Origin of the sequence: Haloarcula laminariae, from assembly GCF_025457605.1 — an archaeon.
Lineage (GTDB): Archaea > Halobacteriota > Halobacteria > Halobacteriales > Haloarculaceae > Haloarcula > Haloarcula laminariae.
In genome coordinates, this window is record NZ_JAMZFY010000001.1 from 115,344 (window position 1) to 173,014 (window position 57,671).

A 57,671-nucleotide genomic window follows, 5' to 3' on the forward strand; every position below is an offset into this window, starting at 1 on the left:
CGGAGCGATTCCGAATATCCGAAAGCGAGACTGAGTTTCAGTCGTCAGTCCAGTCGACGCTACTATCCAGTCACAGCAGCGAAGTTGGGACCAAAAATCCAGATTCGTTCGGTCTATCGGAACCAGCCCAACAGTTCGTAGTCGTGGTCGGGGGTGTACCGGCGGAACAGCAGGCTGTTCGACAGCACCGACACGCTAGAGAAGGCCATTGCGCCGGCGGCGAGGACGGGCTGTAGCAGGCCGAGCGAGGCCAGTGGAATCATCGCCGTGTTGTAGCCCAGCGCCCACACGAGGTTCTGCTTGATCTTCATGAGCGTCGCGTCCGAGATGCGGATCGCTTTCACGACATCCACCGGATCGTCGCGCATCAGCGTGACATCCGCGGCTTCGATGGCGACGTCCGTCCCGCTACCGATAGCCGTGCCAACGTAGGCAACCGCGAGTGCCGGGGCATCGTTGACGCCGTCACCAACCATCATCGCCTTGCGCCCATCGTCTTGAATCGTCTCGACGGCATCGGACTTGTCTTCGGGCAGGACCTCAGCGCGGACGTTGTCCGGGTCGATGCCGACCTGCTGGGCGACCGCCCGAGCAGTACGCTCGTTGTCGCCGGTGATCATCATTACGTCGGCACCACGCTCCCGGAGCTGACTCACTGCGTCTTTCGCGCTCTCCTTGATGGTGTCGGCGTCAGCGACGACACCTGCGAGTTTACCCTCGTACGCGACGAGCATCGCCGTCTTTCCCTCCTTTTCCAGCCGTTCCATCGTCTCCTGGGCGGGCGAGGGGTCAATATCGTTGTCCCGCAGCAGTTTCCGGTTGCCGACCAGCACTTCACTGCCGTCGACTGTCGCTCGAATTCCGTGACCGGGGACGTTCTCAAAGTCCTCGGGGTCGGAGACATCGAGGGCGCGGTCTTTTGCGCCCTCGACAATAGCACGGGCCAGCGGGTGTTCGCTGCCACTCTCGGCGGTCGCCGCGAGTCGGAGTACGTCGTCCTCGCCGAGACGGTCACGCGCCGTCAGTTGCCCACCGTCGGCTGCAGCGCCACTACCGTCGGTGACTGGCTGGCCGTTGTCGAAGACGACGACGTCGGTCAGCTCCATTGCACCTTTCGTGAGTGTCCCGGTCTTGTCGAACACGACCGTGTCGACGTCCTTCGCGCGTTCGAGAATGTCGCCGCCCTTGAACAGGACACCGTTCTGAGCGCCGATAGTCGTCCCGACCATTGTGGCGGCGGGCGTCGCCAGCCCCAACGCGCAAGGACAGGCGATGAGCACCGCGGAGGCGAACACGACGACGGCAAACTCGAACACTGAGACGCCGCCTGCGGCGACGGGGCCGCCAGCGACGAGATCCCACAGCGGGAGCCAGTCGACGAAGCCGGCCAGCGCCTGGGGGAACAGGAACCAGACGGCCCCCCAGAGCACAGCGTTGGCGATGACCGCCGGCACGAAGTACGCCGAGATTCGGTCAGCGAGGTTCTGTATATCGGGCTGGCGGGACTGGGCCTCCTTGACCGTCTGGACGATCTGCTGGAGGGCAGTGTCTTTTCCGACCTTTGTCGCCTCGATAACGAGGACGCCGTTCTCGTTGATCGTCGAGCCGACAACCTCGTCGCCTTCGCCCTTCTCGACGGGAACGGACTCGCCCGTAACCATCGATTCGTCGACCGCGCTCTGTCCGTCAACGACGACCCCATCAGTGGGAATCTGCTCGCCGGGGCGAACCTTCATCCCGTCACCGACCTCGACATCTTCGAGCGGAATCTCCTCCTCATTCCCGTCCTCGTCGAGGATGGTAGCCGTGTCAGCCTCCATCTCCAGCAGCTTACGTAGCGCCTCGCCGGCCTGGCCCTTCGAGCGGGCTTCGAGGTAGTTCCCGAGCGTGATGAACACGAGGATAAGCGCTGCCGTGTCGAAGTACATCCCACCGGCGATGGCACCGAGTAGGACAGCAACGGAGTAGACGTATGCCGTGGTCGAACCCAAGGCGATGAGCACGTCCATATTGGCGCGCCCGTTCTTGACCAAGGCCTTGTAGGAGTTCTTGTAGAAGGGCCAACCCAGCACAAGCTGGACGGGCGTCGCCAGCAGGAACTCCACCCAGCCGAACTCGACACCGAGAACCGTCTCCGGTAGGACGCCACCGCCCAGCAGGAACTTCTCGGCGAGGAAAAACAGCATGGGCGCCGACAGCGCTGCACCGAACAGGGTCAGCCTGAACTGCCGCCGAATCTCTTCCTGTCGGGCGGCCTCCCGCGCGTCGCCGCCCGACTCGTCCTCGCTGGCCCCGTCTTCCCGGACGGGTGCGTAGCCGGCGTCCTCGATAGCGTCGTAGAAGTCCCCGTGGCCCGCTTCTGCTGGGTTGTACCGGACCTGTGCCTCGTCGGTCGCGTAGTTGACATCGGCTTCGATGACACCCGGCGTCCGTTCGAGTGCGTCTTGCACCGTCTCCGAGCAGTTCGCACACGACATGTCGGTGATGCCGATTGTCGCCGAGTCAGACACGGGCGAGTAGCCCGCGTCCTCGATGGCGTCGTATATCCGCCCGAGTGTGACTTCCTCGGGATCGTACTCGACACTCCCTTCGTCGGTAGCGAAGTTGATGTTCGCCGTCCGTACGCCGTTTAGCGACTCGACTGCGTCGGAGATGGTTTGCGAGCAGTTCGCGCAACTCATCCCCTGAATATCGATGTGGGTCGTTCGCTCACTCATCATCTGTACAAAGGGGTTCCTTATTCAATCGGATTTCTCTTTCAGAACCACAGCTTTCCGTCTCCAAAATTTTTGATTGTAAGACGAACGTGAGGCACACCTTCTCAATCTGCATCCTCTCGGAGCTGTTCATATTTCTCCTCGAAGCGACTCTCACAGGAGGGGCAACAGAACTGATACAGCGACCCGTCGATTCGGGTCGCCGTTCCCTCGCTGTCGACCGTATTGCCACACTGGGCACAGGTGAGAGCGAACTCCGTTCCACCGAGGTCCGGTGACCAGTCCGCACCCGCGAGAAGTTCCACATCGAAGTCCGCGACAGCATCGTCCTCGACGTGGTCTGCGAGCCAACTCGCGATGTCGTTGTCAGGGACTCTAGCGAAGACGACTACGTCCGCTTCAGCCGTGACAAACACATGCTCGACGACGCCCGATTGCAGGAGCGTTCCTTTGACAGACTCGACCGACGGCCCCGACGGAGCGATATCGAGTGTCAGCAACACCGGGATGCCCTTCCGAAGTTGCGAGCGGTCCACATCAAGCGTGAACCGCCGGATAACGCCCATCTCCTGTAATCGTTCGACTCTATCCGATACCGCTGGTGCCGACAGCCCGACCACGTCTGCAATGTCACTGTACGGTCGCCGGGCGTTGGCCAGCAGGAGTTGCAAGATTTCGAGGTCGGTCTCATCGAGTTCGCGCATACAGAAACAATAATCGCATACAGACTAAAGTACCACGACAAGATTGGTTTCGGTTCGAAATATTCACCGTCGTTTTGCACTAGTTCCAAAGGAGAAACCCCCATAAAAGGAGAGGGCGTATATCCTCATGTATGACGACAACCATCACCGTCGAGGGGATGACCTGCGGCCACTGTGAACAGACAGTCGAAGAAGCGCTCGAAGCAGTATCAGGCGTTAACGACGCCACGGCCGACCGGGAAGTTGAGCAGGCCGACGTCGAGGGCGACGTCGAGGTTCAGGCCCTCGTGGATGCCGTCGAAGACGCCGGCTACACCGCCCACGCCTGAAGGGGCGTCACACTGACCACCAAACCCGTCACTCTCGTTCGAGTCGTCCCGTTGGCTTTCCCCGGTAGGGTCTGCGTGTGGGCACTACAGTGGGTGACGGTACCATTAGACAAGCAATGACTGACCATACAGACCACGACCCACCGGAGGAACAGTCGCCGGACCGCTCATCTACAGCGCAGTCCGAGGACTCGGTTGCCTGTTGTCGCATCTGTCAACTCCAGGCAGCCAGCGACGGCGACTGGACGGGCCAGAACCCGCAAGAACGCACGGCAGACGCGTCCGAGAAACAGGTACCAACAGAGGCTAAAGAGCATCAGCACGATCACTCGACCCACGCCGACAGTCAAGAGCGGGATACGCACCGGGCCGAACAGGAGATACACGAGCGAACGGAACACGGCGAGAGCCACGAGCAACACAAACACGACGGCCACGAGGAACATGGTGGCCACGGTGAGCAGGACGGGCACGCCGGGATGCACACCGGCCACGAACAGATGTTCCGCCGGCGGTTCTTCGTCTCGACGGCGCTGTCTTTTCCGGTACTCCTGTATAGTCCGTTCATTCAGGGCGCGCTCGGATTCTCCGCGCCGGCGTTCCCAGGGAGCGCTTGGGTAACACCCGTCTTCGCGGTGATCGTCTTCGCCTACGGTGGGATTCCGTTCCTGCAGATGGCCAGTCCCGAACTGAAAGACCGGTCGCCGGGGATGATGACGCTCATCTCAATGGCGATCACTGTGGCGTTCGTCTATTCTGTCGCGAGCCTGTTCCTGCCGGGTACGACACCCTTTTTCTGGGAACTGGTCACGCTGATCGACATCATGCTGCTCGGTCACTGGATAGAGATGCGGTCGGTCCGAGCGGCCTCTGGTGCGCTGGACGAACTGGCGAAGCTCATGCCCGACACGGCCGAGCGCGTTACCGAGAGCGGCGACACCGAGGAGGTGCCCGTCTCTGAACTCGAAGAGGGAGATGTCCTGCTCGTTCGTCCTGGGGCGAGCGTCCCCGCCGATGGCGAAGTCGTCGAGGGGAACTCTTCAGTCGACGAGTCGATGATTACGGGCGAGTCGCTCCCAGTCGATAAGGAGCCGGGCGTAGAGGTCGTCGCTGGCACCGTCAACCAGGACGGTAGTCTGCGAGTCCGTGTGACGAAGACCGGCGACGAGACGGCGCTCGCTGGCATCATGCGGCTCGTCGAGGACGCCCAGCAGTCGAAGTCGAAGACACAGCTGCTTGCCGACCGGGCGTCAGGCTGGCTGTTCTACGGCGCCCTCGGTGTCGCGACCATCACAGCCATCGCGTGGGTCCTCGCGGTGGGGCTGAACATCGCCGTCCTTGAACGCGTTGTGACCGTCCTCGTCATCGCCTGTCCTCACGCACTCGGCCTTGCCGTCCCGCTCGTTGTCGCCATCAACACGTCGACGGCCGCCCAAAATGGGATCCTCATCCGCGACCGTATCGCCATGGAGGAAGCCCGGAATCTAGATACGGTGATGTTCGACAAGACCGGGACACTCACCAAAGGGGAACAGGGTGTCGTTAGCGTCGAGACGGCGGACGGCTGGTCCGAGGAGGAAGCGTTCGAGGTGGCCGCTGGCGTCGAAGGTGACTCCGAACACATGATTGCCCGCGCGATTCGGACTGCCGCCAAGGAACGCGGCGTTCAGCGGGCGAGCGTCTCGAACTTCCAGAACCTTCGTGGGCTCGGGGTCAAAGCTACAGCTGGCGGCGAGACAGTCCACCTTGGCGGTCCGAATCTCCTCGAAAAGCTCGGCATCGAACTCCAGGCAGAGATTACGTCGTTCGCCGAGGAAGCCGGCTCGAACGCCCAGACGGTCATCTATCTCGTGCAGGACGAGTCCAACGTCGTCGCGGCGTTCGCGCTGGCGGACGTCATCCGCGAGGAGAGCAGACAGACCATCGACGCCCTCCACGCGATGGACATCGAGGTGGCGATGTTGACCGGTGACTCCGAAGACGTCGCGAGGGCCGTCTCCGAAGAACTGGGTATCGACCAGTACTTCGCCGAAGTGCTCCCCGAGGAGAAGGACACGAAAGTCGAACAGCTCCAGTCCGAGGGGAAACTGGTCGCGATGGTCGGCGACGGCGTCAACGACGCGCCAGCGCTGACGAGAGCAGACGTCGGGATTGCGATTGGCTCGGGTACCGACGTGGCAATCGAGTCGGGCGACATCATCCTCGTTGAGAACAACCCCAGTGACGTGGTTCGACTCATCAAGCTCTCGAAGGCGAGCTACCGGAAGATGCAGGAGAACCTCGTCTGGGCGACCGGATACAACGTGTTCGCACTTCCCCTCGCGGCTGGCGTCCTCGCACCGATTGGGATTCTTCTCTCGCCGGCCATCGGCGCGGTGTTCATGTCGCTGTCGACGGTCATCGTTGCTATCAACGCCCGCAGACTCCGTGGGGTCGACCTCTCGTGATGGATGCGTTTCGCCAATGGGCTTTCGACCGTCGCGACCACGCACATAGCCAGCGCGTCTACGACTGGTGGAGCCGACACGACCGTGTGTACGCCGGCTTCGTCACAGCCTTTCTATTGGGTCGGACAGGTGAATTTCGGGACCGGACGGTGGCCGCCCTCTCGCTGGAGCGAGGTGATACCGTCCTCGATGTCGGCTGTGGGCCAGGGCCCAACTTCGAGCGCCTTGCTGGCGCTGTCGGTCCGACTGGCACTATCGTCGGCGTCGACGCGAGCCCCGGCATGGTCAAGCGGGCGAGAGAACGCGGCGAGGAACTCGACTGTGAAACTGAAGTGCTTCGAGCCGACGCCGGACGATTACCAGTAGCGAACGAACGCTTCGACGGGGTGTGTGCGACACTTTCTCTGAGTGCAATGGGCGATGTTGGGACAGTCGTAGAAGAGATATCTGACGTTCTGCGGCCCGGTGGACGAATCGCGGTGCTCGACGCGCAATCCTTCCAGACTGCACCGCTTCGCTGGCTCAATCCGCTCATCGAAGGCGTCTCAGCTTACATGACCAACTGGTATCCCGACGCCCCCATCATCAAATCGGTCGAAGAGACGTTCACATCGATTTCCATAGAGACATTTCACGGTGAGACGGTCTATGTCGTAACTGCGGTTGAGGGAAGGTGACACGTGCTGGTCCGTTGGAATATGTTCCAATAGCTCAGGCTGATTGTTGTCAATATCGTAGTGTTCAGATAAGGATTGAAGAGTGAGGCGTAGCGTTTTCTGAGTGCTCTATGCCCGAAAACGCTAGCCTCAGCGGAAGTCTCGACCAAATCGACTTAGATTTTGTGGAGCGAGAAGCGACACCGCGACTGCTGATGAAGCTGAGTATTCAGCTGCATCTGTCTGGACTATCACTTTCGAATACTGTTTCTATTCTTGAGGTATTCGGTGTCCAACGCGCTCGTTCAACTGTACATAATTGGGTTCACAAGGCAGATTTACAGCCTGAAGATGGACGGTCACCGGATCACGTTGCGGTCGACGAGACCGTGATCCAACTCAATGACGAGCAGTATTGGCTGTATGCCGCTGTTGATCCAGAAACGAACAAATTGCTCCATACAAAGCTGAGACCGACCACCACGAAGGTTCTCGCTCATTCGTTTCTAGCCGAACTCAGCGAGAAACACGACGTTGACGAAGCTGTGTTTCTTGTTGATGGGTCGCACTCATTACAAGATGCGTGTCATCGACATGGATTCGATTTCAGATATGCAAAACATGGAAATCGGAATGCTGTCGAACGTGTCTTTAGAGAAGTAAAACGTCGAACTATCTGTTTCTCAAACTGTTTCAGCAACGCCGAAGCAGAAACCGTCGACGATTGGCTCCAGTCGTTCAGCTTCGCATGGAATCAGCTTATCTGAACACGATGGTCAATATAGAGAAAACACTTACCAATACGCACTTAGATTCGAGTATGCGACGTCGGCAGGTTCTTGCACTGTTCGGGACTGCCTCTCTCGCTGGCTGTACCGGAATGGCAAGCGATGGTACGATAAAGACGGAGCAAAAGTCGCCCTCCGGAGAGAGCGTCATAGTCTTGTTTGATGAATTGCCGGCTGAGGAGCAGAATATCGTCCAGACAGCCATAGACGAGAACTTCTATCATGCTTGTCCGGAACTTCCAGATGCGATGCATTCTTTTGCAGAAAGAATGGGTAGCGAAGACACTTATCTGACGTACCAAGGGAATCAGTACGGATTGTGGGTTCGTATAGCGGATCAAGTGTATGCGATGTCTGCTTCACCCCCGGAAAACACTCCTAACTGTGGGATTATATAATCTAGCCGGTAGACGAACTGACTACTGAGCCTCTTCAGAGATACTACTGTTCTCAGAACCGCGCAAGATACAGCGCGCGAGTCGGTCACTGATTGTCAGATGAGGATTCTATCACGATGCTATTTTCACCATCTGGAGTGTGTACGTCGTATTTTGATAGGTGACGTAGCCTGTCGTCTCACGGGCGACTCGCCACGCCTCTGCTGGGTCACGCTCGAAGACTGATGGTGGGAGGCGGTCGGAGGCTGCGACTAATGTCCGAAGGTTGGCCGGTGGGGTCTCGTCACTTTGCCCACTCCATGTGGCGGATTCATTTGCTGAGATAGCAGTACTCACCGCCGTCCGTTGCTCCTGTGTAAGATTTGCCTCAGTGAGTGTTGGAATCTCAACGTCAACAGTTGATAGGTTGCTGGTCACACTGGCGGACACTTCAATGTAGACTGGGTACGTGGTACCGTGGACGCCCTGTGTTGTCGGTGAGGGTGTTGCAGTTGGAGGGGTTCAGTAGTCAGTGATGCAGTCGAGGTGGTCTCGGCAGTCGGTGTTCCAGATGATGAAACAAAGGACCCACAACCGGCGAGGGCCACCGCAAGACAAACAAGAAGAAGGCAAGAGCAGGACTTGCTATGGAGTGAAGCCATATTAAAAATATGCTCAGTCTTGGTAAGTGCTTTCTATAACACTGGCACATGTTGCATCAACTGTTACACTCGCAGACCTATTGAGGGAATTACTCTCTTTTGTCGGTCCTGGAATTATGTGGTCTGAGAACTAGCAGGTTACGTCCGAGTGACAATAGACTGTCGGCTATTGCCATTCCAGGGGAACAAAGCTCCTCAAACTTACAATCGAGAATTAAAATCCATCATACTGGGAACAGAGCAGGTCCACCGCTGATTAGACATCTACTGCTGATGACGGTGAATCTCATCGCGAACGATAGTCCGGATTTCCTGCTCAGGAAGACTCGTACCAGCTGGGATATTCGGTTCCTCGAGTGGCTCGAGTTCTTGGGCGGCAGCTTTGAGCCGCTCGTCTTCAGCTTCGGCGTAGAAATAGAGGTCACGACGATCATCATACAGGGCCCGCAACGTTGACTCGGCAACGGGCGTTCCATCAGCTGCCTCAGCGTACGTGTATCCTTGCCCGACCCTTTCGAGTGCCCGTCGAACAGTCAGGAATTCGTCGGTATTGACCTGGAGGTAGCCGTCTTCGACGTCGAACCCGGCTGGAGGCCGTCCAGTCCATCGGCCGGCCTCTTTGGCTGCATCGATGCCGGACTGAATCCGGCGAAGCTTCTGTTTGTGCTCGATACGAGCGAGGTCGCCCATGACCCCGGCAATGAGTTGGCTTACTGCTCTGTCGACGAGATCATCGTCGAGACTGATTTCGAGTCCGACTTCCATATCCCGAATTCCGGTTTCTTGACTGAGACAGAATTCGAGAAATTCGTGGATTTCGCCGGCGCCAAGTCGGGAGAGGCGAGAGAGTTCGTGGACGATGACGATGTCCAGATTACCGTCTTCAATATCTGTCCGGAGCCGCTGGTACTCTTCACCGCGCTCGGTATCGGTTCCACTGATAATGTCCGCGTAGGTGTGAATCTCCGGCTCGTCGTACGTGTCCTGGGCAAACTCTCGAAGTTCGCTGAGTTGACGGTGTGGGTCTTGGTCTGTTGTCGAGACACGGGCGTAGATCCCAATCACAGGCATACTTTCTGCGGTGTCAATCCAGTGTATAAGTTATTCACCGGTGAATATACCCTAAAAGACTGCACCAGACACCCTACGGAGCTACTGGGGTATCACTGTCGGTGTCGAGCCCTTGAACCGGAACAGCGCCGGAGAACTCGAGCTCGTCGTACCAGACCGTCGGGCGCTTGGCTCGGCTTTCGTCTTCCAGTTCGATGAGGCCATAGTCGGCGAGTTCGTGTACGTTCTCAGTGACTTCCGGTGGATGACGATCGACGAGACGAGCGAGCTCTCGGATACTCGAAGGGTTGTGTTGGACGATGGCTTCGAGCAGTTCGAGATTTGTCGGCCCGAAGATGCGGCCGAAGGTTGTGAGACTCTCGATGCTCAGTCGGGATGGATTGGGATATACGCCGTCACCAGCGTCGATAGCCCCGAGCGTGTCTTCGAGGCTATTGCGTTCTGGACGAGTTCCAATCGTGATGCGAAGTGTTCGAGTCAGGAGTGGAAAGACCCCAGTGAATGTCAGGGCGCAGCAGCACCAATATTATCACTTGATCCAGCGAACGGGATATCGATTTCAAGCCCATCGTAGGTCAATAGCGGTTTCTTTGCCTGCCCGGAACCACCTCCCTCGAATTCGATAACACCGATCGACTCGAGTTCAGTGAGATTCCGATGAACTTGTTTGTAGTCCCGGTCGACGAGTTCAGCGGCCTCGCGAATACTTTCAGGACCGTGATCCGAGATCGACTCTAACAGTTCCAGATTCTTTGGGCTGAGGAGCCGACTGAGTTCGGTGTACGAGTCGAAGTTCAATACCGGTTGGACGTCTTCAAGATCCTGACCCTCCTGTGCAGCTTTGATACGACTGCGGGTACGCTGATCGAGACGGTCGCGTTCACCGACTGTGACTTTGAGCGTTGGCATGTTGTGTTCCTCCTGGAGGCGTCCTACCGATTACCAATTCCATGAGACCGGTGACAGTTCTTCGGCTTCTTGTTTGAACCGGTCGTACAGCGTGAGCATCCCAGGGAACTCGATATATTCGACATCGGTCTGGGTGTGGCGCTCGTGTCCTTTCTGTCGTTCGTGAGCGTTGTCGTATCGGAGGATAGTATCGCCCCCAACTTCACCGAGATGCAGGCTGTAGTCCCAGCCACACGGGTACTTTTCATGGTCCGTTTGTCGGATGGTCACTGCAACAACGCAGCCGTCTTTCACATCCCGCCAGTCTTCGATTGTCGTGTAGGACGCCATCCGCTAGCCTATGTTATCATCTCCATAGACATAAGCCTATGGAGGAAGACCCATAGGCGAGTGAGGGGGGATCTACTCCGGACTTTCTGCGGCGACAGCTCAATTGATAAACTGTCCGGGTTTTGAACGGCCCGTGAGAAGGACTACCTATCTACGGAAAACGATACCCTTGATAGAATTGGGACACATCTGCTATCCTGATATCACGGATACATCAGGTACCCACTATTCGTTATAGCTCTGGAAAATTGCCCTATCTAATTCGAGGAATGTAGCTAAAACACGCTTAGACCGCTCACTGAGAGCGATAACAACAAAATAGTCACTATGTAAACGCTTACGTAGCCAGCTATAAGAATATGGCACAATGGGCGTCTTTGAGGTCGAACAAAGTTCATTCGACGACCTCGCAAGTTTCAACCACCACCTCGCAAGCAGCGCACGTGAGAACATTTCCAGCGACCTCTATATTGTAGCCGGACTCTCACAGTTCTCCAAACAGGAATTCTTCGAGATACTCACCCAACGAGGGTACACAATCGAAGACCTCGGTGCAATTCAGAAGATCAGTCGCACATATACGACCAGTGGCGACGCCCCGGACGACGCAATCCTGGAAGAAGAGCAAGAAGAAGCCGAAGAGGAAGACAATGGCAGCGAACGAATGGCCGAATTCTACCTCTACTACGACGAAGAGAGCGGTGTAACCCTATTCTACACTGACCAGCGAAAGACCAAGGAGATCAAATACACCGTGGCCAAGCTTCTAGATGGGGAGCGAGGTCTCCATTACCTGTACATAGGCCCTAGCCTGTTCAGGGACATAAGACGAGAAATCATCAGGAACGAGGAAATCGCTGAAATCACAAAGTTCGTCGCTGACCGCTTAGAGGACAGTGACTACCCCTGCCGGATTCGGCCTGAAGTTGAGCGCACAATCCAGTACTACGGCGATGATGGCATCGAAGCACTCGAAGAGATGGAGGAGAACTACGGTGTCCGGCCCCGCAACATCACCTTCAACGTCCCAAACCAAGCTAAATTCCGCATCACACGCAAAGGTGTGTTCTCCCTCGGGCGTGGTGACCTGACCACACTCTTCGAATACGTCGAACTCTGCATCGAGAAAGCCCTCGAGATCAAGGAAGCATACGGCGAGTCAGAGTTCAAGATGCTCGCCACCACCGAGACGCTCAGCGTTCCGACTTCCGAGCCTGCATCGATTGAACTGAGTGGCCAGCTCGAATACAGCGAGGTTGAAAAGGTCAAATCGCGGATGAACGAGGAAGGCTACCTTCTGGTTGATTCCTTCCAACAGGAAGGGTCGCTATACTTCTCGTCGAAGGTGATGGACACCAAGAAAAAGAACAAGTTCCGTATCAAGGCCAGTGAGGACGAGATTCGGGTGTTCCCACAGGAGACAGATGATAATCTTGGTTCCTTCCTTCGATTCCACGAATTCGTTCAGAGCAACATTGACCCAGATGCAAGTGTGGTAGTTGAGACGTAAACATGTGCGACGAGGTCGCGCCTAGTGACGATGCCGCTGACATCTATTCGTATATTGAGGATCATCATCCTCGATGGCGCGACCGCAAGGAAGAAATCAAGCAAGAGAGTCTCGGTCAGACCGAAGATACCGAGAATATCATCAAAAAGCGAGTTGAGAAGGCAATCAAGACAGAGCAGAACCACGATGACCTTCTCGACTCAACCATCACGGCCTTCGGCCCCACATCGACCATCTTCGATGAGACAGGGTGGAAGCTGCTCGGAACTGAACCACTGTACGAGATTGACCCCGCGCTTCGGAACTCCGACGCTATTGTAGGGCATGATGACCGGGACACGATCGTTACTATCGAATGCAAATCAGGCTTATCCTCCCCGAGAAACGCACTTGAACAGATTCGGGATGCCGGCGACATCATCCTAAATCACGCAGACCATCTAGAGAACAAGACCGGCGTCTCCTTCGAGAACGTTGAGCGTGTGTTGTGTGTTCCTGGTCAGAAAGCATGGCGTGCAATCGAAGCAATAGAGGCCGAAGAAAGTGAGGAAAGCCCGGATGAACCCATCTATCTGTGGAAGCTGAACCGCTTCCAAGACGAAACTCTCCAGCTCCACCAGCAGTTCGAAACTCGTTCCGAATCCGAATCAGTGCATGAGAGCCGTCTGGCGGAGATGCTTACCGGTGATGGAATCCGGATTGCAGACTGTCCATTGCTCACGCCATCGTTCTTCCCGGACTCACACCCGTTCACGGTCATGGAGCATACTTTCTCAGAGATTCTCTGGAATCGAACTGGTGAGGACAATGGGTCGATTCGAAACTTCACGCGCGCTGAAATTCACAACTTTATCAACGACCAACAGAACGTTCCGCACTACGACACTGAGGTTGTAGCCGATATGCTAACCGAGGAATTGCTATCAAAGTTGTTGGACTTCGGTTTGATTGAGGAGGATAACCCATCAGAGGAAGGAATGGGATCCAGTGTCGAACTCTACGGATACGATGAGGACAGCGTCTCGGGACAGAGTATGGACACGATTCTGGCCACCCTGAAGGAAGAATACCAGAGTGAGTTGATTGAGCGGAAGGCAGAGCGAGAAGCAATCAAGCAGACTGTAGAGGAGTTCCTTGACGACCAGAGTTCGTTCGACGATTACTAACGAAGACGTTCAGGGGAGGCGAAGTTTTCAACACACTTGGCAACCAGTGGTAACTATCTGATGTTATCACTGGATCCACTCGTCGACAATACTGACGGCACACTCGAAGATGCATACCGAAAAGTCAGCCCCGAGTGTGAGGAGATACGCATCGCGACGGGCTACTTCTATCTCTCCGGGTTCAATCTCATCAAGGAAGATTTAGCGAACCTACGTGACCCGGATGAGATGGCGTACGCTCCGCTACGGATTCTAATGGGTCGAAAAACAAATCGGGCTACAGCAGAGGAGATCTCTGAAGGACAGACTCTCCGAGAACAGTTTACGGATGAATTGGAGAGTGACATCGAGAGCCTGAACAACGCCCAGCTGGAACGGCTCGACCGGTTGCGCGACTTCATTGCAAATGATTTAGTCGATATACGGGTCCGGAATCCCGAACAGGGCTATTTCCACGCCAAGGGGGTGTCTTTCCGTGGTGCCGTTGACGACCCCGATATTCGAGAGGGCGAAACGGACCGCCGGGCAGCTGTAACCATCGTCGGTTCGTCAAACTTCTCTCAGAGTGGCCAGCGAAATAACGTCGAGCTCAATCTCACAAGTCAGGAACGCGGCGATGCCAGGGCCTTCGAAAAGTGGTACGACAACCAGTGGGCGAATGCAGAAGAATTCTCGGAGGAGATCGTACAAATCATCGAGAATAGCAGCCGGTACAAGCAGTGGAAACAGAAGCAATCGGACGACAGCGACGACGAAGAACTCGGAACATATCTCGAGCCCTTCGAGATGTACAAGCTGCTCGCCTATGACGAACTCAGCGGGAACGTAGGTACACGTGACAGCCCGCTCTACTACTTCCAGACGCTCGGGTATGAGAGTGCCAAGGAGAAACTATCGCGGTACGATGGTTGTATCATTTCCGACTCAGTCGGTCTGGGGAAGTCGTTCATCGGGAGTGAGTTGCTCTACGACTACCGACAACGGGGCGACCGATGTCTCCTAGTCGTTCCGGCAAACCTGACCGAGCAGTGGGCCGATCTCTTGGAGAGCGCCACTGACGAAGACGGGGACCCGTTCTTCGGGCTCGAAGTCGATGAGACCCACCTCCGGGTAATGAGCATCAGTAAGTTCCAGAACCTCTCATACGAGGACGTTCAAGAACTCGACGACGCCTTCGACGTGGTGCTGATCGACGAGGCCCATCGATTCCGTAATTCGGGGAAGTGGAATCCGAACCCTGGGCACGACGACGCGTACCAGGGGACGCGTCGGCATGCTAATCTCCGCTTGCTCAGGGAGCAGACAATGATAATGCTGACCGCGACGCCGATTAACAACTCAGCAACGGACCTGAAGAACCTCATCAGTCTCTTTACCAGCCCAGAGGAGCTGATGAACAAGGCGTCACTCGACTTCGATGCCTTCGACCAGTATATCGAGAAATCGGAGCAGCGCAAGCGCATTGCGGCTGGGAAAGAGGAGGTGACTGAGGACGAAGAACAGGAACTGACCGAGCAGCTCCAGCGACACTCGACGGAGATTTCCGAGATTCTGAACGAGGTGATGGTCCTCCGGACTCGGAAGCACGTCAAGGAGACAATCAAGGAGGACGAGGAGTTCAAGATGGACTTCTCGCCACCGACACTCCACAAGGAGCAGTACAGTCTCCCGCCAGCGTACCAACCCATCTATCGGATGCTCCCGGACGTGATGGATGCACTCCACCTCCCCCATATCACGATTCGCAATCCGCAGGCGGGTGGCACGCTGAAAGCGCTCTACAAACTCAATCTACTGAAGCGGCTGGAGTCGTCAACGTATGCCTTCGTCCAGTCGATTCAAACACTCCACGAGAGCGAGCGGTCGTTGCTCGGATTTCTGGAAGGCCTACCTGATGACGAAGATATCGAGGTACTTCGAGCCGTCCAGGATGACGAAGCCGCCACCACTATCGACGACTTTGTCGAGGGGGAGGATGCCGCCGAAGACCTGGAGCAAAATCTGGAAGAGTTCGGCTTCGATACGGGAGCTCTCCGATCTGACAGCGGTGACGACGACAGTGACCTCGAGCTGGCCGATGCGACGGTTGGTGAAGTAAAGCGGTACATCAGAGAGGACCTCACACTCATCGCATACTTTCTCTCGCGATTCATCGGACGCGTCGCCGAGGACGCTGGCGGCGTCGCGGATGCCGAGGTTGAGCTGGAGCGGTGGCTCGCAGACAATGGGGCAGCAGTCTTGCCTGAAGTCCCCGAGGAGGACCACAATCCAGTGCTCTATCGGAGTGAACTCGTTGACGCCGACACCCAAACGATGGACTTCTACGAGGCAGTCTTCGCACTCCGAGAGTTCCGGGACCCGAAGATTGACCGACTGGCGACGGTGCTCAACGGGTACGAACAGAAGGTTCTCATCTTCACCCAGTACCGAGCGACGGCAGACTACGTCCATCGGACGCTCATCGAGGACCCAGAGTCCCCGCTCACGTCGGCTAACAGCGCTGTGGTGAAAGGCGGCGACGAAAACAAGCAGGACATCATCCGGCGCTTCGCACCCGACGCAGCGGGCTATCAACAGACGCTCGCGGAGAGTGACGAAACAGAACTCCAGTACGTTGTCGCCACCGACACACTGAGCGAGGGGGTCAACCTTCAGGACATCAGTGTCGTTGTCAACTACGACCTGCCGTGGAATCCCATGCGAATCGTCCAGCGGGTCGGGCGAATCGACCGCATCGGGTCGACGGCGGAAAAGTACGTTCACAACTTCTACCCCGACGGCGACATCGAGGCGGCGATCAAACTCTTGGAGCGTCTGCAGGCGAAGATCGACGACATCGCGCTCATCGTCGGCAAAGAGAACAATATTCTCGACCCCAACGAGGACGCCGTACTGGAGCGGGCAGGCGTCGAGACGCAGAAAACTATCGGCGAACTCGAAGTTGAGGAGATTGAGGAGTCGCTACGGCAGTCTCGCGAGGTCGACGACTACAACGAACTGGACGACACCTCGAAGAACCCCCTGCTCCGAAACGCGGGGAGCGACGAGAGTGCTGCCTTCGAGCGGTATCTGCTGAAGCAGGAGCTGAACGACGACTTCGAACTCGACACTGATGATTTCGAGTTCGCCGAGGAGTATCTCGATGAGGCACCAGGAGAGCGTGAAATGCTATACACCAACGCTATCGGCCACGAGTCCGGCCCACAACCAGGTGTGTTCGGACTCGCCCATCTCTGGTTCGAGGACGAAGACAGCGGTGAAGCCGAGCCCGCTCCGCTCGGTCGTGTCCGGCGGGCATTCTACTACAAACCGTTCGCTGGTGAAGTGAAAGAGCGCCCAGTTCGACATCTCGGAATCGAGCCGGGCACCAGCGGCGAACCTGTCGATGGGAACACCGACTCCATATTATCGAACCGTGAGGACATCGAAGAGCACCTGGACAACCGGCTGGAATCAATCCGTGAAGGACAAGTCGGTGCTGCGTTCAAGCAGGGTGAAAAGTTCTCGAAGGAGCAGGAAACGATTCTGGACTTCTTGAGTGGTTATATTCTCCTGAATCACGACGACGAGACTGCTCCGGTAGACGACCACGACACGCTGGGAGAGTGGGCTGCCGATTTACAGAAGCAGCTAAACGAGGTCAAACTCAAAAACACAGACGAGGATCGTATTCTACGGGAGACATTCCGAAATCATCCTGAGTACGAATCTCTCCCTGAGTGGCCGCCTTCGGAGTTTCTTGCTGAGGTGGATGCGTTCCTTGAAGAGAACATCAAGACATCGTCCGAGTATCAGGACACGCTCGTGGGAGAGAGTGCCGTTCAGGCCCGGCTACTCTGCTGGGGGATCATCGGAAAATAGGTGACTTCTGTTACCAATCGATGTCGCCAACCTCTGTTCGACGCAACTCAGAGAGGCTCATTCCGTGCTCTGAGTGTTTCCAGTAGGGATAGCCGTTGACGTTGAATTCTCGCCCAGTCGCTCGCTCTAAGACGGCCTGTGCAAGTGCTGTGAACGAATATTCGGTCCCGTTTTCCAGCCACTCCACGTTGTTGCTCCGGCCAGTCTTGCCCGTGATACGACCGCGCCAGAAGTCAGTGTCCGCATCGTACTCTATCTCGCTGTCGTTGGGAACTTTCCCCGGGTCAAACATGACGATATCCCCTTCCTCGACTAAGCCCGCCTCGAGGAGGACTGTAATCGCCCGCTCTGCACGGCTGGTACTCCTACTCTGTTTCCGCTCTTTCTGCCGACGCTTCGCCATGTACTCCTCTGCCTCTGGAACCGGGAGCACCCGTCGGGAACTAATAAAGACCTGATCGTTACGCTGGTGAGCCTCCAGTTCTACACAGGTGATGTCCATCCCGAACTCGCGTTCAAGCCAGACCACAGGTGTCGTGATTTCCGGACCGAAGCTGCCTGCTGCTAGTACGATTCGCGGTCTGTCGTCGAGTGCGAAGTCAGCATACCCGTCCTCAGCGGTCCCGACATCTTCACCGAGGAACGTCCTGAAGGCTTCCCCGACGTCATCTGGCGTCAGCTGGTCCTCTTCGTCCCGGCGATCATTCCAGAAGCCGCGATAATCCTGCTGGAGCTCTTCTGCGCTAATCGTCGAGCAGTAGCTCGCGTACTTGATCGCTTGGAGGTCGGTCGTCGCATCTGCACGGTCTCGCTTCAATTCGACTACGACCAGTTTGCCGTCGGGGTCAAGTGCCAGTACATCGGGTCGTTCGGCAGTCCGGTCGAACTTGGCATACTGTGACGCAACGACCAGTAAATCCTCACCTAGAATTTCAGGCGTCTCGATAACCCACTCTTCGATATTGGCCTCCGTGACGTCTATTGATTCGAAGCTCGCTGGTTCCAAGGCATCGAGGCCCTGTCCGTTGACGTGATAGACCATTATTCGAAGGGCCCCTCTTCTGCGAGCAGGTCGAACTTCTCGAAGACCATATCGAAGTACTCCTCGTCCATCAGACGTGGATTCTCGACTCTGTGGAAGTCATCCAGTATAAATTCGACCTCACGACGTTCTAACCCATACGCATGGAAGGCTGCTGCGTCAATTTCAGCCCGAAGGCGCTGACGCTCGTCTCCTGTCGTTGCAGCGTCAATACCTCCAAGACGCTCACGCATATCTGCGAATTCCTCTCCATAGCAATTCAACCGAGCAGCTCTATCAGAGATGTAGTGGAACCAGTCATCTCCGTCTGTGAGACGTGGTAGTTGGGACTCATTGAATTTGTACTGGACGATATGACTGTCTACCTTAGTCCGCATTAGGTAATCGAACGGAACACTGTTGAGAAGTCCAGCCACCACGAAGAGTTCTTTATCGGTGAACGCCCGATTGTAGGCGCTATGCATAGGATAGTTTCCGAGGTCTTCTTCGCTGGGGTCGATAACGTACGGGCGGATTGTACAGATAGTGTGGACAGTTACGACATCTTTCGGTAGTACTGTCGCGATCAGGCTTCGTTCGTCATCCGCTCTCGCGATATTTCGAATCCCGATACGGTATTCAGTACAATCCAAAAGGACATCCTCTTTCGACAACTCTGGCCGGCCGTGCTGCTCCAACAGATCGTTGACGAATCCCTTCTGTGAGCCCGTGCCATCGAACTTCTGATAGATGGACTTCTTCAGGCTCGTGTTTACATCTCGTGACCTGAAATTCTTCATTCGAACTCTATGTTTGGCACTTAGCTCGGGGTCATCCTCATTAACGCCCCACAGAGAGATTGGAGTGAGATTCTCTTCGATTTCGTTGTCGTATGCGAACTGGTGGATGTTCTTCCCCTCGTAGATTGGGTAGTCTCCCTCCTCTTCTGACTCAATAAGGCGGTCAGAGTCCGTCGCTCGATCCAATTCCTTCATATAGAGGATAGCGAACCATGTATCGTCAACCTCCTGACCGATAGGAGGATACTGAATCATTTTCCGCAGTGCGTCTATTAAGCTCTGAGACCGGAAATAGGGGAAAATTCCAGCTTCGGGCGAATAGTGTTTGAGAACCTCTACTGGGACATCTATCGAACGCTCTTCGAAATGCTCCAGTATCGAAACGTCTCCATTGCTAAATCCACCCTTCACAGCCCCTGTACTACCGCTGTTCTTAAACGTACAAACAGAGAACCGATACCGGTCATCCAGCTCATCGAATATCTGCTTATTCTGGAACTGGACAAAATGTTCGAGTGTGGTGTGGTCTATGAGATATTGGCGTAAGTCCTTGCCAGTAGCTCCGAGGAAGAAGCTCCCCGGCATAATTTGGGTCACGTACGTGTCTTCACTCGCTAACTGAGTCGTTCGCTCGAAGAAAAACAGCGAGAGTTCATTTTCCGTGGCGACCGTTTTCCCTCCAACAGTCGGACTCTGAAGTTCGTACTGGGTAGTGGTATTGTAGTACTCTGCTTTGAGTTCCATCTCACGCTGGAAGTCTTCCCACGCTTCACGCACCTCCGGATCTTCCAGCAGCTTTTCTTGCATCTCGTCTTTTTCGCTTGGGGGGCGGGTGCGAAATCGCTCGTCGTACTTCGGGAAGAAATGGTCTCGATCTACCGTTAGGACGTCCCACGGTGGGTTTCCGATAATGACGTCGAAGCCTCCATCCCGGTATACTGGTGCGAATTCCAGGACCCAGTGGAAAGGATGGAATTCTTCGAGTACATCCGCATCAACATCATCAATACCAGCTTCCTTGAACTGGCTGAGAACCTTCTCATCCAACTCTTCACTGTGTGAGGCTATACGAGATTCAGCTAATCGCCGGGCATTGGTCGCCTCTTTCGCACTCGTAGCTTCCCGGTGTCGGTCGATCGCCTCTATAACGTCCTCATAGAGTTCTCTGACACTCGATTCTGTCCCGGCACCCCAGTTATTCAGCGAACCGTCACCCGCCTCCGTCGCAACTTCCATTGTCTCAGTAAACCCAATGAGTGAGTTCCCCTGTCGAATGTTGAAGTCAATGTTGGGGAGGGGCTCTACTTCGCTTGGTTCATCCTCGATATCCGCAACCATTGAGAGCCACAAGCGAAGCTTGCAGATTTCTACGGCACCATCGTCGATATCGACACCATAGAGATTGTTCAGGATGATTGAGCGCTTAGCGTACAACGATGCGTTACCCCGTCCGCCTTCGATGTGCTCCAGTTCCTCACGCGTCCGGTTCTCCAGTTCCCATCCTCTCCCCTCAGACTCCAACTGCTGAAAGAGGTTGATACACTGCATATAGATATCCAATAGGACCTCCTGAGATGCGAGCAAAAATGCACCACTACCGACCGCAGGGTCGAGCACTCGCATCTCAGTCAGCACGTCGTGATATAGAGTCTCGACGTGCTGAGTCTCGATATTCTGGCTAGGTGCTTGGGCTGTTACAGCCCCGCCATCAGCAAGCGCAGTAATATCTGCTTCTGCCTCCACCGAAGGGAAACCGAATACGTCATCGATTGTATCGTATTCCGCGTCAACGGCGTCGTTGAGTTGGTCAAGGAGATAGGGATGTATCGAATGTCGAGCCATGAACCCGGTGATCTCCTCGGGGGTATAGTACGCCCCCATCTCTTTCTGGTTGACCGTCTGCTCGAAGATGTGTCCGAGAATCGCTGGCGAGAGATTCTTCGGGTCGACGACATCGAGGCGCTCGTCGACGTTCCAGTTCCAGTCCGAGAGGAAATCCAAGATATCCCCGAAGTATTCGTTCGTCTGCTCTGACGAGTCGCCCAATCGCGCGTCTTCGAATTCCTCTTCGACCGGATTCTTCGAGAACAATCCGCCGTTCAAGTACGGCAAGCTCCCGAAGTCGGGGTCCTGCTTCCCCTCCGCAAGCATTTCGAAGAACAGTGGGTGATAGAACTCGTCGTAGACGTCGCCGCCCTCGTCAACGATCGCTTCGTGCTTCTCGTGTAGATACTCGATATTGCGGTCGAGAAGCCGCTTCTCCTGAATGAAGTAGAGGAAAATCATCCGGTCGAGGAGGACCTGGACGTACCGCTGTTTTGCGTCTCCACGATTGTCGGGGATATTGGCGACTTCCTGGACCAGATTTGTCCGAAGCTCCTCGAACTGCTGGTAGAACTCCTTGACCACCTGCTTGGTGTCGTAGAGTGTGTCCTGAATGGCGTCAGCAGAGCCGTACTCGATGCTATTGAGCTTCTGGAGAACGGTATTCTTCTCGCCGCTCTCGCTCGTCATCTGCTCTTTGGTGAACGAGAGCTTCTGGTGCTTGATGCGGCCATGCTGCTGGCCTTCCCAGCTCCGGATACGAGTCAGGAAGGTGAAATCCTCGTAGTCGTTCGTCGCGACGAGGTTCGTCCGTCGGTTTCGATTGTCCGGCTTGAAATCCGTCGCCGATTCGCCCGGCCCCGCTTCGACAACGACGATGAATTCGGTGTCGGTGAGCTGAAGGACCAATTCGTTCTCCTCGCCGAGATTTTCCCGTGGCTTCAGTCCACGCTTCTTGAAGGAATCAGCGATAGCATCGAGAGAATTCCAGCCCGCGATATCTTCCTTGGAAATCTGCTGGAGAGCCATGGCTTTACGTAATTAGCACGTAACATAAAACCAACCGCTGTATGCTCTTTCTTGACTAGGCTATGGTGTGAAGACGATTGTTCTAAGTAAATAACACAACAGCACTGGTAGATTTATTCCAGTTTGTTGAAATTGTTGACACTGTGGTCAGAAATTCGGGCATCTCTGAGGAGAAGCGTTTGTGATGGAAATAGGTCTGAGGGCAGTGTGGTTCAAGTCGAGGAAGTCCAAAATCGAATGGGAGGATAGAGGGTTAAAACGGTGGGTCGCCAGTACATCAACTTCACTGAGAATCTGGAAGACCTGTACCGAGGATAGACCTCTTCCTCAATCAGGGTTACAGCATTGGTTCGTAATCGGGGAACACCTGCTCTGCTTTCTGATTGACGGCTTGCGGTGGTTTCACCGGTTTGTTGTCGCTGGATACGTAGTACCGCTCTTGGTCGAGCTTCTGGATGTGATAGTCTTCGCCGTCCGCTGTTTCGACCATGACACGCACTTCTTGTTCTTCGACGGTGTCCGAGGTTCCTGGGTTGAGGTGATGGTCGAAGTCTGCCCTGTCAAAGTACGGTTTCATCGTTGCCTGGACGTCGTCCGGGAAGACGTGTGCTCCGCTTACCAGTGTGTATCGTCTGCCCACGGCGTTCCGGTCGGGGAGTTCCTGGATGATGGTTGGGCTGTCGTAGTCGTCCTTGGTTTTCAGCAGCTCGTATCCAACGTTGTCGTCGTCCTCGAGTTCTGAAGGAGCGGTCTTGACGAATACTGATTTGATGGTTGCACCAGCCATGATTACTACTTGTACGTGATTTTCTGGTAAGTAGACATCAAGCTTTGCACGTCGAGTAATCCTCAATCCGGGTTTATGCTGGCTATGACGCCGGGGTATAAGTTAGGAGGGGATACATTCCTGGGTATGCCCAGCGATGCCGACAGCTTTGAGGTGAATCTGGATAGCTTCAAGGAGTTCGTTGATGACGATGGCCGACACTTCTACGTAATTCAGTTCGAGGATGGTAGTGGACGTATCTTCCGGAAGCAACCGAGTGAGGATGGGAATTCGATAGCTGAGTTTGAAATCCGAAATCGTTATGCGAAGGAAGGGATGGCGAAGATCGCGGCGGCAACTGATTTTGATGTCAATGAGGATGCGAACACGCAGCAAAACCTTCGGAACTTGATGGACGGAAAGTAGAGGGATGATGGATTTGACTTCGGCTCCGGTTCTCGGTTTTCTGGGCGGGATATTCGGAGGTACTGTTGCTCAGGGATGGGCGTTTCTCCGTCGTAGGAAGCGTGACTTGGACCGGCTTCGATCTGTATTGAAGGAGACACGGGAGCTCTCAGAAGCTGATTTGAAATCGGCGGACAGCGCTCACTCAGAACTAACCGATGAGGATATCCTGTTGCTGCAGGATGAGTTGAAGCAGGTCCGTCTTCAGGCATCGTATCTTCTTGGAGAGCGTCAGAGGGAGAGAATCAACAAGGTGGAGAAGCAGTTCTCGATGATCTCGCATTCTGCAGGGAACATCAATACGAGTCTAGATAATGGCCAGCTGGCAGAGCGGTTTACGGAGACCTCAAATGAGGCGTTGGATTCGCTGAAGTGGGGAGCGGTCAGGATTCTGTAAAAACAGTCCTTCGCAACCCTTCACTATGACAATTCGACAACAGCGGCCATCTGTCCGAAGTGTCCGATAAATGCCGAGGCATGACGGTCCTGTCGTCGACACAGTCGAGAACATCGATAGCCATCTCACAGCCTATAAGCTCGACGAGAGCGATGCCTAAGTAGATTTTGACGCCGTCGACGAGGAAACAACAGGGTTTACCCACTTCCAGTGGCGGGTCAGCTACGAACTGGACAGCGATTCTCTGAAGGAACCAGTAGGTGACGATCGGGAAGCGGAAACTGAGACCCCGGGATACAAGAACATCAAGATCATAGGCTACATTTCAAATTAGCAGAGAGCGTCAGAGTTCTCTGTACTTGACCAAGTACTAGTTGAAAATTAGACAGTTGAATCTGAAACATCAGTTAGTACCTTCCAATGTCGATTCTCTGTATCAGCGATATTCTGTGGGAGACCCCTGACACGGATACTTTAGAAACGTTGGAAACCGAGATTTCTGATGAGGAACCCTCACTGGTTCTCTTTGCAGGAGATATAATCAACGACGGCATGAACAGCGAGGAGCATACCTCCGAGTTCATCGAGCTACTGGAGTACTTAGAGGAACTGGAGATCACATCTTTCACGATAGAGGGGAACCACGATGAGTACTCGAATTATGAAGCGGTAGTCGAACAAACCGAGGAATTGGAGTACGCAAGAGAAATATCCGGGGAAACCGCTGAATTTGACGGTCTACAGGTACTGGGGATTCCGTATTCCCATACACATTATCTCCGGGAGGCCCGGCAGTTGGGTAACGAGTTTTCAGGAAGCTACGATATCGTATTGGCGCACGCGGAGACATCCCGGAGGATCTGGCTTCTGAACCTTGATACCCAGTTTATCGTCACGGGGCATGTCTCTGAGCAGCTCTGTGAAATCCAGGATCATATTTTCGTGTCGATGGGATCATTCCCCCGCGATAGATTGGTCTTCAGATCTGGTTTGAACGAAGTATTGTACCGGCGTCATTCAGACTCATTCTTTGCCAGTCAAGATGTGTACGAGGCTGAAGTCAGGGTAGAGGATGGTGAATTGGTCTGGGTGCGTGACGAGCATGAGGAGGATAGAGTAGGTTTGAAAAAGCTGAGCGACTCCGATTACCCTGAACGGTTTGAGAAATTGATCGCGGCCAAGGAGAGGGTCCAAGAAGTGAATGAAGAGGAAGAAAGGAAGATTATCGAATCGTTGCTGGACAGCGGGATCCCGAAAACTCATATCCGAGAGTACATCAACCGCTACGATTTCCTGTAGGTGGAGTTCCTTAGATCAGGCCTGGAACTGGATGTAGTATTACCAGGGTCAGTGATGCAGCGGTCAACTTCAGGCACTGATCTAGCTTCTTCAGCTTCTCATCGTTCCTGGTCCGGTTCCCTTTGAAGAACATCTCTGGGTCATCAGTTTCCTCGTTGCCTGTAATCACCGTTAGGTAGGATATGACGAGTTCACGTCGAACCGGTTCCGGCGGATCATCGATGTACTGCAGATAGTCTTCTTCATCCAGTCCAGGTCTGTGGTAGTCCCGGACCCAGAGAGCGGAGATCCCGTTGAACACTGAGATCAGTGCGACCGCCATCGCTGCGTAGTGCATAATGTTGAGGCTGGAGAAGATGCTGACTACGGAGACTATGATTGCATCGACGGTCAGTACGGTACCGATCTTGGATTCGACTGAGGTTCGCCGGTCTGATTCTTCCTGGTATCGGAGCCGGATTTCTTCGAGGGCCAGCTGAGAAAGATCTACATCACTATCACTGCTGCCGTCTTCTTCGTCGTCGCTGCCCTCGTTGTCGGTCATTCAAAATTCTCTGCCGCACTCGTCGCAGACGCGGTCTCCCTTGTTCTTCTTGAGGGGACTGAAACTTGACTCGTCCTTGCACTTTGGGCATACAGGCATGGCTGTGTTGTTAGTAGGTTTCTCCGCATTCGTCGCAGGTGTGTTTGTCTTTCTCTTCTCCGTCTCCGAGCTCGGCGCTGTGGGTCAGTGCTCCGTCCTTGCAGTCAGGGCACAGTGGCATGGGTTCAGAACGTTTCCCCGCATTCATCGCACTCTTGTTCGGCGTTCTGGATCAGACCTTTCAATGCGTCGTCTCGACAGTCAGGGCAGAGAGGCATCGTTTGTGCCAGGTAGTAACCATTTACATTTTATAAGCGTTTGGCGGAGACTGGTAGTTACAAAAACTCTGCTATTGCATCTCTTCTGCAAGTTTCTCTCATAATCTAGGTGTACTCCAGTTTTGGTTTAACAGTATCAGTGGCTCTGTTGAAATCCTCAGAGTGTTACAGGTTCGCCCGGTAGTTTGACAGAATGCAGGCCCTCCCGAAGTCGCGGTTACTCTGGTTTGTTGAGCAGGCGTATCACTTGGCTCGGCGAGCTGTCGCTCGGTACTCCTCGAAGTTCTCGAAACGCCGGTACACACTCCACCAACACATCGTTCTGCTGTGTCTCAAGGTTCGGAAGAATACGACGTACCGAACGCTTCTCGACGAACTCATCGAGATGCCCCGGATTCGGAGCGCCATCGACCTTGAGGAACTTCCGTCTCCCTCGACGCTGTGTAAGGCGTTCAATCGGCTTGATATGGCGGTTTGGCGTGTCCTACTCAACCTTTCTGTCACACTCCTCCCGACCAACGGTGTCGTTGGTATCGACGCCTCCGGCTTCGACCGGAGTCACGCCTCAAAGCACTACACGAAGCGAACGAAGTTGACGATTCAGCAGTTGAAAGTCACGCTTCTCGTAGACACGAAAGTGAACGCAATCATCGACTTACACGTGACGACCACGCGAAAACACGATTCGCAGATTGCGCCGTCGCTCATCAAGCGAAACACCGGAGAAGTAGCGGTTCTTCTTGGCGATAAGGGATACGACGACCAGAAGATTCGGGCGTTAGCCCGTGAAACTGGTGTTCGTCCGGTCATCAAGCATCGAGAATTTTCGTCGCTTCACAAGGCGTGGAACGCTCGACTGGACGCCGATCTCTACGGTCAGCGCAGTCAGAACGAGACCGTAAATTCTCGCCTCAAACGCAAGTACGGGGCATTCGTCCGCTCACGGCGCTGGTGGAAGCAGTTCCGTGAACTCGTTGTCGGCTGTCTCACTCACAACATCGACAAGGCACTCTGAACGTTAGATACAGATAGCTGATTTATCGGTTACTTTTCGGCATACAGGAGAGTTCGTCGGCAATTGGGACAAACGTATGGAACTGGCGTGAGTATTTCGTCCGCTCGCATACTGCTAAGAAATCCGTCGTCTGACGCTTCTGAAACGATAGAGAGCGTTCCCATGACGTCTGTCCCCTGTAATTCCATCTGCTCTAATGATTCCTCACAGTCCGGACAGACCTTCTCAGAGGGCATGTGTATAGTACGTCCACTGCTCTCAAAAACTATTTTCGTTCGTGCTCTCAGTCGGGGTTGGCTCCATGTGTTCTCACGCCGGTCAATATACACACCTACCTAACGGCTATTCCAGCGAGACAAATGTTGGAACGATAGGACTTCAACAGAGCCGTATCAGTGTATCTCAGGTGACGGCTCATAGAATACGGATTGGAGTGTTGTAGATTCACTGCTGGAGGAAAGCCGACGCCGTCAGGAAAATCGGCCGAAGCCTTGTACAGTTCCATTTCAGTGGCTTCCTGGTGGAAGTGAATTACAGAACTGAAGAGATTTGTCTTCAGCCCGATAGTGAGGTAACAGGTTCCTCGTAGTCTGTTTCTCCGCATCAGCGACAGTTATCGAGTCTGCAGTCCTCCATTATCAGGGCTTCACAGTTCTGGCACTGATACAAATCTTCTCTCAGTTCTAAATCTGTGTCTGGGATAACCGTAGAAATCGAGTCACATGTCACGAGAAGAATTGCACCGTGTTCTTGCTTCCAGAAACCTCGAGAGTATCCATCAGCCAAGTTGACTCTGACAGCGTTGTTTCCATACTTTGTCTTCAGATCTGTGGAAGAGTTGGTTCGCATGGTCCACCGTAGCCTTGCGTGTTCCGTGATTTCGTATTCGATGCCGTTGTGTTTTACATAGTTGATTGGTTATAGTCCTCAGATTCGTTCTGTAGTATAAGAGACGAGAATGGTTTTTGAAGCCCAGAGACCGTTGATTTACAAATCGATACAGGGGTATTCAACCCAAGATATAACTCTGCGCTACGAGTCCCCATCGTCCTTGCTGATCTTAGATGCAAACATTCCTTCGCCCTTTGCCCGATCCAGATATACTCCTTTCTGTAGCTCCAGCCAGTCCTTGAACGAGCGTTTTGGGTCAGAGATCGGTGGCACACGGTGGCCTGTCCGAGGGTACTCAACAGGGTCAATCTGCCCCGGCAGATAATCGATATGTTTCTGCGGTTCAGAGTGACCGTCCAGAATATTGTCTATAGCCTTCTCCACCACATCCGGTGAAACATCGTATCGGGCAGCGGAACGGAAGTCAGACATCACCCGGTTATCTGCCTCGAACTCTATGTACTCCAAATATAGGATCGTACCCAACCAGTACTGAAGTAATGAGTCAAAATCGGAATCGGCCAATGTTGAAAGACATTTTGTCCATCCACCTCCCGCACTGCTCCAGTCGACAATGTCTTCGCCATGTCGGAGCTCGTATCGAATGAAGGCAGAAGTGACCTCAGTCATCGAAGCATAGCAACTCCACAAGGCCCACTCTACAGGAGAGGTATCATTGTCGTCCCTACGAGTAGTATTGAAGATACGGTTTTCATCGACATCGTCTGAAGCACCGTCCACGACCTCTGCAAACACGTCTGGAATGTATTTCAGTGATAACGAACTGTACGGAAATCTTTGTCTTTCTGTAGGGCCTCGACGTACGACTGACCCAGCAGCCTGCCAACCAAGCACCCGAATACCTGTCCCGGCAGCATCCCAAAGATCTGCATCAGCCGCTTCCTTTAACATTTCACCGGAATCATCTACTGCCTTTTTCCGGATCTTCTCACCGGTGGTATCGAAATCGACCGTGCCAACCAGTTCGGCCAAACCTTGAGAGCTGAATACTGTGACTGATCCGTGTCCTTGATCGACGGCATTGCATCCGATCGAGGAGATTGTGCCGACAGTTTCTGTTCCGAGTTCATACAGATCTTCCTCGACCGTTTTTTCTCCGGCGCTGGGAAGCCTGTTTGTACAAAGCTCCTCAACGGAGTCGCCTACCGGGGTTTCGTCTTCCAGTTGATCTGTAAAAGCGTATTCTAGCAGTTTTTCAACTTGGTTGTCGATTACGTTGAGGCCTCGTGTTGCAGCTGGTACGTCTCTATCAATGATTGCTGCCCGGATGATGGATACAGGTACGAGAAACGGGTCTGTCTCAGATGGATCATTGTCCGCGGCCTCTGCGTCAGCTACAATCTGGGATGGCGTGAGCTCTTGCTTGACCCGTTTGATGATTCCATCGGGCGTGGTCTGCTGCAGTGTTCTATCGACGAAAAAGTACAGCAAAAAGAACGAGGTGGCTGCTAATCCAACAGCGTAAGAAAGTGAGAACCTGAGAAGATAGATTGAGATATGATTGAAAGCGATGAGAACAGCGACATCCACAGCGAGGGAGACTGCGAAGATGCCTACTGTCTTCTTGTATACTCCGTCAGTTCTGAATAAGTCGGCTAACCTGGTGGAGTACCGGGACGTGGAGAGCTGTATTCCCAGGATGATGACGGAGAATACGATTGCGAAGACTGCGGCTTGTATCGATGCCAGTGTGCTTAGTACTTGCTGCCCGTTCCCCGATGGATCCAATGTAGACAGTTCTGCTATTAGTAGAGAGATTCCGGTTACAACAGCGAATATTGTTGTTGTCGGCCAGCGAAGATAGTCATCCATTCGTTAGGGACGATGGCCCCGCCCTGTCTTATCTACTGGGGATGCTAGATAAGGTCTGAAAACTGTCTTTTTACAGGCAAGTTACTTTCCATCGGAGACCGGAGAATACAGTGAATGAGTGAGAATCCTGCTGTCTCTGCGTTGAACAAGGCCTATCAGGAATATACTGAGGGTGATTCTACGCTCACGTATCTGCTGGGTATAATCGTTGCAGCAGTATTTCTCTTAGAAGTCGCCTTTACGGCTATCACATCTCTGGACAGCATCCAGATTCTTGCTACAGGAATATTTGGAGTTCATCCTGTAATTGCATGGCCGTTCTCGCCTGTTTTGCACCGTGGATTCCCGCATTTTGCTGCCAATCTGGTCGGATTGCTAGCGGTAGGGATTCCAATGGAAAAGCACTGGAATCGGAAACGGTACTCTCTGTTTCTGGTGGTGACAGGATACCTGACCATCATGGCTGGTACAGGGTTCATGTGGATTTTCTCCGAATCCCCGTTGGCCTTCTACGGAACAAGCGGGGTCGTTTACGCCTTAGCCGGTTACTCGCTTATCCACTTATTCAGGAGTCATCAACAGTTCAATTGGAGTGAGAAGGTAGCTGCACTCATAGGTTTTCTAGCACTGGTATCGGTGGTAGTTGACCCGTTCACTGGACCGTATTTCGAGCCGTCATGGATTAATGCCGGTCACGCATCTGGATTTGTGATTGGCGCTGTATCTGGATGGTTCGGATGGGGTGGAAAGTGTGCTTAGAAAATCAGTCTATAGATCTTCTTGAAAGTCAGAATATCGAGACTGCAAAGAGGAATAGGATGAAAGAGTGTCAAGATTTGAATCACCTCATGGCCACAGAATTTTTGGTCGTGATTATCCCAGCATGCTCGACCGACCAGACAGACAGTCAATACAGCAGAGAGATTGACCGACTCGGTTCGACAGACCAGATTCAGTCGCTCGATGTGGTTTCTATGTAACCGAGGGACGCTGATACCGAAGATACGCCCCGCTAGTGATACAGATTGTGGCAACGAGCAACAGCCCACCGCTGATAATATCTCTGAGTGTGCCTGTAACTCCGGCATTTTCGACTAAACTGAAAGCTTGCTGGAACACGATTAATTGAAATACCAATAGAAGGCTTCCGCTAGACACTAACAGCCGACTTCTTGAAATGCCGCTCATGTTTTAGCCAGCATCCAGAAGTTGTAAAAGTTTTATCCAGAGTCGCTATTTCGGAAGCTGGGGAAAGAGGTACGCTGTTCTCACCAAGCAGACCCACTTATCACCTGATTCGTCCCAACCGTTCTGAACTCAACTCTGTGAGAACAGCCCTCCGCCACCGACCACGCGGCTTTGATTTCCACTCGTACCTCTCACGCTAAGCAGAGATAGCAGTTCTCTCGAAGAAAACGGTCGTGATTATCGCAATGTGCTGGACCCTGAACTACTGCGTTGTTTGAGGAACCAACACCCCTTTATCGTTGGCCACGAAACCAACATAGTACCGGATGGAACCAACGGCCGACGACCTCGATGGATACGACAACGCCACAGTGTACGAGGATGGGACCGTCATTCGCGTGTCTGTCCGGCGGACGGACGACAATGCCTATCCATCGGGATGGCGGTACACGCTTCACTACGGAGCGCTGACCGCCGGTCCCGAGACACTCGACGACGGAACGATCCGTCGCTACGATAACTCACACGAGGATACGAAAGGCCACGAATTACACGTCGCTCCCGACCCGGAGCCCGAGTTCGTCGAGTTCCCCGGCATCGAGGAACTCTACGAACGGTTCTGGGACGAGATTCCGAAGACACGATTCGGTCCATCCGACGACAACGGTGATACCCATGACTGAACAGAACGTACTCGTGGTCACGGTCGACGACGAGACCAATCCGTACGAAGAAGGCCTCGAAGCGATTCAGACACTCAAAGAGGGAGAATACCTTGACCGGCCGGCTACTGTTCGATTCCCGAACGAGAGCCAGCTGACCGACGTGTTCAACGAGCGGACTTACACGCTCTTGCGCGTGATTAGAGACGAAGAACCCGAGAGCATTCGTGAGACAGCACGACTGGTCGGCCGTGACAAAAAGAACGTCCACGAAGAATTGACCACACTGGAAGCGCTTGGCGTCATCAGCTTCGAGGCAGTCGGACGGGCAAAGAAACCAGTGTTCCCCTACGACGATCTCGTCGTCTCGCCGCTTGCTCACGACCCTAGAGACGGGGCCACTGCTGCTCCCTGATATTTGTGTTCTCCCGGGCATCTCATATACACCCGTTTACCCCATTCGAGCCAACAAATGAGCCGCCGGATAGGAACCAGAGGCTATCCGAAACTGTGTCTTTCCCAGTACTGTGGAACAGAATATGCCAAGAAAAGTCTGGTCGTGATTATCGCCGCGATCTCCACTACCAAAATGGAGTTCATCGTCAAGAACTCCTTATCAGCACACTACAGTACGTCCCTGACTCGACTTCACTGACGACGGTGTGTGCCATCGTACACCTTGGTCTCGATTGGATGCAGACGGGCTACCAGACCGTCACTCCGGGTTTCACTCCAAACTGTTTAGGAGGGTGTGGGAATACATATTGAAGCATCTCTAATCGCTACATGGAGTCCAGCGCCAAGCAGTCCACACGGATACGTAGTGTAATCAGATGACAGTGACTGCCCCCACCCTTGACACGGCCCAAATCCTCGTTGTTGGCTCGACTGAATGGCTCGAAGCCTTTACAGATGCGGTACGCAGCCAAACTGGAGCGTCTGTTAGGGCGGTTTCTAACGCGTCTGAGGCACTAGATACCGTCGGTCAGATCTCCATTGATTGTGTCGTTACCGAGTATACGCTCAGGGAGAAAACCGGGGTCGAACTAGTGAATTGTCTCAAAGAAACGACACCGTCAACTCCGATAATTCTCGGCACCACAGCCGGTAGCGAGGCTGTCGCGAGCGAGGCTATCCGGGCTGGCGTCACCGATTATATTGCAGTAACCGAGTCCGCTGACCAGACAATGGACGACCTGATCGAACGGACAGCGGACGCGGTTCGTATAGCAGAGGAGACGACCACTCGTGACGAGCGAGCACAGCAGTTCGAGGCGGTCTTCCAGGACACCCAGACGGCGACGTGGGTACTCGACCGACAGGGCTCACTCAAGCGCGTCAATCAACCGGCACGGGAGATGATCGATCAGGACTGTGACGCTCTCATCGGGGAGACGTTCTGGACACTCCCGTGGTGGGACGAAACAGAGACGGCCAGACAAGATGTTCGACAGCTCGTAGCGGAGGCACGCGAGGGACAGTTTAGCAACGTCGTCGTCTTCCAGGCGCCAGCAAACCCCCACCGCGTCTTAGACCTCTCGGTCCGCCCTGTCAAGAACGACCGTGGCGATCTCGTCTCAATCGTGGTTGAGGGGATCGATGTTAGCGAACAGGTCAGACTGCAACGCGACCTCCAGGAGTCCGAAGAGCTCCACCGGGTCACACTCAAAAACATGACCGATACCGTCCTCATCACGAACGACGACGGGGAATACACCTACGTCTGTCCGAACGTCCACTTTATATTTGGGTACACCGCCGAAGAGATCTACGAGCAAGAAACCATAGACGAGTTAATTGGTGAGAATCTCTTCGACCGTGACGACCTCGCTGAAAACAGAGTTCTCAAGAACATCGAGTGCACGGCGACCGATAAGGCTGGTCGCGAACACACACTCCTGGTCAACGTCAGGGAAGTCGACATCCAGGGAGGGTCTGTCCTCTATAGCTGTCGTGACATTACGAAACGAAAACAGCGTGAAGAGGCCCTGGCTACCCTCCAGGAACTCGCGCGATCCTTCCTGTATGCGGGGACCCACGATGAGATCGCACAGCACATCGTCGAGGATTCGTCGAACGTGATCGGTGTTGAGGCGAGTGCTGTCTATCTGTTTGACGCGGACGCGAACGAACTCCGGCCGGCGGCGCACTCACAGACCATGCGGGACCTGCACGGGCCCTTACCGAGAGTCCACGCCGATGGCGACACACTCCCAGGCCACGGGTTCATCACCGGCTCCACGCAGGTGTTCGAGAATATCCACAACTCAGACCGTCTGGAGAACCGAGCGACGGATCTGCGAAGTGCCTGCTATATTCCGCTGGGTGACCATGGCGTCTTCGTAGCGGGATCGGACGCCGTAGGCGCCTTCGACGACGTGACACGGGAACTCGCCGACTTGCTCGCTGCGGCCGCCGAGGCAGCCCTGGACCGTGTGACCCGCGAATCGACGCTCCGGACCCAGGAGCGACAACTCCAGCAGCAAAACGACCAACTCACGACGCTGAACCAGATCAACGAGACGATTCGGGCTATTGACCGGGCGGTTGTCGAAGCTGAAAGCCGCGAGGAAATCGACCATGCCGTCTGTGACCTGCTGACCAGCGATGACCGGTTTCGGTTCGCCTGGATCGGGACCGTGGACCCGACAACAGAGACGCTGGAGGCTCGCACCTGGGCCGGCAATGAACAGGGATATCTGGACGGCCACCAATTTGCCGTCGGAGCGTCCGGGACCGAGCCGGCCGGGCAAACGGCGGCGACTGATGAGGTGACGATGGTTCCCAACGTTGCAGCCGACTTGCGGGAAGATTCGTGGCGAACTGACGCGCTGCGACGCGATTTCATGTCGGTACTGAGTATTCCGCTGGTGTACAATGACCTGACCTACGGCGTTCTCACCGTCTACGCGAGCACCAGAGACGCGTTCGACGAGATGGCACAGACGGTGCTGACAGAACTCGGTGAGACTATCGCTGCCGCACTCAGCGCCATCGAACGGAAGAACGCGCTTCTCACGACGTCGATAACTCGCCTGGTGTTCGGTATCGAGGATTCGACGTTTATTCTCTCGCGTTTGGCGCGGGAAGCCGACTGCACTCTGACGTACAAGGGTGGCGTCCAGCAGACGACCGATAGGAGCTACGTCTTCGTGACTGTCGACGGCGCTGCTATCGAGACGCTTCAGGACTCCGCATCGGGACTAGCCGGTATCGATGATGTACAGCCCATCAGTGCCGATACAGACGGTGGCGTCCTGCGATTGGGGCTAACAGAGCCCTTCCTCGCGCTGGAACTCGCCGACCACGGGGCTGTCTTTCGCGAAGCGGTCGCGTCGCCCACGGAGACCACACTCACCATCGATGCTCCGGAACGTGTCGATGGCCAGACTGCCAGGCAACTGGTGACCGACACATTCGCTGATGTTACCCTCCAGAGCAAACAGACGCTCGACCAGGCTTTCGAACGAGATATCCACGCCCAGTTTCTCGGGGCACTGACAGATCGCCAGCTGGAAGTCACCCAGACGGCCTACTACAGCGGGTTCTTCGAATCACCACGCGAGTCCACGGGTGAAGAGGTGGCGGCGTTACTCGGCATTTCTCCTCCAGCGTTCTATCAGCATATCCGGACGGTACAGCGGAAATTGTTCACGGCGGTGTTCGAGGAAGCGAACCACCCTGTAGCCGGTCAGACAGAGCAGGTTGAATAACGAACCCCCCGTAGCCTGAATACCTTGATAGTAAACTTCTGACTATTGGGTTCTGTACTGCGTATGTATTCGTGAGTGTCGCGCGTCGATAGCGGGCACTCGTGAATACTCAATGCGAGATGTCACGCAAACGCCCGACGAGGAAACGCCGTACGAGTGTTTCGAGTGTGGAACTGTCGTCACTGCGGAGGACAATCCCGACCCTTGCCCTGACTGTGGTGGCGAGATGCGGAACCGACAGACACCGGTCGAGTGACGATGGTACGGGTCTGGACCGCACTCTCAGGAACCCGAACCGATTCTCGACTGCACTGGGATAGCTCTCCGTCTGTCGATCACGAGCAATTCCGTCGAGACAGCCTCCTCGGTGTCGCTGCTGGCCCCGATATCGGGCCAAGTCGTCGGTCAGGGCAACCGGCGCGTTCCAGCGACGGGTGCGAAACGCCACGAATGTACGACGCGCAATTCGCGTGGTCCAATGCTGCCTGAACAAAACCAATCTAGCGGAGACGCCGAGTTGCGACACATCAGAGATCCGGCTACTGCGGCGTGTTTCAGCGCCGTCACCCGAATCTGGCACTTCCCGTCCGGCCACGCACTGCTGGAACGGGAGCGACACCGCGATTGTCTGCTTCCAGGGGTCGACAGGATAGATGTCCCGACCAGTGGGTGCGAACGTGTGGGAGACGCGGTTGCCATCGATACTCAGACGACGGTCGAAGTGGTCGCCGACGGGGACGAACGAGTACTCAAGAAATTTGATATAAAAATGGAAATCGGATAGAAATTAATTCATAATATCATTTCTGCTCGCCTGTCGATTAGTGACTACTAAACTCAGAAAACGGACAAAATCACGTCTAAGATAGTCATCTTTTGGTATCTCGATTCTCCTGAGAGAGATATGTCGGAGCTAAATCCGTACCAGAGTTTGCGGACACAGATCGATGAAGCAGCTAACTATGTTGATGTGTCAGATGGTGAACTAGAGCGTCTCAAGACACCCGAGCGAGTGGTGGAGATGAATTTGTCCGTCGAGATGGACAACGGCTCGACCGAGGTGTTCCGTGCCTATCGGTCACAGTTCAACGGTGACCGTGGCCCCTACAAAGGCGGTATCCGCTACCACCCGCGAGTGACTCGTGATGAGGTCAAGGCGCTGTCGGGGTGGATGGTGTACAAAACTGCCACCAGTGATATTCCACTCGGTGGCGGCAAAGGTGGGATTATCATCGACCCGCGTGAGTACTCCGAGTCGGAACTCGAGCGAGTCACCCGCGCATTCGCAGCGGAGCTGAGGCCGTTCATCGGGTCTGACCGTGACATCCCAGCTCCCGACGTGAATACGGGGCAGCGTGAGATGAACTGGATCAGGGATACGTACGAGACGCTGGAGAATACGACGGAACCGGGTGTCATCACCGGGAAAGATACATCGAATGGCGGGAGCGAGGGTCGCGTCGAAGCGACCGGCCGGTCGACGGTCATCGCCGCACGCGAGGCGTTTGAATATCTCGGCAAGGACCTCAGTGGGGCCTCCGTCGCTGTACAGGGATATGGAAATGCCGGCTGGATCGCGGCCAAACTCGTCTACGAGATGGGTGCCGATGTGGTCGCCGTGTCCGATTCGAGCGGCGGTATTTATGCTACAGGTTCACTCGACCCCTACTCTGTCAGAGAACACAAACAGGAAACCGGCAGCGTTGTCGGGTACCCGGGTGCAGAACAGACTCTGACCAACGAGGAACTGCTCACCCTTGATGTAGACCTATTGATTCCTGCAGCACTGGAGAACGCCATCGACGAGTCGCTTGCGGGTGATATCAATGCCGATGTGATCTCCGAGGCTGCGAACGGACCGGTCACACCGACTGCCGACGATATCCTCCGTGAACGGGACGTGCTCGTGATTCCGGATATCCTCGCGAACGCGGGTGGTGTTATCGTCTCCTACTTCGAGTGGGTGCAAAACCGCCAGCGGTTCTACTGGCCCGAGGAACGTGTGAATACAGAGCTAGACACCAAAATCGTCGACCAGTTCCAGAATCTGGTTCACACATACGAAAGTCGCTCTCTGCCGTCTCTTCGGACTGCCGCGTACGTCCTTGCGCTCGAGCGCGTTCTCGACGCTGGTGAGTCGACCGGGACCTGGCCCTGACAGCTCTCGACAGTCACACGCCGCTGTTTCCTTTTAATACATAGGTTCGGCCCCTGATCATATCCTAGGCAGTTCAACATTATCAGATACGCCACCTGTAGTCCGTCTCTCTCGGCGTATCTGCCTCCGATGTTGCCCACCTCCGCACGAACATCACGAGAGTCCCCAGACCGGACTGCTCCCGATAATTAACAGAGGTTACCCTCCACAGCGAGTATCCAACAGATACCAGATCGTGCTTCTCGACACAATCGGGGACGTCCTCCAACCTGCACCCGTCCACGAAGTCATTTAATAAGCTCTCCGAGAATTGTCCGATAGCAAGATGGGGCACGTCTACTACCACCACCCTGCAGACAAGCAGTTCTCTCTCGATTTCGTCAATCCAGACCCGGAGAATCTTGTGTCGCAAATAGTTGACTACGACGGGGATGTGGCTGTGAAAGTCATGGAATACGAGCTGGATACGGAGTTCTACGGTGTCTACACATCTCGCGTGGGCGGCGGTGCAGTAAGCGATATCGAACTCACCATCAGTGACGCTCTTGCGGACATGACTGAGGACAACGGGACGATTGTCGCACGTCTCCTAGAGATATATCGGGCACTTCTCTCGAAGAATGAGGAAGAAGAGGGAACACCTGTGGAGGCCTACAAGAACATCGACGTTGACGCCCTCCCCGAAGCGTTTGACGAGACATCGTGGGAGGGGACGGCAACAGATGTCGCTGGGCGCCTCGCGTCGAATCTGATTCTCAAGCACGCTCTTCCCAACGCCAACCATCGGACGGCTGTGGCGTTGATACAGTTCTACCTGCGCCGTATCAATGCCGACTTTTCGATGCCCGAAACAAAGACCGAAATCGAGCCCGAGACCTACGACTGGCGAGAGTGGGTCAACGAGTATATTAACGAATCAAAGCGCCTTCTGACTGTTCGTCGGAAGAACGTCTTATTCAAACATTTGCGTGGGTTCGGAGCCACGACACTTGAGCGGAAACACGAGGTCATGATCGATTTGTCAGAGTATGAGCTTGATATGTATCCGCATGAAGCGAAGGTATTCTACGCCGAAAAGCACGAAGACCTCTGGATAGAATTTGTCGAGCAAGCAGTCGAACGAGCTGGCTTTCCAGAATTGACCGACACTACGGGGATCTCTAAAGCGGAGTTCGCAGAGAAAATCCGGCAACTCGACTAGTGGACTGCGTTAGTCTTGAAGGGTAGCGACTAATCGGCCCGTTTCCTCGGCCTCCTCACTACGCGACATCCCATATGTCGCAAGCGCTTCGTCAACCGCCTCATCAAGACTCATAGCTCACTTCAATCTTAGCTGTGTGATTGTATAAACTCTTGCATCACCCTTCACGCGTGCAATAGAGAGACGGAAAATCCTGTTTATCTCGTGAATGAATACTGATTGCCACAATTTCGTATATAACAGTAGCTGGCTGACCGCAGTGCCGTGATTATCAACTGTCGTAATACGGGCATAGGACTCAAATCAGTCAGTCAAATAAATCTGATAGATGACCGTCCTCGGCGTTTCTCCAGCGTTTTTGGCATATGTTTTCGCCTACGGACTGGCCGCGCTCGGCTGTATAGCCGCACTCGGCCGTGCCAGGCAGGTCACAGACACCGATACCCGTCGAGGGTTGGTCGCGTTGCTGGTCGGGAGTGGCGGCTGGGCCGCGCTACAATTGGCCTTTCTGGTCGCTCCAACACCTACGGTAGGCTACGGAGCCTACACCCTCAGCCTGGTCATCGGACTCACTACCGTCGGGGCCTGGCTCTATTTTACCTCAGCCTATACCGGACGCTCTTTTCACCGAAATAAGATGTATAGACGTCTAGCAGTGGCACTGTATCTCGCTATCGTCGCTGTGAAACTGACGAACCCGCTCCACGGCTGGTACTTCCAGACAACCTTCGTCACCGAGCCCTTCCCCCATCAGACAATCATGCATGGTACTTTTCACTGGGTCGTCACCGGGCTCTCCTACGCGCTTGTCGCGGTGGGCTTCTTTATGTTGTACGAACTATTTCTGGATGCCGACTACGATACACGGCCACTGGCCGCTCTCGTCGGGATTACTGGCCTCCCTGTGATGTTCGATATCGTCGGCTTCGCCAGCGATGCTCTCATTGACATCAACTACGAGCCGCTTGGCGTTGCCGTCTTCGCAATCGGCGTCTTGTACGTGTTCGAAGAGGAGTTTCTCGCCGTCCAGCTCACCGACGGCGTTGACGCACCGGTCATCTATCTGGACCACGATGACCGAATCAGCCACTACAATGGACGCGCTGAGCAGTTGTTCCCGGACCTCAATGGGGCGACGGGGGAACCGCTGGACACCATTATCCCACCCGCGAGCACGGAACTCGGTGACCGAAACTGGATCCTCGATCGGACCAGCGCCGGTGAGACCAAACACTATCTGGTCAGCGACACGCGCTTTTCTCTGGGCCAGACTGGCATCGGCCGGATGGTGTTGTTTACCGATGTGACTCGGACCGAACGGCAGCGTCGGGAGCTAGAACGGCAGAATGAACAACTGGAAGGGTTCGCCGCCGCTATCCGGCATGAACTGCTCAACACGCTGCAGATTGTCAGCGCCAGAATCGACATCGCTGGCGACGCGGTCGAAGACGGTGAGGTGGATCTGGCTCGGGATAGCTTGCAGACCGCCTCGGACACCTCAGAACGGATGGCAGATATCGTCGATGACCTGGCAAAACTCGCTCGATACGGCCAAAGCGTCGAAGACAGCCAGACCGAGACGGTTGACCTCGGAACTATCGCGAAGGCGGCATGGGCGACTGCTGACGTTGACAATGGTTCCCTCTCCATTGAATCCAGTGTAGAAGTCACAGCTGACCCCGAGCGTCTCGAAAGACTGTTTATCAACGCGTTCACGTTCGGTGCGCACAACGGTGCGACCGAGACTACCGTTACCGTCACCGACACTGGCTTTGCGATAACCGATGACGGTGCGCCGACTGGCAACACCGACCCGGTATCGTATTTCGAGTATGGGAGCGCGATTCCCGACGCTGAGGCCGGATTGACACTTCCGAACCTCCGGATGCTCGCCGAGACCCACGGTTGGGAGGCAACGCTCGATACGTCGTATCAAGACGGAATCCGTATCGTCATCTCAGGTGTCGGTACGCGCAAACAGTAGCTTCAGCCATCCTCTCCGGCGAGACCAGCTCAAATTCCGGCGCCGACAATCATCTTCATTCCGTCGGCAGCCACGGACAGCTCGTCGACGGACTGTCAGACGACCCGTCGGATGAATCGATATCGAAAGTAGACGTACACCGACAGTGGGATTTTGGAATACAGACGGAGTATCGGCTACGACAGTCGACTTACGCAGTAACGAACTCACTTCTGATGATTTCGAAGCGCGCACCGCCTTTGGAGCCGTCTGTGACGCGTATCTCCCAGTCGTGGGCCTCGACAATCTGTTCGACGATACTCAGCCCGAAGCCCGTTCCCTCGTCGCTCGTCGAGTATCCCGCAGTGAATATATCATCGTATTCGTCCTCGGGGATCCCCGAGCCATCGTCTTCGATATAGACCCCCTCCTCAAACTCACCGACAGTTACGGTCACGTCGTCGCCACCGTGTTCGATAGCGTTACGAACGAGATTTTCACACACTTGCTTCAGTCGACTTTCGTCGGCGTCGATTGTACAATCAACGTCGGTGACGAGCGTGGCGTCCTCTGTCTCGACGTTCGACCAACACTCCTCAACGAACTGCGCGACATCGACTGATTCGCGATCAGTTATCCTCTCGCCTCCACGAGCCAGCGTCAGGAGGTCGTCGATCAAAGCCTCCATTCGATTCAGACCACGTTCGGCGCGCTCCAAGTGTTCGCTGTCATACTCCGCCTGTGCGAGATCTATCCCACCGATGGCCACGTTCAGCGGGTTCCGGAGATCGTGAGAGACGACGCTGGCGAACTCATCAAGACGCTGGTTCCGCCGTTTCAATTCCTGTTCGCGCTCTTTGCGCTCGGAGATGTCACGCAACATCCCGACTGAGCCCTCGAAGTACTCCCCTTCGTAGGGTAAGACACCCATGTGGTCCTCGCAGGGAATCGGCTCCCCGTCCTTGGGCTGGATCTCGATTTCGAACTGCACGCTGTCGGGACCGTCTGATGAGAGAATGCGACCGAGATTGGTTTCGGCCCGTTCGACCACTTCTGGTGATTTGATCAGTGCTGGTGTCGCCCCAAGAACTGTCTCGCGGTCGTACCCGACCATCTCAACGAACGCATCGTTTACGTATTCGAACCGTCCCGTCTCGTCAAGTACGTAGACGGGGTCACTGAGCGTCTCTACGAGCGTCGAGAATCGCGTCAGTTCGATTTGCAATTCTTGTTCTGCAGAGAGGTCCCGAACCGAACAAATCAATTCTCCAGAATCCGTTTGGACGACTCGGTGGTCTTCGGGAAAGGTAGTACCATCAGCTCGGAGACCGGTCGTTTCGCCGCTCCAGGAGCCCTCATCAGCGACCGTCGGCAAAATCTCGGTCCGTGCGACTGCTACTTCGTCGTCGGGATACACCAATTCCCAGTGTTGGCCGAGTATGTCTTCGGGGTTGTAGCCGTAGAGATCCGCGTACGCCTGGTTGACGTAGATGAATTCGCCGTCCTCGTTGAGGATGCCGATGCCCTCGCGCACGGTTTCGCTGGCTTTACGCTGACGCTCCCGGGCGTGCTCGGCACGGTATCGTTCGACGGCATTTCGGACCCGATTTGCTAACACGGTGTACTGGTCAGTTCCCCGCTCTTTTTGCAGGTAATCAGTAACACCAGCCGAAATGGCATCGCCAGCAACTTCTTCCGACCCCTTGCCGGTGAACAGGATGAACGGCAGGTCAGGAGCCATCTCACGAACTGTTTCAAGGAATTCGATTCCGTTCTGCTCGGGCATATCGTAGTCAGAAATAATACAGTCGAAGTCCTCGTCAGCAAGTCTGTCTAATCCCTCGCTGGCGCTCGTTGCGGTTTCGACTACGAGTCTATTGTCCTCGTGTTCGAGAAAGTCAGCTACGACGTCAGCAAAATCCGGCTCGTCATCAACGTGTAGAACATGAACGTCTGGCAGATGACCCATATATAAATCTCTCTTAGCAGATATCATAAGAGTGTGCTGCCAATTCTCAGACGGAATATTTGCCACCAGCATTGCTACGATTAGGGCTAAGCAGAGGTGCTAGCTCTCTGCAAAAGTGGTCGTGATTATCGCGGGAAGCACGAGCTGTGTGAGAGCAGTTATAGAACCAATCACGGACATGACTCAATATGTAGTGCCATATTCCATCTGTATTTTATCTGACTCAATATACTATGATATGAAAACCACACCCCTTATTGCCGCTGTAAGGAGTTGTTGTCCCGATCGAGACACCCCTCACTGCCGCTGTAAAAAGACATATTATTAACATTAAGCTGTTGGTTGTCAATATTGGTGTGGACAATATATTCCACTGACATAGACACCCCGTGTTGCCGTTGTAAACGGCTATTATGCGGACTTACAGGCTTTGATGACGAGTTCTGGGTCATCAACTAACTGATTTACCGTATGGGCGCCGCGTCCTCGACCCCGGCCCTTGTGCTGTTGCCGGATTACAGATAAAAACTCTAACTCCGAGAGCAGATCACGGACACGACGGTTTTTGAGCGGCTCCGAACCTTCCTGTTCACACATGAGTTCGTATAATGAATACACGTCTTCGGTCGGAATCTCTGGTTCGTCCTCGTCGTGCTGTTGAGCCTGTAGTGCGAGGGCATGCAGAAGGTGTTTTGAGTGGGTCGGTAGTTTCGAGATGAGTTCCGACAGGCGATTTCGTTCCTCCCGTTCGTGGGCTTCGTCGACGTGCTCCTCAGAGACGATTTCGCTACCGCGTTCGTATGCAGATTCACCAGCGTATCGCAGAATATCGATTGCCTTCCGTGCATCTCCATGCTCACGTGCAGCGAGGGCCGCGATTTTCGGAATGACCTCATCGCCCAAGACGCCATCATGGAAGGCATCACTTCGAGATAAAAGAATGTCGCGTAGCTGGTTGGCATCGTACGGAGCGAAGACGAGATCACGTTCCGATAGGCTTGATCGGACCCTCTCGTTAAGATTCTCTTTGTACCGAATCTTGTTGCTGATGCCGATGATTCCTAAGGTGCTCTCGGTGAGTTTGCCCGACTCGGCAGCTCGTGAGAGTTGCATCAAGATATTATCGTTGTCAAGTTTGTCGATCTCATCAAGGATGACGAGGCCGACGTCGTACTGGGCATCAAGAATATCCCACAGCTTTCGATAATAATTCGATGTACTCAGTCCAGACATAGGAACTGAAATATTAGTCTCGTCAGGCATATTGAGTGCACTGGCAACTGACCGGACAGCCTGCGTTTCGGTGGAGTCCTGAAAACAATCAACGTAGGCAACACCGACCTCAACATCGTTTTGTTTGGCTGACTCGGTCAAATCATTGGTAATATACTTCGTACACAGCGATTTCCCGGTGCCGGTCTTTCCATAGATTAACACGTTGTTCGGTGTCCGACCTTGGGTAGCGTCTTTAATCGCATTGGCAAGCTGTGTGAGTTCCTCATCGCGCCCAATGATTCGATCCTTATCAGGGAGATGTTGGACGCGAAGCAAATCCTTGTTGGCAAAGATGGGGTCATCTTCGTCAAAAAAGGAACCCAAATCGGACATACTGCTTCATTATCACAGATGGTTAAGTATCTATCCCACCTGATTGCCGCTGTAAAACAGCCTCGCATGTAAACATCCCCTCGTGAATAGAGGAAAGAAGCGCCGTGCGACAGAGTTTCAATTCATTGGTGTCTGGATACCTCCCGACATTGCCGCTGTAACATGGATGTAAAGTTCCCCCCACACCCCATATTGCCGCTGTAAACAAGATTGAGTGTACGGCCCAGTAGAACAAGAGGTTGATTAGCCTAAATACCATACTGAGGTTCGCTACTACTGAATTTAGTGGATATTATACCAAAGTTAGCAACCATAGATTCGCCTTATCACTGCCAAAACGAGTATGGCAGTTCTAGACGCCAAAATTGCAGTACGGTAGCAAACGACATGGAAATATAAAAAACCACTAGATTAGAACTGTTGAGATAAGCTACCACAACTGCTAGGAAGCAATCGTTGTGAGATACAGTGGTAGGCGCTATTACTTACAGCGGCAACATGGGGTGTGACTGTCGATAGCTCTGGTATTTATACGCTGAACAGGCGCAATACCACGGTGTTCACGCCGTGGATACGCGCCGTCACTTGGGAGAGAGCCCACGTTCGACAGCACTCTGAGTTTCAGAATACTGGCGTTTAAGTGACAGGCAACCATGTCTATGGGTAGGAATCGGTCGGAACGGAGCGGATTCCGAACCGTCCTTCGGAGGTGGCCTGTCCACCCATCTAATGAGACAGTATCCGAAAGAGCAGGCGGTGAACGTCACATCCTCGAAGGGTGTGTCTGTGCCGACTGTTCAAAGCGAGTCAGACGATACCCCCGAGCCTGCTGACGCCTGCTGGGGTCCCCGTGGCAAAAACAACACGTTGGGACGCCATACACGGTTGAGGATAGGGGTAACGGCGTCTTGGCACCACCAGCAGTCCACCAGTCCGATACCGTGGGACTACCCGTGCCCAAAAGGTCTGGTAGTCCGGTGATTGGACTGCGAACCTGAAACTCCCACCGCTCGGGATTCCTCCGAGTTTACGCGGAGGAGGATGTCAATCTTAATTTCTCTGGCAGATACAGAAATCAGCCATCGTTACAGCGGCAACACGGGGCGTCTGACGCACACAAGACCAGACAGTAACCGGTCGAAATGTCTTTTTACAACGGCAATACGGAGTGGGAACGTTCAGAATACAGCTATGTGTCGTCCTATAGAGCAACGCATCTGTTTGTGCTAATCGAGACAAGTATCGTACTCTGCTGTGTTTTGTGCACTCCGATAGAGTGCGGAGCAACCATGGACAAAACACGACCAGACTACGAACGGTTCGAGCGCCGCCAGATAGCACAAGACCGGGACAACCGACGAGTGGAAACACTCAACCTCGAGGAATCTAGGGCTCGGGAGATTGTGCAGGACCTCAAAGACGCTGGCATCGTCGTGGCAGTGCCCGAGGACCAGTGCCTCGTACACCGGCCTTCCGGTGAAAAGTTCAATTCCAACATCGCGCTTGCCCATTTCCACCGGGGCTGGGAAGCGGCCACCGACGAACCATAATCAACAGTAGATTAGTCGTCGGGATTAGCCGGACCGATATACTTCGATTTGATTTTGTCGCCGTCACGCCACTGCCAGTAACGGTAGCGATTGTCGTTGATTTCCTTGATTGTGACTGATGCCCCGGCCGGGACCCCATCGGGTCTGTCATTGGCTTCCTCATCCGACGACTCGTCTTCGGCCTCGAGTCGCGACTCCTGCTCGCGATACTCGGCCAGGGACTCGGCGTACTTCGCGAGGTCTCGAAGTTGGTCCGCTGACAGAGATGTACACTTACCGGCAATCCCCGACGGAAGTGCCGCCGGCGGCGTGGGTTCCTCTGCCATGGCCATTAACCAACATTCGGAGCCAGAATCTTCACTCTGTTGGTTAACAGCAATTTTCTGACCCCCAACGAGGGTGCGGGGGCGTGCCCGAGAGTGCGTCCCAACACAGATTCATGTCGACTATGAACTCCGATACTCCTAACCAGGAGCCCAGTGCGGCAACCACCCACTCGTTCGACAACTCGGACACGCGAGCAGACGAGATGCGAGAGCAGCTGGAAGCGTGGGTCGAGGACCTCGCCAACCTCACTGACGAGGCACAGGCCAGCGAGCAGTTTCAGCAATGGCTGGACGTCCAGTCGAAGTTCCACGACTACTCGGCCCGGAACACGTTGCTCATCAAGATGCAGTGTCCCGAGGCAACGAAAGTCGCCGGGTATCAGACCTGGAAAGACGAGTTCGACCGGCAGGTCCAGGCAGGTGAGGAGGCAATCTGGATCTGGGCACCTATCATCACCGACAAATGCCCGGAGTGCGGGAACTCGCCATCGTACCACGACCGTGCCGACTGCGAATACGACGAGACCGAGCCCGAGGAGTGGTCGCGAGGACTCGTCGGCTTCCGGCCGACCTCGGTGTTCGACATTTCCCAGACAGAGGGTGAGCCGCTCCCAGAACTCGAGACAGAGGCATACGGTGACTCGGATGGCTTGGTCGAAGCACTGCTGTCGGCAAGCGAGGAACTCGGTGTCGACGCCCGCATCGTCGATCCGGCGGACTGGGAGCATGGAGACGCACGAGGCGTGTGTAAGCGACGGAGTCCGGCAACGGTGAATCCGGTAGTCGAGGTGGTTGACCGGGAGAATCGGGCTGACCTCGCGAGTACACTCATCCACGAGTACACGCATGCACTGCTGCACTTCGGGTGTGATGACGAGCCAGAGCGGGCCAGTCGGGAGGTCGAAGCGGAGGCGGTGGCCTATATCGTCAGTCGGCACTTCGGACTGGACGCGGACAACGCGGCGTTCTATCTCGCGGCCTGGGATGGGGAAGCATCGGAGACTGTTCGGGACCGACTGGATCGGATCTCACGGACGGCGAGCGATATTATCGTCCAGATTGAAGCGTAGCTAGCGTCACTCCGGGGCGACAACGTCGTCGCAGTCTGGACACTCAGCCCAGATACCGGTGTCGCCGTCGTTTGTCTCGTATTCGACGAGCAGCCAGGCACGAGAGATGGACTCACCACAGTCCGGACACCGACCGAGTATCTCTGCGTCGTTGGGCATACGAAAGGGAATGGAAGGAGCGTGTGACAGGTTCCTTCCAATCAAAAACAATTCGTCGACGGCAGTAAGTCTTCGGTGGTTTTCGGTTCCTGTGGGCAGCACCAGGGTAGTTTTGTGGCGCGCTGATCAGCTGGGCGCGCCGATGGGCGGGCTCGGTGTTCCATGTCTTCAGAGGCAATCCACTCCTGGTCAGCAACGGCCATCGACAATGCACAGCGGGCCGAATACGTGGGATTCCTCCATCGTGAGCCGTTCGTCGTCGACGCGTATCGACTCGGATTCACCATCGGTGTTCGCGAGGACTACACGTTCCAGTCGTCGCTGCGCAACGTCGATGTCCCCATCGAGATGCTGGACAACGACTTCCGGAATCCCGATCTGGACCGGTATATCCAGCGGTTTGAGCAATACGAACCGTCGGTCGGGATACTCGGGGATGCCTACGACATCGATGAAGCCCGCGAGTATAACCGCGCCGCACGGGAACTCAAGTCGAAGTTTCCCGGAACGGAACTGATTGTCGTCCCAAAGTGCCGGGACGCAATCGACGTGATTGACGACGACATCATCCTCGGCTATCCGATGGGATACTCAGACAAGATAGCTGAGGAGTACACGAACATCGTTGACTGGCGGGGCCGGCGGGTGCATCTGTTGGGTGCGAGTCCCCCGAAGCAGTACGAGGTAATCGACGAGCTCACACAACCCCGTGTCACCGGAGAAGAGCCAGCAGACATCATCGGCGTGGACTGGAATGGCATCCACCTCGCGGCACTCAAAGGGGAGTCGTTTTCGCCTCACGGCTATCGGGACGCCGACGATCTCTCGATTCGGGAGACGGTTCGAGAGAGCCTCAGAGGAATCAAGCGATACTGGCAGTCGGTCGGCGTGTGGCCCGCGAGCGAAAAAGGGCGGAACCCGCTAACAGCGGAACCGATGGACCCCGTCTGGACTGTCGATGGGAGGCACGCGAACGGTCGGGACCTCGAGGATGCGATTGTCGTCGAGTACGAAAATGGCCAGACACTGGCCTATCGGTCCAAGCACGAACGAGACCGAATCGAGTACCGCGAGGGATTGATGCCAGTCGGCGAGGAGCGGCCGTGAAACCTGTATTAACCAACAGTTGCGGGCTCAGTGGTCTAGTGTTGGTTAAGAGTTGGATTTTGTGACTCCCATGCGAGTGAGGGAGAATCAATATGAGCACAGACTCGACCGATGCAGCGGACGACCCAGCGGTACAGACCGAGCCCGAGGATATCGAGGCCGAGCATCGCCGGGCCCAGGAATCCGGCGAGGTGTTTGAGGGAGAACACCCAGACAGCCGGTGAGCATGACGGTTGAGCGAACCCGTGGCCGCTTCGTCCTGATCGGATGCGGCGCCGCGAAAGCTTCGGAACCAGTGGAGGCCCGCGATCTGTACACGTCGTCGTACTTTGCGGTCAAGCGCCAGTACGCCGAAGCCGCCGTCCAGTGGGCCGGGACGGCCGACCGGCGGGCGAACGCGTGGGCCATCCTGTCGGCGGAACACGCGGTCCTGCCGCCCCGGCTGGAGGTCGACCCGTACGACACGACCATTGAGGACCTTCGGGGTGTTCCGATTGCGGGGGAGCCAACGTACGAACTGCCCTCGGGTGAGCGGGTCGAAACTGAATTGGACCGGTGGGCGATGCTGGTCCACTCGGCGCTGAGCAGCTGGCTTCGGCGGCCGTTTGCCGCCGATCAGGAGGAATCGCCGTGTCGAGAACTGGTCGTCCTGGCAGGGAGCGACTACATCGACGCGTTGCGCGAACGCGAAATCTTCAGTGGCCGTCCGACCGCGATCCGAACTGGTCGCCAGACGCACCGGGCGCTCCCGCCAAAGGCGACCGTACGATTCCCCTTCCAGGAGCGTGACTTCGATGGGATGTTCGACCAGATGGCGTGGCTCTCGGAGCGGACCGACGAGCTCTCAGCCGAGGCGGCCCCTGCCCGGCGTGCAGAACTCTCGGCTTTCGACGGTGGCTACGTACGGCAATCTGCTTCGTGGCAGACAGGCCATCAGGGAGTGGATATCGACGGCACCGAACAGGCCAGCCTCGAGGCGTTCGAGGACGTCGACGACCGGTTCCGTGCCACGAGGCAAATTCGACTCGAGAACCAGCAGGACGGCTGATTGTCGGGTTCCAGAGTTTAACCAACACTGACTGGTTTCGGTGGTTCAGTGTTGGTTAAGCGCGTCAAATTTTGTGTTCCTCTGGCGGGTGAGAGGATGGCAACCATCGATCCAACTCCAGAGAAGGACGCACAGACCGACGAACCCGCTGGCTTCGAGTTCGACACGGCGACCGACAGCCACGAAGTCGAGGCCGCCTACTCGTGGCAGTACGCCGACCGGATCTACGTCACCGATGACGGGGAGATAGTCCGCTCGCAGGATACCGACGGGTACTACGGGAACGACGAGACGTTCGAGTGTTCGTGCGGAGAGAGCTTCAGCTGCGAAGCAGACGCGAAAGCCCATCTCCGAGACAAGCGGGTTCGGGGCCCGCCTGTACCCACCGTTGAGCAACCGGGAGAGATGACCTGGCAAGAGAAGTCAGATACCGCATTTGACGGGCGTGTCGAATATGTCCCGAGTACAGCGCGAGGTGCCGGACGGATCGTCGATGGAGCCGACTATCTCATCGCGACGGCTCGGTCAACGTACACGCCGCCGGCGAACTACGGTTTCGAGGGCTGGGAATCGCTGCAGTCAGGGCAGCTGTCGAACCACCGGAACGAGCCGCTGTTCTCGGCTCGGCTGCTGTCTCGAGCTCTTGCGACGTTGTCCAGTGGGTATCAGTACACTCCGGAGCGATACACGCTGTACTTCCGTGGGCACGAGCCGCTGTATATAGAGGGACCAGAGGATGGTATCGTCATCGCCGAGCGGACACCACAAATGTAGGCGCGAGATAAACACTCTTGTTAGCCGAGTATATGGATTCGTTCGATACAGACAAAGCACTTACCGGCGGGTTTTGAAGATTGACAAAATGAAACGACGCGCTGCCCTCCTCGCTGGCAGTAGTATTATGCCTACGATACTGAGTGGCTGTATGAGTGGGACTTCCGAGTCACCGACGGGAACACAGTCGCAGACACGGACAGTAGTAGAAACCCCGGTGTATGACTGCGAAGACGCTAACCGGCCGCCCAAACCACCCACCAGCGAAGAGCCAGTGGACGGACGTTACACCTATCCACAGCGCCCGGAGTCCTTGTCGGACGAGTCGGTGGTTCTCCCCTACATAGAGGCATACGAGCGGGCATTCCGACTAAACGACCTATACTCTCAGTACAGTGCTAATCTTATCCATGCGAGCATTATTATCTACGACACATGGACATACGAGGCCCCGAAAGGAGCAGCAATTGCACGCCTCAAGTACACATACGGTTATGGATATGCGCAAGGAGACAGGCAAGTTGAGGCGGATTCACCGACCATCTATGCCTCCTACTACATTGACGAAGCAGTAGTACACCGGAGAGTCATAAGGGGGCACCAGGAAGACGAGTCAAAACTGGTTCCAGACCCGACAGAAGGGGGACTACCCGTGGAGTGCTTCTGAACGCCGGTTAGATAGCAGATGGACCGAGAGGATATTCCACTATCTTCACCCTGAAAAGAGGAGTTGCGGCTTGTTAATATAGTCGTGAATCGCTCAGTACAGTGAATTCAGTTACCGATATGTGAGACCGATCTCGGTTACCGCTCAATATTGGATTAATTAGTGGCGGACCTGCTATCCGAGGATGTACCGCATCCATGGATACCGCTCGATGAGTGTTTCGCCGCCCACGTCGTACTGCTCGATGTAGGCATCCAGTCCGATGATGCGGCCTGCACCGAACGCTGCTACGGACAAGAACACCAGTAGGTATGCGAAGTCACCATTAATGTATCCGTGACTGACGTCCCAGTTTCCGAAATAGAACATGAGCATCATGAACGCGCCCCAGAATGCCGCCAAGCGGGTGAGACAACCAACAATGAGACCGAGACCGATTAACAGTTGGCCCCACGGAACGGCAACGTTCACGAAGTCCATGAACCATCCCGTCTGGGACATCGAAATGAACAGATCGGCCAGCGGACTCCCATTTGCGGCTGGCGCATTCGCCAGGTAGCCTGCCGCACTGAACCCGCCGCCGAGCAGTTTGCCAAGGCCCGCGGTAAGGAACGCCAGACCCATCATCAATCGCAATGCGAGGATGAACCAGACGCTTAGTGTATGGAGTTTTCCCTCCGCAGTTACCCCTCCAATTGTACTTTCCAGAGAAACTTCTTGTGTGCCCATGCTGGACCACAATCAGGCATTTAATATAAAGGTGAGTTTTTGAATATTTCTCTTTCTAAAACATTCGCATGATCACTATAGCGATGTCATCAATGACTCCCGAACGAAACAGACTGTCCGGACTTGTCTGTCGAAGATGGCTCAGTACAACCTCCTCGAAGCCGAGAGAACAAGTCGTGACCGACAGTACTCGTTACCACCAAGTCGGTTTGTTCACTAACGGGCTGAGCTTCGAATAGCGATTCAACATGAGAAATGGTGTCAGTGAACTAGACCATAACAGTTCCAGCCGAGCTGTATCAACTTAGCCAATAACAGATCTGAGTATTGATCGCTGTGGAGAGTGAACTGTGTTACTTAACGAGTTCTACGTCCACGATTTCGAACTGAGCGCCACCGGCGGAGCTATCGGTAATGCGAATCGTCCATCCATGCGCAGTAGCAATCTCAGAGACAATGGCAAGCCCGAATCCAGTGCTAGTGTCACTAGTTGTATAGCCCGGGTCAAAGACGTTGATACGCTCAGATTCGGGAATACCGGGGCCGTCATCAGCGACGTAAAACCCGGCTGGGCCATCGAGCGCACCCACGGTTATAGCGACATCCGAGCCCCCGTGGTCGATCGCATTTCGGAAGAGATTCTCGAATAGTCGCTTCACCCGGTCGGGATTCGCCTTGAAAGTGAGATCAGATGTAATAATTATCTCGGCATCGCCAGTGTCAACCATCTCCCAACAGTCCGTAGCGATTGTCGAGAGCCGTACCGCATCCCACTGTTCGACCTGTTGGCCATCTCGTGCTAGTGTGAGAATCTCATCGATCAGCGTCTCCATTCGCGTGTGTGCCCGTTCAATTGCCGCTACGTTGTCGTCATCCGACTCCAAGTCTTCACGGACGAGTTCAAACCGACCCTGAGCGACGTTGAGTGGATTCCGCATATCGTGGCTTATGAGGTTGGCAAACCTATTGAGACGGTCATTCTGGCGCTCTAATTCCTTCTGATACTGCTCGCGTTCGGTCACATCCGTCAACGTCAGGGTGCTACCAAGTCCCCGTTTCACCGTTCCATATTGTGTTTCCGTGAGTCGGAAATACCGAATCTCCCCATCGTGGTAAATCTCCAAGAGCTCATTTTCGCTTTCTAAGCACTCCGCCACGGACGGAAGCGTCGACTCAAGCGGTTCACCGCCTGCAGTGGTGATCTCTGGAAAGAAACGCCGAGCAGCCCGATTCGTGTCCCGAATGTGATTGTCCGCATCAAGAGAGATAATAGGGGAATCCTGTTCTGTAGCGAGTTGAACGGCCTCGAATCGGTCGAGATAGACGAACATGACACCTACCGCAAAAACCGCCACACCGAGGGGTTCATATGTGATATCGATGAGGGCGGGAGTTGTATAGCCTATGAGATTCATTGTGACTGGGAGACCAGTAATCCCGACAAGCAGCATGAGCGGCCGCGTATTGAGGTCGATCACGGTGAACAACTCTAAGAGCATAAAATAGCCCACAAAGGCTAGCGCGTAGGACAATCCCATTGCGGTCCAATGAAGCGGACCCGTAGAGACAGACAGATGAGAAAACGGCGTAGCAAGAGTAGTCGCTGTGAAGTACCCGTGATGGAGTGGGTTCGTGACTTTCACAGCGACGAGTACGACGAAAACACCGACAGCGAGGCGACGATACCGTGGGTTGCGATGATACGTTCGGTTCGTATAGGCCGAACAGAAGTACAGCCATGCACCAACAGCTGCAAGGCCGAAAATCAGGCCGAGCACATACCAGCCGAGTTTAAGCTGTTTCGTTGGCGAAACGAGAAACCCGACATGTGTAGTTGCCCACCCACCGCTCGTCAGAAGAAGTGCTAACATTCCGTGACGCGTGTCTACATCACTAATTCGCTGGAGGCGAGTGAGACTGCCGAAACAGCCGAGTGCCGCCAAAACGAAAACCACAACGTATAGAGAAAATAGTAGAGATGACGACAAGAGGCCCACTATCTAATTAAAACATAGTTGGTGACTAAACTCTATTGATATTCTGGAATTGTGGACAAACATAAGGAAATAAAATCACGGCTTGTCTGCAATTTCATATAATCTCGGTGAGATTTCTACTCAATATGCACGCTCACGCTGGCAGTTGATTCGGTATGGCACCAATCCAATCTCGAAGGTTTAGTTCTCGAACCGTTTCACTACCGGTCTAGAGCCCAGAACAATTTTGTGCTCCTCTGGCGGGCGAGAGGATGGCAAAATCAACCTCATATCCCGACCCACAGTCGTTCCAGCACCTTCCAAACGCATCGTGCTCGTGCCCCATCCACGCAAACGGACAGCCGTTCACGGCGCCGTTGGGCATCCAGTTTGCCGACCATGTCGAGGTTGACCCAATAGACCACGAAACAGCAGCGGCGGTCTATGACGCACACCACTCCTACATGGATTCGCTGCCGTCGGTGAACCTCACTCACCACGGCGTGTACTTCCAGGGAGCGCTGGTCGGTGCCATCACGTGGCGGTATCCGCTGATCTCGCAGAAGCGTATTCACTACGGCGTCGGCGGGCAGCTCCGGCCGGAACCGCTGGACATCGAGACCCTCCCCGCGAGCCTTCGACCAACGGCCCGGCGGGTACTCCCGTCGACGGACGAGCCTATTGTCGACAGCGAGGTGATCTCCGGCGACACCATCGTTGAGGCTGCTCGGATTTGCCTCGGCGTCCGGATGCCCAACCTCGCTTCGGCGGCGCTTGCACGGGCCCAAGAGCGGTTCGTTCGCGAACACGATGATGGGGACGTCCGCTTTCTCCTGACGTGGGTGCGAGCGGATTTCGACGGTGCGATGGTCCGGGCATTGCGGGACAAGGGCTGGACCTGTACCGGGTATCGGGAGCCAGGGCAGGCGAGCAATCGCGAGGACAAGCCGATTCGCGAGCGATACAAGTGGCGGTTCCTCTGTCCCGTCAAACGCATTTGCGGACAGTCGACGCTGGATCGGTGGTCAGCATGAGCAACATCTCCAACTCTGCAGAGGCCGAGTACTGCCGGTTTTGCGGGAGCCGAAACTGGGAGTACCTCGGGCAGACGCGAACGTATCTCCGGTGGCCTGCCGACGTTGACAGGGAAGAAGGTGTGTACCACTTCACAATCTGTGGCGAGTGTGCCTTCGCCGACCGGGACAACACGGAGGAGGCGGCCCACCTATTCCACGAGGCAGACCAGGAGTATCTGCGGACCTGCGACTGCTGTGGGGCTGTCGGATGCCAGTCGGCAGGTACACGCCGGCCAGCAGAAGACACACATCGAATCCAGAGTGTCATCGGTTGGTCAGTCGAGATTGCTGGATTTGACGGGGGAGTCTGTACCTGTGTCGACTGCAGTCCTGTTCTCCCCATCGACTGTGTGAAGCGGAGTCAGTGGTCGTACAATGACGATGCTGTCCGGCTGGCCAAGCCACCGTTCAATACAGAAAGTTCCGAGACGACTAGCGGGACTCCTGTTGAGAGCGAACAGGCTGTTCTTGGCCTGTGGAGCGCGTAGCCAGATTTTGTGTTCCTCTGGCGGGTGAGAGGATGTCTCAGAAGCACCTGCGACACGAACAGAGTCGGACTGGTGGCACGCTCCCCGAACGGTGGGACCTCGTTGTTCCTGTCACGGCGGCTGTTCGCGAGCAGCAACCGCTTGACGCCGACCTTGCGGCTGTCGTCCTGGACCGCGTGGTCGACCGGGTTCCGTGGCTGTCGATACCGGATATCCTTGAGCTCCGAGCACAGGTGACCGTAGACGTCAATGATCAGGTCCCGTTGGTCGATCGGGTCGCACTCATCGTCGATGCAATTCTTGCCGAACTGGAACACTGGAAATGGGGGGCGTTGCGATGACCGGCGAGGTAGCCACGCTTGGCGATTTCGGCGCCGGCGGGCCCCGTTCGGATAGCCAGATCGACAGGCAAGTCGCGGCCCGGGAGGCTGTCGCTGGGGAGTGGGAGTATCTCGCCGCTGGGAACGATACGATCGGCTGGCACATCCCCGACACCGGGGCGACGGTCCTGCTCAAACGGGACGACAACAGGTGGCGACTTGAACGAGCGACCAAGCCTGTCGGGACACGGGAGACGCTCGACGCAGGCCTGTCGTTGGCGAACTCGTATATGCAGGATCGGCCGGAGGGTGCGGCTGCATGGCGCTGATTGAGCGCGAGTGCTGGCCGCAGGTCGAAGCCCGACGGGTCGAAGAGGGATTGCATCACGCTCGGTTCTGGCAGCGGACCGCCCCTCACAAGATGGTGTTCTGGGAGGTCTTTGACGAGACTATCCTCGCCCAGTACCCAGAGTGTCGATTTAAAGTAGACGACCAGCTGACCCTCGGGAAGTTTTCTGCTGCTGCAGAGTGAGTGCAATGCCCGAACGAGATTCAGACCCGATTCTTGAGCGGCTTCCCCCAGAGACACTGCTTGACTCTGACCATCTCCGGCCGATTCGGGCCGGCATACGGTGTATGGATTCAATCGAGACGATCCAGAAGTACGTCGCCTACGAGACACAGCACCGCGACCGCACGCAGGTCCAGGCCGCGTTGCGGATGCGGGCGAGAGAACTTCGCGAGGAGGGAGACGACGAAGCTGGGGCGGCTCCCGTTTTGTGAGCCCCGAGTGGGTGCGGGGCTATTCCAGCACCGCGTGGTTGTTCATGTCGAAAGAGCAAGTCTCAGAGCCAGCGACAGCAGCGGACGACGAGTATGCAGCTGTTCCCGACCCGGATGCAGTAATCGAGTTCGGTGACGACGTTGAGGAGGGGTTTGTCGGGCTCGTTGAACACACGCTCGCAACGTCAGATTTCGTCCGGACGCACCGGGTCTCGATGACGGCACAGGGCAGTGAAACGACCCTTCTGGTCAGTGAGGTTGAGCCCGATGCCTGAGGACGACCCACGGTTCTTCATCGAAGTCCGGGGCGTTAGCCCGTCGGATTTCTCGGCCAACGCGGAGGTCCCTGAGAAGCGGGACGAAGCGGTCTCTCTCGCGAACGATATCCACGATCTCCTGCGCGAAGAGTACAGGAAAACCGAGGTGACCGGCGTTGTCCCGGTGGTCAACCCCGATATCCACGAACGGTTGGTGGACCGATGATAATCGAACATCCCGATGCAACCTGCCCCAGATGCAGTTCATCGCTGCTGTATCGCTTCAGTGTGGTCCCGGGTGGCTGGGAGGTGGTGTTTCTCTGTGCCCGAGCCTGCGGATTCGTTGCACGTCCGGGGACGATATACCGAGAGGATATCGACCACCTTGACGAGCGTCACGAACGCGCCCTCGAACTCGGCAGGCGGTACTCGTAGCGAGATTTTCTGGGCCTCTAGGGGGTGAGAGGCGTACCAGAGAGTGCGTTTCGACCTCATACTGATGGCGACACAGAATCTCGCAGCGACGACCGACGAGCCAGAGAGTAGCAACCTTCCCGACCGTACCGAGGACGCCCTGACGGAGGTGATGAGCGTCCTCGACGATATCGGGCTAGCTCGCGGTGCGCCAGACCTGTATCTGGTCGTGTCGAGCTCCGGATCCGAGTATCTCGTCGACACTCGCGAGGAGACCTGCGAGTGTCCGGATGACGAGTACCGCGAGGTCACCTGCAAGCACCGCCGGCGGGTCGCCTTTGCAACCGGGGAGCGGCCGATTCCCGGCTGGGTGCGGCGAGAGCGCCTGGACGACAACTTGGGCGAGCACGTCGCTGGGGAGCCTCGCTTTTCGGCGACTGACGGCGGAGTCGCTCAGGCACGGTTCGACGATGGCGATTTAATTGACCCCGAAGACGACCCCTTCGCAGTCCATAGCGACGACGAGGACCGGACCAAGCGGGCCAAACGCGAGGACATGGACATATCCTTCCTCGCAAAGCCCGGCCGCTACGAGGTCCACTCGGCGTCCGGCAGTGTCTACGAGGCTGACGTGCTGGCCGAATCGTGCAGCTGTCCGGACATCGCAGAGCGGTGTAAGCACCTGCGTCGGGTCGATATCGAGATTCGGGCGGGGCTCGTTCCGCGGCCCGATGGAC

General features: G+C 55.2%; 53 protein-coding genes and 1 pseudogene (1 of these 54 only partly in view). 37 read left to right on the forward strand and 17 right to left on the reverse strand.

The features are described 5' to 3' along the window. Positions 1 to 113: 113 nt before the first annotated feature. Both NJQ98_RS00555 and NJQ98_RS00560 read right to left on the reverse strand, forming a co-directional pair. A complete protein-coding gene (locus NJQ98_RS00555; protein ID WP_262174592.1) occupies positions 114 to 2,717 on the reverse strand; it encodes a heavy metal translocating P-type ATPase in 2,604 nt (867 codons plus the stop codon). Positions 2,718 to 2,821: 104 nt separating this feature from the next. Further along, a complete protein-coding gene (locus tag NJQ98_RS00560; protein WP_262174593.1) occupies positions 2,822 to 3,421 on the reverse strand; it encodes a winged helix-turn-helix transcriptional regulator in 600 nt (199 codons plus the stop codon). A gap of 131 nt (positions 3,422 to 3,552) precedes the next feature. On the opposite strand from NJQ98_RS00560, the gene NJQ98_RS00565 reads away from it, so the two are divergent. The 5 genes from NJQ98_RS00565 (at position 3,553) to NJQ98_RS00585 (ending at position 8,039) form a co-directional block, all read left to right on the forward strand. After that, on the forward strand, positions 3,553 to 3,750 hold the full coding sequence (locus tag NJQ98_RS00565) for a heavy-metal-associated domain-containing protein (RefSeq protein WP_262174595.1): 198 nt from the start codon (positions 3,553 to 3,555) through the stop codon (positions 3,748 to 3,750). A 116-nt stretch (positions 3,751 to 3,866) separates the two neighbouring features. Further along, the gene (locus tag NJQ98_RS00570) at positions 3,867 to 6,197 is read left to right on the forward strand and encodes a copper-translocating P-type ATPase (protein ID WP_431357493.1); all 2,331 of its coding nucleotides are present in this window, start codon (positions 3,867 to 3,869) and stop codon (positions 6,195 to 6,197) included. Continuing rightward, complete coding sequence (locus NJQ98_RS00575) at positions 6,197 to 6,874, forward strand: methyltransferase domain-containing protein (protein WP_262174596.1); 678 nt, start codon at positions 6,197 to 6,199, stop codon at positions 6,872 to 6,874. The genes NJQ98_RS00570 and NJQ98_RS00575 overlap by 1 nt, the downstream gene beginning before the upstream one ends. A gap of 110 nt (positions 6,875 to 6,984) precedes the next feature. Next, entirely contained in the window at positions 6,985 to 7,620 is a 636-nt protein-coding gene (locus tag NJQ98_RS00580) for an IS6 family transposase (protein WP_262174597.1), read from the forward strand. A 53-nt stretch (positions 7,621 to 7,673) separates the two neighbouring features. After that, a complete protein-coding gene (locus tag NJQ98_RS00585; protein WP_262174598.1) occupies positions 7,674 to 8,039 on the forward strand; it encodes a hypothetical protein in 366 nt (121 codons plus the stop codon). Between the two features lie 905 nt (positions 8,040 to 8,944). On the opposite strand, the gene NJQ98_RS00590 is transcribed toward NJQ98_RS00585, so the two are convergent. The 4 genes from NJQ98_RS00590 to NJQ98_RS00605 all read right to left on the reverse strand — a co-directional run bounded on the left by NJQ98_RS00590 (position 8,945) and on the right by NJQ98_RS00605 (position 10,990). Further along, the gene (locus NJQ98_RS00590; protein WP_262174599.1) at positions 8,945 to 9,751 is read right to left on the reverse strand and encodes a recombinase family protein; all 807 of its coding nucleotides are present in this window, start codon (positions 9,749 to 9,751) and stop codon (positions 8,945 to 8,947) included. Between the two features lie 73 nt (positions 9,752 to 9,824). Further along, positions 9,825 to 10,232, reverse strand: a complete 408-nt coding sequence (locus tag NJQ98_RS19060; RefSeq protein ID WP_348533564.1) for an HVO_A0114 family putative DNA-binding protein — start codon at positions 10,230 to 10,232, stop codon at positions 9,825 to 9,827. A gap of 23 nt (positions 10,233 to 10,255) precedes the next feature. After that, positions 10,256 to 10,660, reverse strand: a complete 405-nt coding sequence (locus NJQ98_RS00600) for an HVO_A0114 family putative DNA-binding protein (RefSeq protein WP_262174601.1) — start codon at positions 10,658 to 10,660, stop codon at positions 10,256 to 10,258. A 30-nt stretch (positions 10,661 to 10,690) separates the two neighbouring features. Then, positions 10,691 to 10,990, reverse strand: a complete 300-nt coding sequence (locus tag NJQ98_RS00605; RefSeq protein WP_262174602.1) for a toxin-antitoxin system TumE family protein — start codon at positions 10,988 to 10,990, stop codon at positions 10,691 to 10,693. A 367-nt stretch (positions 10,991 to 11,357) separates the two neighbouring features. Here NJQ98_RS00605 and NJQ98_RS00610 point away from each other — a divergent pair, with 367 nt between their 5' ends. Genes NJQ98_RS00610 through NJQ98_RS00620 form a run of 3 tightly spaced genes read left to right on the forward strand, consistent with a single transcriptional unit; the run spans position 11,358 to position 17,527 of the window. Beyond that, a complete protein-coding gene (locus tag NJQ98_RS00610) occupies positions 11,358 to 12,500 on the forward strand; it encodes a hypothetical protein (protein ID WP_262174604.1) in 1,143 nt (380 codons plus the stop codon). A gap of 2 nt (positions 12,501 to 12,502) precedes the next feature. Further along, complete coding sequence (locus tag NJQ98_RS00615; RefSeq protein ID WP_262174605.1) at positions 12,503 to 13,666, forward strand: hypothetical protein; 1,164 nt, start codon at positions 12,503 to 12,505, stop codon at positions 13,664 to 13,666. Between the two features lie 60 nt (positions 13,667 to 13,726). Then, positions 13,727 to 17,527, forward strand: coding sequence for a helicase-related protein (locus NJQ98_RS00620; RefSeq protein WP_262174606.1), 3,801 nt, complete (start codon positions 13,727 to 13,729; stop codon positions 17,525 to 17,527). Positions 17,528 to 17,537: 10 nt separating this feature from the next. Here NJQ98_RS00620 and NJQ98_RS00625 read toward each other — a convergent pair whose 3' ends face one another. The 3 genes from NJQ98_RS00625 to NJQ98_RS00635 form a co-directional block, all read right to left on the reverse strand. Further along, positions 17,538 to 18,569 carry a PDDEXK family nuclease gene (locus NJQ98_RS00625; protein ID WP_262174607.1) on the reverse strand — a complete coding sequence of 344 codons (1,032 nt, stop codon included), beginning with the start codon at positions 18,567 to 18,569 and terminating at the stop codon, positions 17,538 to 17,540. Beyond that, a complete protein-coding gene (locus NJQ98_RS00630; RefSeq protein WP_262174608.1) occupies positions 18,569 to 22,201 on the reverse strand; it encodes a BREX-1 system adenine-specific DNA-methyltransferase PglX in 3,633 nt (1,210 codons plus the stop codon). The genes NJQ98_RS00625 and NJQ98_RS00630 overlap by 1 nt, the downstream gene beginning before the upstream one ends. Positions 22,202 to 22,538: 337 nt before the next feature. After that, the gene (locus NJQ98_RS00635) at positions 22,539 to 22,988 is read right to left on the reverse strand and encodes a hypothetical protein (protein ID WP_262174609.1); all 450 of its coding nucleotides are present in this window, start codon (positions 22,986 to 22,988) and stop codon (positions 22,539 to 22,541) included. 126 nt (positions 22,989 to 23,114) lie between these two features. On the opposite strand from NJQ98_RS00635, the gene NJQ98_RS00640 reads away from it, so the two are divergent. The 3 genes from NJQ98_RS00640 (at position 23,115) to NJQ98_RS00650 (ending at position 25,128) form a co-directional block, all read left to right on the forward strand. Then, positions 23,115 to 23,393, forward strand: coding sequence for a hypothetical protein (locus tag NJQ98_RS00640; RefSeq protein ID WP_262174610.1), 279 nt, complete (start codon positions 23,115 to 23,117; stop codon positions 23,391 to 23,393). A 7-nt stretch (positions 23,394 to 23,400) separates the two neighbouring features. After that, positions 23,401 to 23,829 carry a hypothetical protein gene (locus NJQ98_RS00645; RefSeq protein ID WP_262174611.1) on the forward strand — a complete coding sequence of 143 codons (429 nt, stop codon included), beginning with the start codon at positions 23,401 to 23,403 and terminating at the stop codon, positions 23,827 to 23,829. A 420-nt stretch (positions 23,830 to 24,249) separates the two neighbouring features. Then, entirely contained in the window at positions 24,250 to 25,128 is an 879-nt protein-coding gene (locus NJQ98_RS00650; RefSeq protein WP_262174612.1) for a metallophosphoesterase, read from the forward strand. Between the two features lie 10 nt (positions 25,129 to 25,138). Here NJQ98_RS00650 and NJQ98_RS00655 read toward each other — a convergent pair whose 3' ends face one another. Continuing rightward, a complete protein-coding gene (locus tag NJQ98_RS00655; RefSeq protein WP_262174613.1) occupies positions 25,139 to 25,672 on the reverse strand; it encodes a hypothetical protein in 534 nt (177 codons plus the stop codon). 510 nt (positions 25,673 to 26,182) lie between these two features. On the opposite strand from NJQ98_RS00655, the gene NJQ98_RS00660 reads away from it, so the two are divergent. Then, positions 26,183 to 27,004: an IS5 family transposase gene (locus tag NJQ98_RS00660; protein ID WP_262174615.1), complete on the forward strand. Its 822-nt coding sequence runs from the start codon at positions 26,183 to 26,185 to the stop codon at positions 27,002 to 27,004. 1,032 nt (positions 27,005 to 28,036) lie between these two features. Here the strand turns inward: NJQ98_RS00660 and NJQ98_RS00665 are convergent. Further along, positions 28,037 to 29,728, reverse strand: coding sequence for a DUF2254 family protein (locus NJQ98_RS00665; RefSeq protein WP_262174616.1), 1,692 nt, complete (start codon positions 29,726 to 29,728; stop codon positions 28,037 to 28,039). Between the two features lie 114 nt (positions 29,729 to 29,842). On the opposite strand from NJQ98_RS00665, the gene NJQ98_RS00670 reads away from it, so the two are divergent. The 8 genes from NJQ98_RS00670 (at position 29,843) to NJQ98_RS00705 (ending at position 40,634) form a co-directional block, all read left to right on the forward strand. Beyond that, positions 29,843 to 30,487 (forward strand): rhomboid family intramembrane serine protease, encoded by a 645-nt coding sequence (locus NJQ98_RS00670; RefSeq protein ID WP_262174617.1) that lies wholly within the window; start codon positions 29,843 to 29,845, stop codon positions 30,485 to 30,487. A 755-nt stretch (positions 30,488 to 31,242) separates the two neighbouring features. Next, on the forward strand, positions 31,243 to 31,599 hold the full coding sequence (locus NJQ98_RS00675; protein WP_262174618.1) for a toxin-antitoxin system TumE family protein: 357 nt from the start codon (positions 31,243 to 31,245) through the stop codon (positions 31,597 to 31,599). Next, entirely contained in the window at positions 31,592 to 31,993 is a 402-nt protein-coding gene (locus NJQ98_RS00680) for an HVO_A0114 family putative DNA-binding protein (protein ID WP_262174619.1), read from the forward strand. Before NJQ98_RS00675 ends, NJQ98_RS00680 begins: the two co-directional genes overlap by 8 nt. Before the next feature lie 418 nt (positions 31,994 to 32,411). Further along, the gene (locus NJQ98_RS00685; protein ID WP_262174620.1) at positions 32,412 to 35,291 is read left to right on the forward strand and encodes a bacterio-opsin activator domain-containing protein; all 2,880 of its coding nucleotides are present in this window, start codon (positions 32,412 to 32,414) and stop codon (positions 35,289 to 35,291) included. A gap of 112 nt (positions 35,292 to 35,403) precedes the next feature. Then, complete coding sequence (locus NJQ98_RS00690; RefSeq protein ID WP_262174621.1) at positions 35,404 to 35,547, forward strand: rubrerythrin-like domain-containing protein; 144 nt, start codon at positions 35,404 to 35,406, stop codon at positions 35,545 to 35,547. Between the two features lie 648 nt (positions 35,548 to 36,195). Further along, positions 36,196 to 37,449, forward strand: coding sequence for a Glu/Leu/Phe/Val family dehydrogenase (locus NJQ98_RS00695; RefSeq protein WP_262174622.1), 1,254 nt, complete (start codon positions 36,196 to 36,198; stop codon positions 37,447 to 37,449). Between the two features lie 325 nt (positions 37,450 to 37,774). Continuing rightward, positions 37,775 to 38,650, forward strand: coding sequence for a DUF8172 family protein (locus NJQ98_RS00700; RefSeq protein WP_262174624.1), 876 nt, complete (start codon positions 37,775 to 37,777; stop codon positions 38,648 to 38,650). A 328-nt stretch (positions 38,651 to 38,978) separates the two neighbouring features. After that, positions 38,979 to 40,634 (forward strand): histidine kinase N-terminal 7TM domain-containing protein, encoded by a 1,656-nt coding sequence (locus tag NJQ98_RS00705; protein ID WP_262174625.1) that lies wholly within the window; start codon positions 38,979 to 38,981, stop codon positions 40,632 to 40,634. A 190-nt stretch (positions 40,635 to 40,824) separates the two neighbouring features. Here NJQ98_RS00705 and NJQ98_RS00710 read toward each other — a convergent pair whose 3' ends face one another. Together NJQ98_RS00710 and NJQ98_RS00715 are read right to left on the reverse strand one after the other, a co-directional pair. Beyond that, the gene (locus NJQ98_RS00710) at positions 40,825 to 42,582 is read right to left on the reverse strand and encodes a PAS domain S-box protein (protein ID WP_262174626.1); all 1,758 of its coding nucleotides are present in this window, start codon (positions 42,580 to 42,582) and stop codon (positions 40,825 to 40,827) included. Positions 42,583 to 42,993: 411 nt separating this feature from the next. Next, positions 42,994 to 44,190: a Cdc6/Cdc18 family protein gene (locus NJQ98_RS00715; protein WP_262174627.1), complete on the reverse strand. Its 1,197-nt coding sequence runs from the start codon at positions 44,188 to 44,190 to the stop codon at positions 42,994 to 42,996. A gap of 1,289 nt (positions 44,191 to 45,479) precedes the next feature. Here NJQ98_RS00715 and NJQ98_RS00720 point away from each other — a divergent pair. Beyond that, entirely contained in the window at positions 45,480 to 45,740 is a 261-nt protein-coding gene (locus tag NJQ98_RS00720) for a DUF8069 family protein (RefSeq protein WP_262174628.1), read from the forward strand. Positions 45,741 to 45,751: 11 nt separating this feature from the next. On the opposite strand, the gene NJQ98_RS00725 is transcribed toward NJQ98_RS00720, so the two are convergent. Further along, positions 45,752 to 46,066 (reverse strand): DUF6788 family protein, encoded by a 315-nt coding sequence (locus NJQ98_RS00725; protein ID WP_262174629.1) that lies wholly within the window; start codon positions 46,064 to 46,066, stop codon positions 45,752 to 45,754. Between the two features lie 113 nt (positions 46,067 to 46,179). Between NJQ98_RS00725 and NJQ98_RS00730 the strand changes: the two genes are divergently transcribed. Next, complete coding sequence (locus NJQ98_RS00730) at positions 46,180 to 47,136, forward strand: ArdC-like ssDNA-binding domain-containing protein (RefSeq protein WP_262174631.1); 957 nt, start codon at positions 46,180 to 46,182, stop codon at positions 47,134 to 47,136. Positions 47,137 to 47,142: 6 nt separating this feature from the next. Here NJQ98_RS00730 and NJQ98_RS00735 read toward each other — a convergent pair whose 3' ends face one another. Then, positions 47,143 to 47,295: a DUF7837 family putative zinc-binding protein gene (locus tag NJQ98_RS00735; protein WP_262174632.1), complete on the reverse strand. Its 153-nt coding sequence runs from the start codon at positions 47,293 to 47,295 to the stop codon at positions 47,143 to 47,145. A 162-nt stretch (positions 47,296 to 47,457) separates the two neighbouring features. Here NJQ98_RS00735 and NJQ98_RS00740 point away from each other — a divergent pair, with 162 nt between their 5' ends. The 5 genes from NJQ98_RS00740 to NJQ98_RS00760 all read left to right on the forward strand — a co-directional run bounded on the left by NJQ98_RS00740 (position 47,458) and on the right by NJQ98_RS00760 (position 50,891). Then, a complete protein-coding gene (locus NJQ98_RS00740; protein ID WP_262174634.1) occupies positions 47,458 to 48,402 on the forward strand; it encodes a DUF6610 family protein in 945 nt (314 codons plus the stop codon). Positions 48,403 to 48,494: 92 nt separating this feature from the next. Continuing rightward, positions 48,495 to 48,626: a hypothetical protein gene (locus NJQ98_RS00745; RefSeq protein ID WP_262174635.1), complete on the forward strand. Its 132-nt coding sequence runs from the start codon at positions 48,495 to 48,497 to the stop codon at positions 48,624 to 48,626. Positions 48,627 to 48,628: 2 nt separating this feature from the next. Next, a complete protein-coding gene (locus NJQ98_RS00750) occupies positions 48,629 to 49,450 on the forward strand; it encodes a DUF6884 domain-containing protein (RefSeq protein ID WP_284438460.1) in 822 nt (273 codons plus the stop codon). 51 nt (positions 49,451 to 49,501) lie between these two features. Then, the gene (locus NJQ98_RS00755; RefSeq protein WP_262174637.1) at positions 49,502 to 50,224 is read left to right on the forward strand and encodes a hypothetical protein; all 723 of its coding nucleotides are present in this window, start codon (positions 49,502 to 49,504) and stop codon (positions 50,222 to 50,224) included. Positions 50,225 to 50,375: 151 nt separating this feature from the next. Further along, the gene (locus NJQ98_RS00760; protein ID WP_262174638.1) at positions 50,376 to 50,891 is read left to right on the forward strand and encodes a hypothetical protein; all 516 of its coding nucleotides are present in this window, start codon (positions 50,376 to 50,378) and stop codon (positions 50,889 to 50,891) included. A 174-nt stretch (positions 50,892 to 51,065) separates the two neighbouring features. Here NJQ98_RS00760 and NJQ98_RS00765 read toward each other — a convergent pair whose 3' ends face one another. Then, entirely contained in the window at positions 51,066 to 51,620 is a 555-nt protein-coding gene (locus tag NJQ98_RS00765) for a DoxX family protein (RefSeq protein WP_262174639.1), read from the reverse strand. 94 nt (positions 51,621 to 51,714) lie between these two features. Between NJQ98_RS00765 and NJQ98_RS19065 the strand changes: the two are divergent. Next, positions 51,715 to 51,840: pseudogene (locus NJQ98_RS19065) on the forward strand (AAA family ATPase); the annotation flags it as partial. Positions 51,841 to 51,973: 133 nt separating this feature from the next. Here NJQ98_RS19065 and NJQ98_RS00770 read toward each other — a convergent pair. Beyond that, entirely contained in the window at positions 51,974 to 53,617 is a 1,644-nt protein-coding gene (locus NJQ98_RS00770; RefSeq protein ID WP_332843433.1) for a sensor histidine kinase, read from the reverse strand. Between the two features lie 251 nt (positions 53,618 to 53,868). Here NJQ98_RS00770 and NJQ98_RS00775 point away from each other — a divergent pair, with 251 nt between their 5' ends. The 9 genes from NJQ98_RS00775 to NJQ98_RS00815 form a co-directional block, all read left to right on the forward strand. Next, positions 53,869 to 54,630 (forward strand): hypothetical protein, encoded by a 762-nt coding sequence (locus NJQ98_RS00775; RefSeq protein WP_262174641.1) that lies wholly within the window; start codon positions 53,869 to 53,871, stop codon positions 54,628 to 54,630. Then, entirely contained in the window at positions 54,627 to 55,160 is a 534-nt protein-coding gene (locus tag NJQ98_RS00780) for a hypothetical protein (RefSeq protein ID WP_262174642.1), read from the forward strand. The genes NJQ98_RS00775 and NJQ98_RS00780 overlap by 4 nt, the downstream gene beginning before the upstream one ends. A 32-nt stretch (positions 55,161 to 55,192) precedes the next feature. Further along, on the forward strand, positions 55,193 to 55,501 hold the full coding sequence (locus NJQ98_RS00785) for a hypothetical protein (protein ID WP_262174643.1): 309 nt from the start codon (positions 55,193 to 55,195) through the stop codon (positions 55,499 to 55,501). Beyond that, positions 55,498 to 55,809: a hypothetical protein gene (locus NJQ98_RS00790; protein WP_262174645.1), complete on the forward strand. Its 312-nt coding sequence runs from the start codon at positions 55,498 to 55,500 to the stop codon at positions 55,807 to 55,809. The genes NJQ98_RS00785 and NJQ98_RS00790 overlap by 4 nt, the downstream gene beginning before the upstream one ends. Then, positions 55,800 to 56,012 (forward strand): hypothetical protein, encoded by a 213-nt coding sequence (locus tag NJQ98_RS00795; protein WP_262174646.1) that lies wholly within the window; start codon positions 55,800 to 55,802, stop codon positions 56,010 to 56,012. The genes NJQ98_RS00790 and NJQ98_RS00795 overlap by 10 nt, the downstream gene beginning before the upstream one ends. 5 nt (positions 56,013 to 56,017) lie before the next feature. After that, complete coding sequence (locus NJQ98_RS19195) at positions 56,018 to 56,263, forward strand: DUF8129 domain-containing protein (protein ID WP_489146068.1); 246 nt, start codon at positions 56,018 to 56,020, stop codon at positions 56,261 to 56,263. A gap of 44 nt (positions 56,264 to 56,307) precedes the next feature. Continuing rightward, the gene (locus NJQ98_RS00805; RefSeq protein WP_262174649.1) at positions 56,308 to 56,538 is read left to right on the forward strand and encodes a hypothetical protein; all 231 of its coding nucleotides are present in this window, start codon (positions 56,308 to 56,310) and stop codon (positions 56,536 to 56,538) included. After that, positions 56,531 to 56,746, forward strand: a complete 216-nt coding sequence (locus tag NJQ98_RS00810) for a hypothetical protein (RefSeq protein WP_262174651.1) — start codon at positions 56,531 to 56,533, stop codon at positions 56,744 to 56,746. The genes NJQ98_RS00805 and NJQ98_RS00810 overlap by 8 nt, the downstream gene beginning before the upstream one ends. Before the next feature lie 273 nt (positions 56,747 to 57,019). Beyond that, positions 57,020 to 57,671, forward strand: partial view of an SWIM zinc finger family protein gene (locus tag NJQ98_RS00815; protein ID WP_262174652.1) — the 5' portion only. Its footprint extends 35 nt past the window's final position; only the first 652 of its 687 coding nucleotides appear in the window; its start codon is at positions 57,020 to 57,022; its stop codon lies off the right edge, out of view.

Coding starts and splice junctions, on each gene's coding strand:
- NJQ98_RS00710 (WP_262174626.1), bottom strand. CDS start 42,582: ATGGGTCATCTGCCAGACGTTCATGTTCTACACGTTGATGACGAGCCG.
- NJQ98_RS00795 (WP_262174646.1), top strand. CDS start 55,800: ATGGCGCTGATTGAGCGCGAGTGCTGGCCGCAGGTCGAAGCCCGACGG.
- NJQ98_RS00615 (WP_262174605.1), top strand. CDS start 12,503: ATGTGCGACGAGGTCGCGCCTAGTGACGATGCCGCTGACATCTATTCG.
- NJQ98_RS00745 (WP_262174635.1), top strand. CDS start 48,495: ATGAGCACAGACTCGACCGATGCAGCGGACGACCCAGCGGTACAGACC.
- NJQ98_RS00560 (WP_262174593.1), bottom strand. CDS start 3,421: ATGCGCGAACTCGATGAGACCGACCTCGAAATCTTGCAACTCCTGCTG.
- NJQ98_RS00750 (WP_284438460.1), top strand. CDS start 48,629: ATGACGGTTGAGCGAACCCGTGGCCGCTTCGTCCTGATCGGATGCGGC.
- NJQ98_RS00720 (WP_262174628.1), top strand. CDS start 45,480: ATGGACAAAACACGACCAGACTACGAACGGTTCGAGCGCCGCCAGATA.
- NJQ98_RS00805 (WP_262174649.1), top strand. CDS start 56,308: ATGTCGAAAGAGCAAGTCTCAGAGCCAGCGACAGCAGCGGACGACGAG.
- NJQ98_RS00780 (WP_262174642.1), top strand. CDS start 54,627: ATGAGCAACATCTCCAACTCTGCAGAGGCCGAGTACTGCCGGTTTTGC.
- NJQ98_RS00730 (WP_262174631.1), top strand. CDS start 46,180: ATGTCGACTATGAACTCCGATACTCCTAACCAGGAGCCCAGTGCGGCA.
- NJQ98_RS00735 (WP_262174632.1), bottom strand. CDS start 47,295: ATGCCCAACGACGCAGAGATACTCGGTCGGTGTCCGGACTGTGGTGAG.
- NJQ98_RS00665 (WP_262174616.1), bottom strand. CDS start 29,728: ATGGATGACTATCTTCGCTGGCCGACAACAACAATATTCGCTGTTGTA.
- NJQ98_RS00785 (WP_262174643.1), top strand. CDS start 55,193: ATGTCTCAGAAGCACCTGCGACACGAACAGAGTCGGACTGGTGGCACG.
- NJQ98_RS00640 (WP_262174610.1), top strand. CDS start 23,115: ATGCCCAGCGATGCCGACAGCTTTGAGGTGAATCTGGATAGCTTCAAG.
- NJQ98_RS00585 (WP_262174598.1), top strand. CDS start 7,674: ATGCGACGTCGGCAGGTTCTTGCACTGTTCGGGACTGCCTCTCTCGCT.
- NJQ98_RS19195 (WP_489146068.1), top strand. CDS start 56,018: ATGCCCGAACGAGATTCAGACCCGATTCTTGAGCGGCTTCCCCCAGAG.
- NJQ98_RS00605 (WP_262174602.1), bottom strand. CDS start 10,990: ATGGCGTCCTACACGACAATCGAAGACTGGCGGGATGTGAAAGACGGC.
- NJQ98_RS00625 (WP_262174607.1), bottom strand. CDS start 18,569: ATGGTCTATCACGTCAACGGACAGGGCCTCGATGCCTTGGAACCAGCG.
- NJQ98_RS00620 (WP_262174606.1), top strand. CDS start 13,727: ATGTTATCACTGGATCCACTCGTCGACAATACTGACGGCACACTCGAA.
- NJQ98_RS00630 (WP_262174608.1), bottom strand. CDS start 22,201: ATGGCTCTCCAGCAGATTTCCAAGGAAGATATCGCGGGCTGGAATTCT.
- NJQ98_RS00700 (WP_262174624.1), top strand. CDS start 37,775: ATGGGGCACGTCTACTACCACCACCCTGCAGACAAGCAGTTCTCTCTC.
- NJQ98_RS00740 (WP_262174634.1), top strand. CDS start 47,458: ATGTCTTCAGAGGCAATCCACTCCTGGTCAGCAACGGCCATCGACAAT.
- NJQ98_RS00725 (WP_262174629.1), bottom strand. CDS start 46,066: ATGGCAGAGGAACCCACGCCGCCGGCGGCACTTCCGTCGGGGATTGCC.
- NJQ98_RS00670 (WP_262174617.1), top strand. CDS start 29,843: ATGAGTGAGAATCCTGCTGTCTCTGCGTTGAACAAGGCCTATCAGGAA.
- NJQ98_RS00765 (WP_262174639.1), bottom strand. CDS start 51,620: ATGGGCACACAAGAAGTTTCTCTGGAAAGTACAATTGGAGGGGTAACT.
- NJQ98_RS00565 (WP_262174595.1), top strand. CDS start 3,553: ATGACGACAACCATCACCGTCGAGGGGATGACCTGCGGCCACTGTGAA.
- NJQ98_RS00790 (WP_262174645.1), top strand. CDS start 55,498: ATGACCGGCGAGGTAGCCACGCTTGGCGATTTCGGCGCCGGCGGGCCC.
- NJQ98_RS00645 (WP_262174611.1), top strand. CDS start 23,401: ATGGATTTGACTTCGGCTCCGGTTCTCGGTTTTCTGGGCGGGATATTC.
- NJQ98_RS00775 (WP_262174641.1), top strand. CDS start 53,869: ATGGCAAAATCAACCTCATATCCCGACCCACAGTCGTTCCAGCACCTT.
- NJQ98_RS00675 (WP_262174618.1), top strand. CDS start 31,243: ATGGAACCAACGGCCGACGACCTCGATGGATACGACAACGCCACAGTG.
- NJQ98_RS00715 (WP_262174627.1), bottom strand. CDS start 44,190: ATGTCCGATTTGGGTTCCTTTTTTGACGAAGATGACCCCATCTTTGCC.
- NJQ98_RS00600 (WP_262174601.1), bottom strand. CDS start 10,660: ATGCCAACGCTCAAAGTCACAGTCGGTGAACGCGACCGTCTCGATCAG.
- NJQ98_RS00705 (WP_262174625.1), top strand. CDS start 38,979: ATGACCGTCCTCGGCGTTTCTCCAGCGTTTTTGGCATATGTTTTCGCC.
- NJQ98_RS00655 (WP_262174613.1), bottom strand. CDS start 25,672: ATGACCGACAACGAGGGCAGCGACGACGAAGAAGACGGCAGCAGTGAT.
- NJQ98_RS00810 (WP_262174651.1), top strand. CDS start 56,531: ATGCCTGAGGACGACCCACGGTTCTTCATCGAAGTCCGGGGCGTTAGC.
- NJQ98_RS00555 (WP_262174592.1), bottom strand. CDS start 2,717: ATGAGTGAGCGAACGACCCACATCGATATTCAGGGGATGAGTTGCGCG.
- NJQ98_RS00590 (WP_262174599.1), bottom strand. CDS start 9,751: ATGCCTGTGATTGGGATCTACGCCCGTGTCTCGACAACAGACCAAGAC.
- NJQ98_RS00695 (WP_262174622.1), top strand. CDS start 36,196: ATGTCGGAGCTAAATCCGTACCAGAGTTTGCGGACACAGATCGATGAA.
- NJQ98_RS00650 (WP_262174612.1), top strand. CDS start 24,250: ATGTCGATTCTCTGTATCAGCGATATTCTGTGGGAGACCCCTGACACG.
- NJQ98_RS00570 (WP_431357493.1), top strand. CDS start 3,867: ATGACTGACCATACAGACCACGACCCACCGGAGGAACAGTCGCCGGAC.
- NJQ98_RS00660 (WP_262174615.1), top strand. CDS start 26,183: ATGCAGGCCCTCCCGAAGTCGCGGTTACTCTGGTTTGTTGAGCAGGCG.
- NJQ98_RS00680 (WP_262174619.1), top strand. CDS start 31,592: ATGACTGAACAGAACGTACTCGTGGTCACGGTCGACGACGAGACCAAT.
- NJQ98_RS00610 (WP_262174604.1), top strand. CDS start 11,358: ATGGGCGTCTTTGAGGTCGAACAAAGTTCATTCGACGACCTCGCAAGT.
- NJQ98_RS00685 (WP_262174620.1), top strand. CDS start 32,412: ATGACAGTGACTGCCCCCACCCTTGACACGGCCCAAATCCTCGTTGTT.
- NJQ98_RS00635 (WP_262174609.1), bottom strand. CDS start 22,988: ATGGCTGGTGCAACCATCAAATCAGTATTCGTCAAGACCGCTCCTTCA.
- NJQ98_RS00760 (WP_262174638.1), top strand. CDS start 50,376: ATGAGTGGGACTTCCGAGTCACCGACGGGAACACAGTCGCAGACACGG.
- NJQ98_RS00690 (WP_262174621.1), top strand. CDS start 35,404: ATGCGAGATGTCACGCAAACGCCCGACGAGGAAACGCCGTACGAGTGT.
- NJQ98_RS00575 (WP_262174596.1), top strand. CDS start 6,197: ATGGATGCGTTTCGCCAATGGGCTTTCGACCGTCGCGACCACGCACAT.
- NJQ98_RS00580 (WP_262174597.1), top strand. CDS start 6,985: ATGCCCGAAAACGCTAGCCTCAGCGGAAGTCTCGACCAAATCGACTTA.